Here is a 56065-nt window from a genome sequence, read left to right as displayed (position 1 = left end):
GGTTAAGTCCTCGATCTATTAGTATCTGTCAGCTCCACGTGTCACCACGCTTCCACCTCAGACCTATCAACCTGATCATCTTTCAGGGATCTTACTTCCTTGCGGAATGGGAAATCTCATCTTGAGGGGGGCTTCATGCTTAGATGCTTTCAGCACTTATCCCGTCCGCACATAGCTACCCAGCGATGCCCTTGGCAGAACAACTGGTACACCAGCGGTGCGTCCATCCCGGTCCTCTCGTACTAAGGACAGCTCCTCTCAAATTTCCTGCGCCCGCGACGGATAGGGACCGAACTGTCTCACGACGTTCTGAACCCAGCTCGCGTACCGCTTTAATGGGCGAACAGCCCAACCCTTGGGACCGACTACAGCCCCAGGATGCGATGAGCCGACATCGAGGTGCCAAACCTCCCCGTCGATGTGGACTCTTGGGGGAGATAAGCCTGTTATCCCCGGGGTAGCTTTTATCCGTTGAGCGATGGCCCTTCCATGCGGAACCACCGGATCACTAAGCCCGACTTTCGTCCCTGCTCGACTTGTAGGTCTCGCAGTCAAGCTCCCTTGTGCCTTTACACTCTGCGAATGATTTCCAACCATTCTGAGGGAACCTTTGGGCGCCTCCGTTACATTTTAGGAGGCGACCGCCCCAGTCAAACTGCCCACCTGACACTGTCTCCCTGCCCGATAAGGGCAGCGGGTTAGAAGGTCAATACAGCCAGGGTAGTATCCCACCGATGCCTCCACCGAAGCTAGCGCTCCGGTTTCCAAGGCTCCTACCTATCCTGTACAAGCTGTACCAACATTCAATATCAGGCTGCAGTAAAGCTCCACGGGGTCTTTCCGTCCTGTCGCGGGTAACCTGCATCTTCACAGGTACTATAATTTCACCGAGTCTCTCGTTGAGACAGTGCCCAGATCGTTGCGCCTTTCGTGCGGGTCGGAACTTACCCGACAAGGAATTTCGCTACCTTAGGACCGTTATAGTTACGGCCGCCGTTTACTGGGGCTTCAATTCGCACCTTCGCTTACGCTAAGCGCTCCTCTTAACCTTCCAGCACCGGGCAGGCGTCAGCCCCTATACTTCGCCTTACGGCTTCGCAGAGACCTGTGTTTTTGCTAAACAGTCGCCTGGGCCTATTCACTGCGGCTTCTCGGGGCTTTAACACCCTAAGAAGCACCCCTTCTCCCGAAGTTACGGGGTCATTTTGCCGAGTTCCTTAACGAGAGTTCTCTCGATCACCTTAGGATTCTCTCCTCGCCTACCTGTGTCGGTTTGCGGTACGGGCACCTCTCACCTCGCTAGAGGCTTTTCTTGGCAGTGTGGAATCAGGAACTTCGCTACTAAATTTCGCTCGCCATCACAGCTCAGCCTTCACGGGAAACGGATTTGCCTATTTCCCAGCCTAACTGCTTGGACGCGGATATCCAATACCGCGCTTACCCTATCCTCCTGCGTCCCCCCATTGCTCAAATGGTGAGGAGGTGGTACAGGAATATCAACCTGTTGTCCATCGCCTACGCCTTTCGGCCTCGGCTTAGGTCCCGACTAACCCTGAGCGGACGAGCCTTCCTCAGGAAACCTTAGGCATTCGGTGGACGGGATTCTCACCCGTCTTTCGCTACTCATACCGGCATTCTCACTTCTAAGCGCTCCACCAGTCCTTCCGGTCTGACTTCACAGCACTTAGAACGCTCTCCTACCACTGTTCGTTAGAACAGTCCGCAGCTTCGGTGATACGTTTAGCCCCGGTACATTTTCGGCGCAGAGTCACTCGACCAGTGAGCTATTACGCACTCTTTAAATGGTGGCTGCTTCTAAGCCAACATCCTGGTTGTCTAAGCAACTCCACATCCTTTTCCACTTAACGTATACTTTGGGACCTTAGCTGGCGGTCTGGGCTGTTTCCCTTTCGACTACGGATCTTATCACTCGCAGTCTGACTCCCAAGGATAAGTCATCGGCATTCGGAGTTTGACTGAATTCGGTAACCCGGTAGGGGCCCCTAGTCCAATCAGTGCTCTACCTCCGAGACTCTTACCTTGAGGCTAGCCCTAAAGCTATTTCGGAGAGAACCAGCTATCTCCAGGTTCGATTGGCATTTCACCCCTACCCACACCTCATCCCCGCACTTTTCAACGTGCGTGGGTTCGGGCCTCCATTCAGTGTTACCTGAACTTCACCCTGGACATGGGTAGATCACCTGGTTTCGGGTCTACGACCACGTACTCATGCGCCCTATTCAGACTCGCTTTCGCTGCGGCTCCGCATCTTCTGCTTAACCTTGCACGGGATCGTAACTCGCCGGTTCATTCTACAAAAGGCACGCCATCACCCTTTAACGGGCTCTGACTACTTGTAGGCACACGGTTTCAGGATCTATTTCACTCCCCTTCCGGGGTGCTTTTCACCTTTCCCTCACGGTACTGGTTCACTATCGGTCACTAGGGAGTATTTAGCCTTGGGAGATGGTCCTCCCGGATTCCGACGGAATTTCACGTGTTCCGCCGTACTCAGGATCCACTCTGGAGAGAACAACATTTCAGTTACAGGGCTGTTACCTTCTTTGGCGGGCCTTTCCAGACCTCTTCGCTTATATCGTTCCTTTGTAACTCCGTATAGAGTGTCCTACAACCCCAAGAGGCAAGCCTCTTGGTTTGGGCTGTTCCCGTTTCGCTCGCCGCTACTCAGGGAATCGCATTTGCTTTCTCTTCCTCCGGGTACTTAGATGTTTCAGTTCCCCGGGTATGCCTTCTCATACTCTATGTATTCAAGTATGGATACTACTCCATTACGAGCAGTGGGTTTCCCCATTCGGAAATCTCCGGATCAAAGCTTGCTTACAGCTCCCCGAAGCATATCGGTGTTCGTCCCGTCCTTCATCGGCTCCTAGTGCCAAGGCATCCACCGTGCGCCCTTTCTAACTTAACCATTTCTTACTTTAGAAAGAATCACTATGTGTGATGAACTTTGCATTGCATTCAATGTGAATGTATTACTTATTGTTATCTAGTTTTCAAAGAACAATCCTGTCTCGCTAGAGACATGTTTTGAAGGAATGATCCTTCAAAACTAAACAAGACGAAAACGCACGCTGCTCCATATATCCTTAGAAAGGAGGTGATCCAGCCGCACCTTCCGATACGGCTACCTTGTTACGACTTCACCCCAATCATCTGTCCCACCTTCGGCGGCTGGCTCCATAAAGGTTACCTCACCGACTTCGGGTGTTACAAACTCTCGTGGTGTGACGGGCGGTGTGTACAAGGCCCGGGAACGTATTCACCGCGGCATGCTGATCCGCGATTACTAGCGATTCCAGCTTCACGCAGTCGAGTTGCAGACTGCGATCCGAACTGAGAACAGATTTATGGGATTGGCTAAACCTTGCGGTCTCGCAGCCCTTTGTTCTGTCCATTGTAGCACGTGTGTAGCCCAGGTCATAAGGGGCATGATGATTTGACGTCATCCCCACCTTCCTCCGGTTTGTCACCGGCAGTCACCTTAGAGTGCCCAACTAAATGCTGGCAACTAAGATCAAGGGTTGCGCTCGTTGCGGGACTTAACCCAACATCTCACGACACGAGCTGACGACAACCATGCACCACCTGTCACTCTGTCCCCGAAGGGAAAGCCCTATCTCTAGGGTTGTCAGAGGATGTCAAGACCTGGTAAGGTTCTTCGCGTTGCTTCGAATTAAACCACATGCTCCACCGCTTGTGCGGGCCCCCGTCAATTCCTTTGAGTTTCAGTCTTGCGACCGTACTCCCCAGGCGGAGTGCTTAATGCGTTAGCTGCAGCACTAAGGGGCGGAAACCCCCTAACACTTAGCACTCATCGTTTACGGCGTGGACTACCAGGGTATCTAATCCTGTTCGCTCCCCACGCTTTCGCTCCTCAGCGTCAGTTACAGACCAGAGAGTCGCCTTCGCCACTGGTGTTCCTCCACATCTCTACGCATTTCACCGCTACACGTGGAATTCCACTCTCCTCTTCTGCACTCAAGTTTCCCAGTTTCCAATGACCCTCCCCGGTTGAGCCGGGGGCTTTCACATCAGACTTAAGAAACCGCCTGCGAGCCCTTTACGCCCAATAATTCCGGACAACGCTTGCCACCTACGTATTACCGCGGCTGCTGGCACGTAGTTAGCCGTGGCTTTCTGGTTAGGTACCGTCAAGGTGCGAGCAGTTACTCTCGCACTTGTTCTTCCCTAACAACAGAGCTTTACGATCCGAAAACCTTCATCACTCACGCGGCGTTGCTCCGTCAGACTTTCGTCCATTGCGGAAGATTCCCTACTGCTGCCTCCCGTAGGAGTCTGGGCCGTGTCTCAGTCCCAGTGTGGCCGATCACCCTCTCAGGTCGGCTACGCATCGTCGCCTTGGTGAGCCATTACCCCACCAACTAGCTAATGCGCCGCGGGTCCATCTGTAAGTGACAGCCGAAACCGTCTTTCATCCTTGAACCATGCGGTTCAAGGAACTATCCGGTATTAGCTCCGGTTTCCCGGAGTTATCCCAGTCTTACAGGCAGGTTACCCACGTGTTACTCACCCGTCCGCCGCTAACATCCGGGAGCAAGCTCCCTTCTGTCCGCTCGACTTGCATGTATTAGGCACGCCGCCAGCGTTCGTCCTGAGCCAGGATCAAACTCTCCGAGGTATGCAGGATGCATATCACACATGCGTTGCTACACGATGTAGCGAACTTAGCATGTGATCATTTCCTGCCTCGTCAGCGTTTGACTGACTACCTATGAAACATCATAGGATTTTTTATAAAAACTCGAATTAACAGGTACGTTTTGTCTTGTTTAGTTTTCAAAGATCATCAACGCCGTTCTTAGCGGCTTTAATAATATAACATTTCGCTTCATCTTATGTCAACAACTTTTTTCAAATTTATTTCCCGAAGCGTTTTTGTGTTTGCCACTGTGTGTCAGCGACGATTAATAATATATCACGAAAATATTCTAATGGTCAACGCCTTTTCAAAACTTTTTTTGAAATAGTTTTATTGTGCATCTCAAACCCTTGTCCTGCATACAATCAAGTAACAATCTCGGACAAGGCAGGAGTGTTTGAATTGAGTCGATTATATGTGTTGCCTATTAAACGGCTGAAGCAAGTTGTCATTATTCTTGTAGCAGCCCTTGCAGCCGCAACCTTTTTTTATGTACAAAAGGCGCCGCCGCTGTCGGTATTTAAAACAGAACACGGACCCCGAGCTATTTATAAAGGCGAGACTTCCTCAAAACATGTCTCCCTCACTTTTAATATCGGCTGGGGAGATGAGAAGGCTGTGCCTATTTTAAATGTCCTTCGAGAGTACGATATAAAGAACGCTACTTTTTTTCTGTCTGCTTCTTGGGCTGAGCGTCATCCGGATATCGTCAAACAAATTAGAGAGGACGGCCACCAAATTGGCAGCCTTGGCTATGCTTATAAAAATTATAGCCAGCTTGAAGATAGTGAAATCAAGCAAGATCTTGTCCGGGCACAAAATTCATTTCAAAAGCTTGGACTAGATGACATTCAACTATTAAGACCGCCAACTGGGCAATTTAACGAAAAAGCATTAAAAATTGCCACACAGTACGGTTATACCGTTGTCCATTACAGCGTCAATTCACAGGATTGGCTGAATCCAGGCGTCGATCAGATTGCTCAAAATGTAAATGATCGAATGAAAAGCGGAGACATTGTTCTCCTACATGCCTCAGATTCAGCAACCCAAACCGCTCAAGCCTTACCAGCTATTTTGAAACAAATCAAAGAGAAAAACCTTAAAAATGTGACGGTTGGCGAACTGATCTCCAATACCAAAACAAGGTCATCTGAAGTTAAGTAGCTTTCGCCTTTGAAAACCGCGGCATAGCTAATAACTGAAACGCATTACAGCCTAATAGCGGGAATAGCATTAAATACAGCCAGTCCTCTTCATTGACTCTGAGCGCCGGGAACCATTCTAGCGCGGTGATGACAACCATGAGAAACATTGCGGAAACAAATGTTTTCTTAGAGGACTGCTGCTGTTTAAAGTAAGACACGATCAATGCGAACACACCGATAAAGACAGGCAGCCATAGGTATGGAAGAAATGATTCGTTCTCCCCGAAAAACAAAAATCGCAAGTAAGCTAAATCAAACAGCACAAAGATCACCAGAAACAGCTGAATGGTATTCCACAATGAATGTGATCGGAATATCTCTAGGGCAAATCGGTGCACCGTTAAAAAGACAACAAACCCCATCTGGCTAATGACACTAAAAATCATCCCCACACCAATGAACCAAAACAACACAGATGCGATTTCTAGTATTTCAAATGATATAAAAAGCTTCTGATATTTCCCCCACTCCAGCGCAAAGCCTACAACGCTTGTAATGACCGCTCCAACAGCTAGCACAGAGAAGAAAAAACGAACTAAATCCCGACTTTTCATTGAATTGATCCAACCCCTATTTTTGTTATGTATAAATTTACGTGAAACATTCATATTAAAAGTAAGACATGTAACGAAAGGAGCCACAGTATGTCAAAAGGCATCTTGCGTATAATGAGCTGTTTTCTCCTTTTATCTCTAACAGCTTGTGCTCCCAAAACCCAATCCTCATCTAATATGGACTATGACGAAACAAAGAAAATGGTCGTCGATATATTGAAGACAGATGACGGTAAAAAGGCCATTCAACAGTTATTAAATGACGAGGCAATGAATGAAGCTTTGGTAATGGATGAACAAACTGTGAAAAAAACGATAGAGAAAACACTGACTTCTGATAAAGGCAAAGAGTTCTGGAAGAAGGTCTTTGAGGATTCTAAATTTGCCGAGACTTTCGCAAAATCCATGCAGCAACAGCATGAAAAGATGTTAAAACAGTTAATGAAGGACCCTGACTATCAGCAATTGATGATGGATATTCTCAAGGATCCTGAAATGGAAAAGAAATACGGTGAACTGGTAAAAAGCAAAGAGTTCAGAAAGCATTTAGAAAAAGTGATTACGGAAACATTAAGCAGTCCTCTCTATAAGAAGAAATTCGAAGATGAGCTTAAAAAAGCAGCATCTGAAAGTAGTGATTCTGGATCAAAAGAAAGCGGCAGTTAAACATCACCCGAGTAGACTTACATCCACTCGGGCTTTCATTATGCTTTTACTGCTAATTGTTCAATGACTTTATTCGCAATGTGTTGATACACTTCTCCGGTCGAATGACTCGCATCATAGACAGATGGAGCAAAATCATCTTCATTCCAGTCAGGCTGCCTTAAAGGAATTTGACCAAGGACCGATACTCGCAGTTCTTCCGCTAGCTTGTCCCCGCCCCCTTTTCCAAAGACATATTCTTTTTCACCTGTTTTTTTGCTTTCATAATAGCTCATATTCTCAACGACCCCTAGCACATCGTGATCTGTTTGAAGTGCCATTGCGCCTGCTCTAGCAGCAACGAAGGCAGCTGTAGGATGCGGTGTTGTGACAATGATTTCTTTACAGCTTGGAAGCATTGTATGAATATCAAGCGCCACATCTCCAGTTCCAGGCGGAAGGTCTAATAGTAAGTAATCTAATTCTCCCCACTCTACTTCGTGGAAGAAGTTATTTAGCATTTTACCAAGCATCGGTCCTCTCCAAATGACCGGTGCATTTTCTTCAACAAAAAAGCCCATTGAAATCACTTTGACACCAAAGCGTTCCACAGGAATAATTTTTTCCCCTTTAACCGTTGGTCTGACGGTGATTCCCATCATATCCGGTACACTAAAGCCATAAATATCTGCATCAATCAGTCCGACTTTTTTTCCTAGACGAGCCAGTGCTACAGCAAGGTTGACAGACACGGTGGATTTCCCAACGCCTCCCTTTCCACTCGCAATCGCAAGGAATTCAGGAGGATTTTTAGAATTGAGTAGGTTTTCTTCCTCATCTTGTGACGGCATAAACCTTTCAAGAGTTTCCTGAGGCAGTTCTTCAAAACGAAGTCCTACTGTGTTAGCACCCTCTGCTTTCAAGGCTTGTACGATGTCTTGCTGCAGTTTCATTTGCTCAGCAGTACCCGTTTTAGCAATAGCCACCTTTAAGCTCACATGTTCTTTTTCAGGCTTTAGGCTGATTTCCTTGATGGCATCCAGCTCACCAAGCGGTATATGAAGGAAAGGTTCGTCCATCTTCCCAACTAGTTTTCTCACATCATCTTGTCCGATCATAGCAGAACCTCACCCTTTATTGAATTCGTTTACAATCCAAGTATATCATACATATCCTTACAATGTCTGTCCTGTTTGCCTTCGTTCAAAAGGAAAAAGCCCCTTATTCAGGCGGCTCTTTTTGCTCTGTCAAATATCTTAAAATGCCTTTATAAATGGAGGCAGCAATTTGATCTTGATATTTAGGTGTTGCCAGCTGACTAGCCTCTTTCGGATTGGAGAGAAATCCAATCTCCACAAGAGCTCCTGGCTTCGTCACATTCTGCATTAAATAAATGCCATTGATCCGCTTCGCCTTTCGATCTGTGTTTTCAAGATTATTGCGCAATTCATCTTGAATGAACTTCGCTGCCTTTTCATTCTCTTCATACTTTCCGTAAAAAAACGTCTGTGCGCCGCTCCATTTGTTTGATGGGATCGCATTTAAATGAATACTTAGATAGAAATCCGCTTCAGACTCATTGATGGCTTTTACACGGTTTCTTAAATCCTCCGCTTTCTTCCGCGCATACCCCTTTGTATTCTTTGATGATAAATCAGAATCATCTTCGCGGGTCATAAGAACAAGTGCTCCCTGCTCCTGTAAATAGTCACGTATCTTCATGGATACATCTAGTGCAATCTCTTTTTCAAGCAACTCTCCTCCTACAGCCCCGCCATCTGGACCGCCATGACCCGGATCTAAATAGATGATCTTGCCGCTCAAAGGCAAGTTCCACGATTTCCACGAATCATCATTTAGAAACTGAAACCTGAATAAGAATAAGAGGACGATAAACCCGATTAAAAAACCTGTCCATTTCAGCTTTCTTTTCATCCCTGTCCCTCCCATACACCATTATTTTATAGATATGGGACAAGGGCTGGAAATATGCTTAGTGCAGCCGAAGCTTATGCCTTTTTTCTGATTCTCGAAAGCCTTCCTGCCACCACATGCTTAAAAAATCCTTCGCAAATGGATATAGACACGACATCTTCCGCTCCATTCGGAACATATTCCCCCACGATTGCAAACACCCCGCTAGCTCCTCAACCAGCTCATTTTCTTCATGAACTGACCGCTTCTTTATATCATCGAATGATTCACCGTACTTACTCGACTCACCGTATCTCCCACCTGCTAAAAAGGCCTCAATGGCGAAATCAATACAGCCATCACTCATAATCCCAGCTGGATCATCTGCAAAAGGGAACAGCTTCTTCGTGAATTTCTCGGAAGCATCCGTCACCTGTTGAAGAGACAATGTACGCAACAGCTTCTTTTCAAGCGTGACATCTCGTTTTGTTTTCAATTGATAAAATGAAAGAACCTCTGCCATGGACTGAACTCCTTTTTTTTTTGTATTGTTCGTTGGTTTGAACAAAACATGCAGTTCAGTAAATGGAAATCATGAAATAAGTGGTGGAATTGGGATCTTGTGATAAAATGGTATTTTATATAGAAAAGAATGATAAAGGGGCAAAGTAAATGAAAAAGTGGATGTACATCCTACTACTAATGACAGTCATTCTATCCGCTTGCAGTAGTCAAGCCAGTGAGAAAGAGAGCGACATCAAAGGAATAGAAGACATTTCCTTAAAACAACTTTCTAAGCACAAAAATTCTTATATTGGAGACAACGGAGCAATTGGCGCTATTTTATCAGATCTTCCAGGTAACGTGATTCGTGAGTATGAAATCGTAGATGAAAAAGAGCTAAAAGTGACGTATGGCGTGAAAGAAAATGCCAATGACACAGAAGAACAATTTGACGCATACTGGTTTGATCAAAAGAACACGATTGAGAAAACGTATTTATACAACGCATTCGCATTTTTTATCCTTGTCGATAATGTTGAGCAGGTAATCCTCAAGATGAGCTCAAACAATGAACCAGCTGTCACGTTTAATAGACAGCAACTAGAAAAAATGCTCCCTCACTCCTTTAAAGAGTACCAAGACAATGTAGAGCTTTGGCAGAAGGAACTGGTTGATGGAGTTGTGAAGTCAAAAGAGAAACGGCAAGATGTATATAGAGTGTTTCCCATGCAGAAATAATAAAACAGAGGGGTGTCTCCCTCTGTTTTTTGATGGTTATTTAGTAAAAGCCTGAATCAATCGTTGTCGAAAGCTTTGATCCCCTGCTGCAGTAAGCATAAATTCGTTGAATACTTCCTCAATCCAGTGAGAATTGTTCGCTTTTGGATCATTGATAAAAAGAGAAATGGATATAGAGGATGTATCTGTTTTTCGATATAAAGCAGCTGTGAAAACAAACAACGTCGCTCCGCTTTTATACCAAATATATTGATCTTTTTCCGTCTTCAATGTTTCTCCCAGCACAATTTGGCTAAAAAGACTCTTTTCTTCTGTTGTTAACAGCTCGTCATGAAGACGTTTCATAAATTGTGCATATTGATTGGTTGTAGACTTTGTCATCTTTTGTGTCAGTAATGATTGAATATGTAAGCTTAATAAGTCCTTTTCCATCGTTTTTTCTTCTAATATCTTTTTATGCTCTGGGTCATTTTTCATGATATTAAAAATCTCATTCATTAGAGATTTATATTGCTCATGAGATACACCGCTCATTTGCTTTAATGCATCCTGCTCATGATCAGATACATAAGCGGACCACAAAATCATTGGTGTCAGTGGCATGACTTCATCATGTTCTGTAAGACCTTCTTGTTTCATCTGATCATTGATCTTATCTAAGCCGAGCCGGTCAATCAAATAATCCGTACAAGCATTCGAACTGAATTGCATCATCCCTTTGGCAACATCTAATAAAGTTGCATGTTCAGAAAAATCATTGACCTCCAGCCAGTATGTGTGAGCACCACCGTCTGTTCTATCAATATAAAGCCGCTCTATATCAGACAATGCCACTTTTTCATCTAGCTTGGTGTCACCGCTAGAGACGGTTTTAACAAAATGAAACAAAACCATCAATTTCACCGTACTTGCAAGTGGTGTTTCTTGATCACCATTCCAATCTAATACCACATCTTCATTTTCAATCATTGTCGCTGATATGTCCCTTTTGTTTTTCATGACAAATGTCAAAAGATCTTCTTTTGTTTTATTCAAATGTATCTCCTTTCCCAACCACTATAGATTCTCATCTTCAATATAACAAATATTTGAAATAAAGACACAAAAAAGAAGGGGTTTATGAATCCCCTTCTTTTGATGATTTTATTCATGAGGCAGTTGCAGCTTCATCCCCTCATGCGTAGCTTCAAAGCCCAACTTTTCGTAAAAACGGCGTGCTTTTGGTCTCTGTTTGTCTGTTGTTAGCTGAATCATATGACAGCCGCGGTCGCTTGCATGTTGAATAGCCTTTTTTATCAACATCGTGCCAATTCCTTTTCCTCTATGAGTCGAGGCTGTACGAACTCCTTCTATTGAAGCTCTCCATCCTCCTAGATGTGTAAGAAATGGCGTCATGGTTAATTGGAGAACACCGACAGCTTCTTCCTGATCACACGCAACAATGAGTTCAATATTTGGATCACTATCTATTGAATGAAAGGCTTCGATATAGCTTTCTAATAATGGTTGAGTGTAACGCTCTCTTTTTTCACCTAACATGTCATCTGCGAGCATGAAGACGATTTTGTCGAGATCATCCAGCTTAGCTTCTCTGAACGTCAATTGACTGAATCCCATTGAACAAAAACCTCCTATGAAATTATTGACCAAAATACCATTGATGAGCGTTCTTATATAAGATGTGATCAGCTGCTTTTTCATCAAAGAGCTGTTGAATCAACTCAACATCACCGTATTCAAATGGGCGCTTTGCTCTTGTAGATGGAAGGTCTGTACCAAACATCAGTGCATCAGGATTCGTTTGATAAATGGACGTCAATGCATGTTCAACGTTTAAATCAACGCGTCCAAAACCTGTTGCTTTCACTCGAACCCCTTTATCAACCAGCTTGAGCAAATGCGGCAAGCCTTCTTCCGATAAGCCTAAATGATCAATTGAAATAGCAGGCAGTTTTTCAAGCATTGATGATATTTCAGGGAGGTGCTTAGCATCTATGTAAAGCTCACTATGCCACCCAGCCAGCTCATACACTCTTCTCGCAAAATAATCGAGCTTCGAAATATCCTCCGAACCGCCCCGCTTCACATTAAAACGTAAAGCCTTTACCCCATGTTGATCCAAATGAACAATTTCATCATCAGTTGCTGTAAAAGGTAATTGAGTCACGCCGCAATAAGCGGGACCCAGTTCATCTAGCGCTTTCAACAAATAGCCTTGATCAAAGCCTTGAAATGACCCAGAGACGATGGCTCCACCTACAATCCCTAGATCAGCCGTCTCTCTCTCATAATCATTCACATCATAACTAGGCGGTGTATACCCTTGGTTTTCTTGAATGGGAAAATTAAAATCAATGATATGAAAATGTGCATCAAAGATCTTCATGCGCGCGCCCCTCTTCTGCTTATTTGATCTGATTATATCAATAGAGAAAGTCGAGGGATATTTGGAATGACGAATTACTTCATATCATGAATACTTATCAAGCTTTCCATTCCTCTCGTAAGATGGCATAGTAAAACTCATCCCACCACTCATTTTCCTGTGGTATACACTTTTTAAAATAACCCTCTCTTCTCATCCCCATTTTCTCCATCACTCTCCACGATGGGACATTTTCAGGCTGACAAGTGGCAATGACCCGATGTAAATTCAGTGTGCGAAAACCATGATGTAGGAGAGCATAAGCCGCTTCAGATGCATAACCTTTGTTCTGATATGCAGGATTGAAAACCCAGCCAATTTCATACGTGTGATCACCAAAGTAAGGATGAAATACGATATGTCCGATGCATGTATGATCTTTTTTTAATAGGACTGCGACATACTTAGCATCTTCACGACGATTATCTTTGACAAATTTCTGCGCATCTTCTTTAGAAAATACATCTTCTGGAATATACTTCATCACGACCGGATCAGATGTATAGGCATAGACGTCCTGCCAATCATCCTCAGTAAATGGTCGAATGAGACATCTTTCTGTCGTTAGATTCATAGGACAACCTCCATCTTTTTTAACAGAAAACTTCTATACTCATATTTTATACGTATTCAAGAGGAAGAGACCAGTCATGATTTATCTACATAAAAAGGCACAAAAAAAAGCACCAGCACGAAGCTGATGCTTTTTTTATAAGGTTTGTTTGTAACAAACCTTTGTAAAACGTCCATACAATATAAAATTGATTAACGTTTTGAGAACTGAGGTGCGCGACGTGCGCCTTTAAGACCGTATTTCTTACGCTCTTTCATACGTGGGTCACGAGTAAGAAGTCCAGCACGTTTAAGTGATGTACGGTACTCAGGATCTACTTCTAGAAGAGCACGAGAGATACCGTGACGAATTGCTCCAGCTTGACCAGAGAATCCACCACCGTGAACAGTTACAAGAACATCGTAGCTGTTAGCTGTTTCTGTGATGTTCAAAGGTTGTTTCACGTCTTCGATTAAAGCAGCGAATGGAATGTATTCAGTAATTTCACGATTATTAACGACGATACGGCCTTCACCTGGAACTAAGCGAACGCGCGCTACAGAACTTTTACGACGACCTGTACCGTAATATTGAACCTGTGCCAAATTGTTAACCTCCCTTATAATTAACCGCGAAGTTCGTAAACTTCAGGTTGTTGTGCTTGATGTGGATGCTCAGAACCACGGTACACATTTAATTTTTTGAACATTTGACGGCCTAATGGACCCTTTGGAAGCATACCTTTGATAGCAAGCTCCAACATTTTTTCAGGGTAGTTTGTACGCATCTCAAGAGCAGTTCTTTGTTTCAAACCACCTGGGTGCATTGTGTGACGGTAGTAAATTTTGTCCGTCAATTTCTTACCTGTTAATTCGATTTTCTCAGCATTGATGATGATTACATGATCACCTGTATCAACGTGTGGTGTATAAGTTGGTTTGTGCTTACCGCGCAAAAGTGATGCTACTTCAGTAGAAAGACGACCTAGAGTCTTGCCTGCCGCATCAACAACTAGCCATTTGCGCTCAATTGTGCTTGCGTTCGCCATTGGTGTTGTACGCATGAGTTTCCCTCCTAAATAAATCAATAATTTTTCCTTGAATCAAATGCTACGTTCTATTTCAAAACACAAGATAAGTCTTCCGGGGCTTATTTGTGGGGTTGAAATACATACCATATGATATCTTATAACTTTCTGCTTCCTGTGTCAAGAACATGTTACACCTGGTTTAGTTGTCATAGAAAACTTCCCATAAATACAGTCCGTGACTAGGCGCAGTCTTGCCTGCCGCTTCGCGATTTCGGGCGGCAAGCATGGCTTTTATCTCATCAGGGTGGAATTTACCAGATCCGACTTCAAGTAACGTTCCAGCGATAATTCGCACCATGTTGTATAAAAAGCCATTTCCTCTCACGCGCATTTCAAGCCCGTCTGAGACGTTTTTCCACTCGAGGGTGTAAATCTCCCTCACCTTGTCCTGAACCTCTGTATTGGCTGCACAAAAGCTTGTGAAATCGTGTGTGCCAATAAGGTATCCAGCAGCTTCTCTCATTTTGTCTGCATCCAACCGGTAAGGAAAGTGGCAGGCATACTGTCTCGTGAACACATTTTGGTGCGTTTCCGTTGAGACCTTATAACGGTACTCCTTCGAAACGACACTAAAACGTGCATGAAATGACTCATCCACTTCCTCAGCCTTTAGAACCGTGATGTCATTCGGCAGGAGACTATTGAGGGCAAAAGGCCATCTTTCCATCGGAATCGAGAGCGGCGTGTCGAAATGAATGACCTGCCCCTTCGCATGGACGCCGCTGTCCGTCCGGCCAGAAGCCACAATCGGAATCAGTTCATCCTGTTTATGCATTCTTGCAAGAGCAGACTCGATCTCCGTCTGAATAGTTCGCTGCCCAGGCTGCACCTGATAGCCTTTAAAATGTGTCCCATCATAGGATACGGTACATTTGACCTTCATCTAGGAATCACCTAATTTCTCAGAAGCACAAGGAGTGCTGTTAACAGGATGAACAGGAGCAATGTGAACGTGTCTTTCATGCCCCAGACAAGCTGACGGTATTTCGTCCGTCCTTCTCCTCCGCGATAGCCTCTCGCTTCCATAGCAGTCGCTAGTTCCTCTGCACGCTTAAACGCACTGACGAAAAGCGGGACAAGTAAGGGAACGATGGCTTTCATGCGATCTTTAAGAGGTCCGCTTGTAAAATCAACACCTCTTGCCATTTGTGCCTTCATGATTTTGTCTGTCTCTTCTAGTAAGGTTGGAATAAACCGAAGAGAGATGGACATCATGAGAGCAAGCTCATGAACGGGCAGTTTGATTTTACGGAATGGGTGAAGCAGCTTTTCCATACCGTCTGTCACTTCTATAGGCGTTGTGGTTAACGTCAGAAGTGTCGTCATCATGATGAGATAGACAAAACGGAGTGAAATGAAAATTCCCTGCTTTAGACCTTCTTCATAAATATTTAAAAAACCAAAGTGAAATAGCAAGGCGCCATCCTTTGTCATAAAAATATGCAGAATGAAGGTAAACAGGACAATCCATAGGATCGGCTTCATTCCTTTGAGAATAAAGTATAGTGGCACCTGAGACACCATCACCACAAGTAGGGTAAAGATCCCTAAAAGCCCGTAAGTGATGTAATTATTAGCAAAAAAGACAATAAAGACAAAAAAGAAAATTGATAACAGCTTTGTCCTTGGATCAAGACGATGGACAAAGGATGTACCTGGCACATATTTGCCGATAATCATACTATCCATCATGATGTCGTGTCCTCCTGATAAAGAGCTGTCAAGGCTTCTGCCATTTCATCCATGGTCAGAAGCGGCCTCGGAAACGTAATGCCCAGTTTTTCTTCTACAGTCTGCTGGAATTTAATCGTTTCTGGGAGGTCGAGACCAAATGAAGACATGTCTGTACGATTGGCAAACAATTCTCTCGGCGTACCTGTCGCCTTCACCGTTCCTTTATGCATCACAATCATTTGATCTGCATAATGAGCAGCGTCCTCCATACTGTGTGTAACCAGAATCGTGGTGAGGTTTGCCTTTTGATGAAGCTCATAGAACATGTCCATGATTTCCTTCCGTCCGCGTGGATCTAACCCTGCAGTCGGCTCATCCAGTACAAGCACTTCTGGCTCCATCGCTAGAACACCTGCAATCGCCACACGTCTCATTTGACCGCCGCTAAGTTCAAAGGGAGATCGAGATAATAAGGATTCAGGAAGACCAACTAGCTTCAGCATTTCTTTCGCCTTCGCTTCTGCCTTCTCCTGAGGAACACCGAAATTCATCGGACCAAAGCAGATATCCTTAAGGATCGTTTCTTCAAAGAGCTGATGCTCAGGAAACTGAAAGACGATGCCTATTTTTTTCCGGAGGGACTTTAAATCCTTCTGCTTTTTATTGGCTTGTAAGACGGTACCCCCAAGCGCAATGCTCCCCTTCGTTGGTTTGAGCAAGCCATTTAAATGCTGCAGCAACGTGGACTTGCCAGAGCCTGTATGACCAATGACAGCGACATAGCTGCCCTCTTGGATGGAAGCATTGACATCATACAAAGCGAGACGCTCAAACGGCGTTTTCATTTGATAACGATGCTCTAATTCTTTGATCGTAATGTCCATAGCTCTTTCACCAATCCTTCTTGTGTCAAATGGGCATTTGCAAGCGGTACACCTTGCTGCTTCAATTGTTTGCTCAACCGATAGGAGAATGGCAGATCAAGTCCAATTTGAACTAGCTGCTCGTCTAATTCAAAAACTTCCTCTGGGGTTCCCTCGGCAAATTTTTTCCCGCCATTCATGACAATGACCCGGTCTGCCTTGGCGGCTTCGTCTAAATCATGTGTGATAGAAATGACTGTGACCGTTCCTTGTTCCTTCAGTAGTCTAACAGTCTCTAACACTTCTTCACGGCCAATCGGATCAAGCATTGATGTTGCTTCATCCAAGATCATGATGTCAGGGCTTGCGGCAAGTACACCTGCAATGGCGACTCTCTGCTTTTGCCCGCCTGATAGATGGTGCGGCTCTTGATCAAGAAACTCCTGCATATTGACCTGTTTGACAGCCCAATCTACACGTTCTATCATCAATTCCCGCTCAACCCCGTTATTTTCTAAACCAAAAGCCACATCATCACGAACCGTTGAGCCAACAAATTGGTTATCTGGGTTTTGAAAGACCATTCCGACCTTTTTGCGAATATCCCAGACACTCTCTTCTTTCAGCTCAATCTCTTCAACCTTGACCGTTCCAGCATCCGGTAAAATAAGCCCATTCAGTACACGGGCAAGTGTGGATTTACCTGAACCGTTATGACCAACAATGGCGAGCCATTCATTTTGATTCACATGCAATGACACTTGATCTAAAGCGGGCTTCTCCGCATCCTTGTGATAACGAAATACAATGTCCTTTACGTCAATTAATGTCTTCCCCATCTCTACCGGACCTCCTCTCAGCTCAACCTCTTCTTTGCTTCTTGCTATATTGCTAAAAAGCCGTAGTATCTAAAAAAGGGCATAGATCCAGTTATGAACTGTCCCGCCCTTTCTTAGATACACGCTATGTGATTAAACTAATTCAATGACAGCCATTGGTGCGCCATCGCCGCGACGAGGTCCAAGCTTCATGATACGAGTGTATCCACCTTGGCGATCTTCGTAGCGAGTTGCAACGTCAGCGAATAATTTTTGAAGTGCATCTTGGTTTGTTTCAGCGTTAGCTACTTCATTACGAATGTAAGCTGCAGCTTGACGGCGAGCATGAAGATCTCCGCGTTTGCCAAGAGTGATCATTTTTTCAACTACAGAGCGAAGTTCTTTCGCACGTGTTTCAGTTGTTTCGATGCGTTCGTTGATGATCAAATCAGTCGTTAGGTCACGAAGCATTGCTTTACGTTGTGCACTAGTGCGTCCTAGCTTTCTGTATGCCATGTGATGTCCCCTCCTTAGTTAGAGAATGCTGTATGAATAAAAAACACACGAAAATCCTAGTTCACAATGAAACTAGTCAATCGTCTTTACGAAGACCCAGTCCAAGTTCTTCTAGTTTCGCTTTCACTTCTTCAAGAGATTTACGTCCAAGGTTACGAACTTTCATCATATCCTCTTCTGTCTTGTTAGCAAGCTCTTGAACAGTATTAATACCCGCACGCTTCAAACAGTTGTAAGAACGAACAGAAAGATCAAGCTCTTCAATTGTCATTTCAAGCACTTTTTCTTTTTGGTCTTCTTCTTTCTCAACCATAATTTCAGCATGCTGAGCTTCGTCAGTTAACCCAACGAAAATATTCAGGTGTTCAGTTAAAATCTTAGAACCTAGAGCGATCGCTTCTTTCGGTCCTGTGCTTCCATCAGTCCATACATCTAGTGTTAATTTATCATAGTTTGTGATTTGCCCAACACGGGTGTTCTCCACTTGATAAGTCACACGAGATACAGGTGTATAGATTGAGTCGATCGGAATCACACCGATTGGCTGATCGTCTCTTTTGTTTGCATCAGCAGGATTATACCCGCGACCTCTTTGTGCAGTTAAGCGAACACGGAAGCTCGCATTCTTGCCAAGAGTTGCGATGTGGAGATCTGGATTTAAGATTTCAATATCGCTGTCGTGTGTAATATCAGCAGCTGTTACAGTACCTTCATCTTGTACATCAATTTCAAGCGTCTTCTCTTCTTCAGAGTAGATTTTGAGTGCAAGCTTTTTAATGTTTAAGATAATCGTTGTAACATCTTCAACCACGCCTTCGATCGTTGAGAATTCGTGTAAGACACCATCTATCTGGATCGATGTTACAGCTGCACCAGGAAGTGAGGATAAAAGGATACGACGAAGGGAGTTCCCTAAAGTGGTACCATATCCACGCTCAAGTGGCTCTACGACAAACTTGCCATACTTGGCATCGTCGCTGATTTCAACCGTTTCGATTTTTGGTTTTTCAATTTCGATCATCTAATAAAACCCTCCTTCAAAACGTCGAAACCTCGAATAGAATCATATGAGATTCCATCCGAAATTCCTCATTGTTTAGTCCCGTATGTGCTCAGGCAACGAGTCGTGTATTCGTCTCATAAATAACTGTATCATAACCCATTATTGACAGGGACACAAAATCTATACAAACAAATTACACGCGGCGACGTTTTGGTGGACGGCATCCGTTATGAGGAACTGGAGTTACGTCTCTGATTGCAGTAACTTCAAGACCTGCAGCTTGAAGTGCACGAATTGCAGCTTCACGACCAGAACCAGGACCTTTAACAGTTACTTCAAGTGTTTTAAGACCATGTTCGATAGAACCTTTAGCAGCAGTTTCAGCAGCCATTTGTGCAGCGAAAGGAGTAGATTTACGAGAACCTCTGAATCCTAATGCACCAGCACTTGACCAAGAAATTGCGTTTCCATGAACATCAGTAATCGTTACAATCGTGTTGTTGAAAGTGGAACGGATATGAGCGATTCCAGCTTCAATATTCTTTTTCACGCGACGTTTACGCGTATTTTGTTTACGAGCAGCAGCCATTCTTTAACTACCTCCTTTACTTATTTTTTCTTGTTAGCTACAGTACGACGCGGACCTTTACGAGTACGCGCGTTGTTTTTTGTGTTTTGTCCACGAACAGGAAGTCCTCTACGATGACGGATTCCGCGGTAGCTTCCGATTTCAATTAGACGCTTAATGTTAAGTGAAACTTCACGACGAAGGTCACCTTCTACTTTAAGTTTGTCAATGATATCACGGATTTTACCAAGTTCGTCTTCAGTTAGATCGCGAACGCGAGTGTCTTCAGAAACACCTGCTTCTTTAAGGACTTGTTGCGCAGTCGTACGACCAATTCCAAAAACATATGTTAAAGAAATGACAACACGTTTATCACGTGGAATATCTACACCAGCAATACGAGCCATGATTTGGGCACCTCCTTGTTATTAGCCTTGTTTTTGTTTATGTTTTGGGTTTTCACAGATCACCATTACTTTTCCTTTTCTGCGAATAACTTTACATTTTTCACAGATAGGTTTAACAGATGGTCTCACTTTCATGTGTTTCCAACCTCCTTCTTCCGGAGTTGCTTTATTTGTAACGGTACGTAATTCTACCACGAGTTAAGTCATATGGAGATAATTCTACCGTAACTTTGTCTCCAGGTAAAATGCGAATGAAGTGCATACGGATTTTTCCTGATACATGAGCTAAAACTGTATGACCATTCTCTAGTTCAACTTTGAACATTGCATTTGGCAAAGTTTCTGCTACAGTACCTTCCACTTCAATTACATCGTCTTTCGCCATTCAAGTGTTCTCCCTTCTTCAAATCAGTAACTTGCTCTCTGACAAATGTCCAAATGAGTTCATCTCAATTGTCCATCCATCACCCGACCTGTTTTGAATATACTGTTCTGAACTTCCGGAGATACGCAACCATAAAAGGTTATATGATTGATATTTTTTCTTAGGAGAATGAAATTTACGCTTTTCTCCGTCTGCGATTAGTACATGGCAGCCACCGAACATGCCGATGACACCTGTATACTGATCTTGTTCTTTCCTTTGGACTATACAGACAACCTGCCCGATTTGGGCCTGAAAGGCTTCAGTGAAGACCTAAATCTTAGTCAGTATATCAAAACCTGTATCTGTAATCGCAATCGTATGCTCAAAGTGAGCACACTTTTTCCCATCAACCGTTACAACCGTCCAGTTATCAGCCAATGTTTTCACATATCGGCTGCCTGCGTTCACCATCGGTTCGATGGCCAACACCATTCCAGGTTTTAGCCGCGGGCCTTTGTTGGGCGGACCATAATGAGGAATTTGAGGGTCCTCATGAAGATCCTGTCCGACCCCATGTCCAACATATTCTCTAACAACTGAGAAATTCTCGTTTTCTACATACGTTTGTATGGCATGGGAAATGTTCGACAGACGTTCGCCTGGCTTTGCTTCCTGTAAGCCTTTATATAGAGATTCCTCTGTGACTTCCAGTAGTTTGCGGTCTTCATCACTGATTACCCCAACTGGATAAGTCCAAGCAGAGTCACCATGATAGCCATTTAACTTTGCGCCAATATCGATACTAATGATGTCACCATCACGTAAAACCCGTTTACCAGGAATACCGTGAACGAGTTCTTCATTCACCGAAACGCAAATGCTCCCGCGAAAACCATTATACCCTTTAAAAGATGGGATTGCACCCTGCTTTGTAATAAAACGTTCGGCAATTTGATCCAATTCTTTTGTCGAAATACCTGGTTTTATATGTTTCTTCAGCTCTTCATGAGTCAGTGCGACAATGCGTCCAGCTTCTCTCATAATCTCAAGCTCGCGAGGAGTTTTACAGATAATCATTTATTTAATCCCCCAAGCAGGTCCTTGATATCTGCATATACATCGTTAATGTGTTTTGCACCATCAATGTTTGCAAGATATCCTTTTTCTGAATAGAAGTTCAGTAAAGGTTCAGTCTGCTTTAAGTTTACTTCAAGTCTAGTCGAAACGGTTTCTGCATTATCATCTGCACGTTGATAAAGCTCGCCTCCACACTTATCGCAAACATTTTCTTTCGCAGGTGGATTGAATACTAAATGATATGTTGCTCCGCAATTTTTGCAAATTCTTCGGCCAGTCAGACGCTCCATCAAAGCATCTTTATCGACTTTAATATTAATGACATAATCAATCGTTCTGCCAAGGTCCTTTAGAATGTCTTCTAAAGCTTCAGCCTGAGCGACTGTTCGCGGAAATCCGTCCAGAAGAAAACCTTGTTCACAATCATTTTTGCCAAGTCTTTCTCTAACAATACCGATTGTGACCTCATCAGGAACAAGCTCTCCTTTATCGATAAAGGATTTTGCTTCGAGCCCAAGTTGTGTCTCCTCTTTCATAGCAGCGCGGAACATATCTCCTGTTGAGATATGAGGGATCCCATAATCATCAACAATTCGTTCTGCCTGAGTGCCTTTACCAGCACCCGGAAGCCCCATTAAGACTAAGTTCATTTCGGATTTCCCCTTCCTTACTTAGAGAGGTTGGGCAGGAGCCCAGCCCTCTGTTTTATTTCATAAATCCACGGTAGTTTCGTTTCACTAATTGGCTTTCAAGCTGTTTCATTGTTTCAAGTGCAACACCTACAACAATGAGAAGACTTGTGCCGCCAATTTGTGCAGCGGAAGGTAATCCAGCGAATTGAATGAAAAAGATAGGAAGTATTGAAATCACGGCTAAGAAAATGGCGCCCACAAACGTGAGTCGGTACAAAATGCTCGTAATTCTATCTTGAGTCATTTTCCCTGGACGAACTCCCGGGATATAGCCACCCTGCTTTTGCAGATTTTCAGCCATTTGTTCAGGATTCACTTGGACAAAGGCATAAAAATATGTGAAAGCAACAATCAGTGCTACATAAATCGTCATACCGATTGGCTTAGTATAGTCAAAGTTGTTGGTTATCCAAGTTGTCACATTATTGGTTCCGAAGAACGATGCGACCGTCTGCGGAGTAATAATGAATGAAACGGCAAAGATGACTGGAATCACCCCTGCTGGATTCACTTTCAATGGAAGGTGCGTTGCTTGACTAGCAGACATTTGTGCACGGCCAGTTCCTTTTGAATATTGAATCGCAATCTTTCTCACTGCCATTTGAATGTAAATAACACCAATAACAATGACAAGAATAGCAATAACAATAAGGGCAATTTTCAGGATTTGCATGAACAACTGTCCATCTCCACCTACAAATTGTTGAGCGTACACTTGTTTTAATGTTTGAGGGATACCTGCGATGATACCAGCAAAGATAATAATCGAAATACCGTTACCAACACCGTGAGCAGTAATCTGCTCTCCCAGCCACATTAAAAATGCTGTTCCCGCAGTGAGTACGACCGCAATTAAGAGGTACGTTGAAACACCTGGGTTTTCAATCAGCATGCCTCCTGCCATATTGTTGAATCCATATGACATTCCTAACGCCTGGATAAAACCTAGAACAATTGTAAAATACCTTGTGAATTGTGCTAATTTTCGGCGGCCAACCTCTCCTTGCTTTGACCACTCAGTGAACTTCGGAACAACATCCATCTGCAAGAGCTGAATGATGATCGAAGCAGTGATATACGGCATAATCCCCATTGCAAGAATGGAGAATTGGAAAAGTGCCCCGCCCCCAAACGTGTTGAGGATCCCGAAAACACTCATTTGATCCTGTGCCTGGAGAACTTCGGCGTTCACATTAGGCACAGGGATGAAAGCACCTATACGAAAGACGATTAACATTAAAAGAGTGAATATAATCTTATTCCGTATATCTTTCACGCGCATAAAATTGGAGATTGTCTTAAACAAGTTAGATCACCTCGGCTGTACCGCCAGCAGCTTCAATCGCTTCTTTAGCAGAAGCAGAGAATTTATTGGCTTTTACAGTTAATTTTTTTTCTAATTTACCGTTGCCAAGAATTTTTACTCCTGCTTTTAACTTGCTTATTGCACCAGTCTCTAGAAGAAGTTCAGGAGTTACTTCCGTTCCTTCGTCAAAACTGTTTAATCTGTCTAAGTTGATAACCGCATAATCTTTACGGTTGATGTTTGTAAAACCACGTTTTGGAAGACGTTGGAATAAAGGCATCTGACCACCTTCGAAACCAGGGCGTACACCGCCGCCAGAACGAGCGTTTTGACCTTTATGACCTTTACCAGAAGTTTTACCGTTACCTGATCCAATACCACGACCAACACGGTTGCGTTCTTTACGTGAACCTTCTGAAGGCTTCAATTCATGAAGTTTCATTTGGGCACCTCCTTATCGATTAAAAATGTTTTATTGTTCTTTAACAGAAACTAAATGAGACACCTTGTTAATCATGCCGCGGATCGCTGCATTGTCTTCATGTACGACTGTTTGGTTTGTTTTCTTTAGACCAAGAGTACGAACAGTGACACGCTGATCTTCTGGGCGACCGATTACACTGCGTTTGAGGGTAATTTCTACTTTATTTGCCATTATTGTTCCCTCCTTATCCTAACAGGTCTTCTACAGATTTTCCACGAAGCTTCGCAACGTCTTCAGCACGTTTAAGTTCACTTAAACCTTGAAGTGTTGCGCGGATCATGTTGATCGGTGTATTAGAACCTAGAGATTTAGAAAGGATATCAGCTAGACCAGCAAGCTCAAGAACCGCACGCACTGGGCCTCCAGCGATAACTCCTGTACCTTCTGAAGCAGGCTTCAATAGAACGTTTCCTGCACCGAATCGACCGATGATTTCATGTGGAATTGTAGTTCCAACCATTGGTACTTCAATTAAATTCTTTTTCGCATCTTCAACAGCTTTGCGGATCGCTTCTGGTACTTCTTGTGCTTTACCAGTACCGAAACCTACATGACCGTTTTTGTCACCGACAACAACTAAAGCTGCAAAACGGAAACGACGTCCACCTTTAACAACTTTCGCTACGCGGTTAACCGTAACTAAGCGTTCTTCTAACTCTAATTTGCTTTGGTCAATACGACTCATTCGGATGTGTCCCTCCTTCTTTTATTAAAATTTAAGTCCAGCCTCACGAGCAGCTTCAGCTAGAGCTTTTACACGTCCATGATATAAGTATCCTCCGCGGTCAAATACCACGTTAGAGATTCCTTTTTCAACAGCACGTTTTGCAACAAGTTCGCCAACTTTAGTAGCAGCTGCAGCGTCAGAACTATTCTCGATCTTTAAATCTTTATCAAGAGTAGAAGCACTTACAAGTGTTACACCGTTAACATCATCAATTACTTGAGCATAGATGTTCTTGTTAGAACGGAAAACGTTAAGGCGAGGTCTTTCAGCAGTACCTGAAAGTTTCGCACGAACACGAGCGTGTCTTTTAAGACGAGTAGCGTTTTTGCTAGTTTTCGTAATCATCCGAGTCACTCCTTTCTTCACATTAAGCGATCTTACTTACCAGTTTTTCCTTCTTTACGGCGAACGAATTCACCTTCGTAACGAATTCCTTTACCTTTGTAAGGCTCTGGAGAACGGACAGCGCGGATGTTAGAAGCTAGAGCTCCCACACGCTCTTTATCGATACCTTTAATGACTACTTTCGTTTGAGATGGAACTTCAACTTCTACTCCAGCCTCAGGAACGATTTCAACTGGATGAGAGTATCCAACGTTAAGAACAAGTTTGTTTCCAGATTTAGCTGCACGGTAACCGACACCGATAAGTTCTAAACCTCTTTCGAAACCTTTAGATACACCTTCAACCATGTTTGCAATTAAGCTACGTGTTGTACCATGTAAAGCACGGTGTTCTTTATGATCAGACGGACGGCTTACAGTTAAGACGCTGTCCTCAATTTTAATTTCCATATCAGGGTGAAATGTACGAGTTAGTTCACCTTTTGGTCCCTTTACTGTCACTGTGTTATCGTTGTTTGTCACAGTAACTCCTGAAGGGATCTCGATTAGTTTTTTACCTATACGAGACATACCAAGCACCTCCATTCATCTTAAACTTTTTTTACCATACGTAAGCAAGTACTTCTCCACCAGCTTGTTTAGCACGGGCTTCTTTGTCCGATAAAACACCTTGTGATGTAGAAATAATTGCGATTCCAAGTCCGTTAAGTACACGTGGTACTTCATTTGATTTCGCATATACACGTAAACCAGGTTTACTGATTCTTTTTAGACCAGTGATAACACGTTCGTTGTTTTGGCCATATTTAAGGAACATACGGATAATTCCTTGTTTGCTGTCTTCAACATATTCAACGTCACGGATAAAACCTTCACGCTTTAAGATTTCAGCAATTTCTCTTTTGATTTTTGAAGCCGGTACTTCTAGCTTCTCATGACGTACCATGTTCGCATTGCGAATACGAGTCAGCAAATCTGCAATCGGATCTGTCATAACCATTATTTAATAACCTCCTTCCCATTTATGGGGATTACCAGCTGGCTTTTTTAACGCCAGGAATTTGTCCTTTATATGCAAGTTCGCGGAAACAAATACGGCAAAGTTTAAACTTGCGAATTACTGAATGTGGACGTCCACAACGTTCGCAGCGCGTATACTCTTGAACTTTAAACTTTTGTTTGCGTTGTTGTTTCGCAATCATAGACTTTTTAGCCACGATTTCGCCTCCCTTTCATTGATTATTTCTGGAACGGCATACCTACTTGAGTTAATAACTCACGTGCTTCTTCGTCCGTATTGGCAGTCGTAACGATAACGATATCCATACCTCGGACTTTTGTTACTTTATCGTAATCAATTTCTGGGAAGATTAACTGTTCTTTAATACCAAGCGTGTAGTTTCCACGACCGTCGAAAGATTTCTTAGAAATCCCGCGGAAGTCACGTACACGTGGTAAAGATACAGAAATAAGTTTATCAAGGAAATCGTACATGCGCTCTCCGCGAAGTGTTACTTTCGCACCGATTGGCATTCCTTCACGTAGACGGAATCCAGCAATAGACTTCTTCGCACGAGTAACGACAGGTTTTTGACCAGCGATAAACGTTAATTCTTCAACAGCAGTATCGATTGCTTTAGCGTTTTGAACGGCGTCACCAACACCCATGTTGATCACGATTTTTTCGATTTTAGGCACTTGCATTACTGATTTGTATTCAAACTTAGAAACTAATGCAGGTGTAATTTCTTTTACATACTTTTCTTTAAGGCGGTTCATGAGAAAGACCTCCCTTCCTTATTTACTATTTATCTAGAACTTGCCCAGATTTTTTCGCTACACGGACTTTCTTTCCGTCCTCAACTTTATACCCAACACGTGTCACTTCACCCGTTTTAGGATCAAGCGGCATTACGTTTGATACGTGGATCGGCGCTTCTTGTTCAGAAATTCCGCCCTGAGGGTTAGCTTGGGTTGGTTTAGAGTGTTTTTTCACAAGGTTAATACCTTCTACTAAAACACGGTCATTCTTAGGGAAAGCAGCAAGGATGACTCCTTGTTTACCTTTATCTTTACCAGAGATAACCACTACTTTATCGCCCTTTTTAACATGCATTTAATCGCACCTCCTTGAGTCGCGGATTGTATTCATTAAAGTACTTCTGGTGCTAGAGAAACAATTTTCATATAGTTATTGTCACGAAGTTCACGTGCTACTGGTCCGAAGATACGAGTTCCACGTGGGCTCTTGTCGTCACGGATAATGACACATGCATTTTCATCGAAACTGATGTAAGATCCATCGTTTCTGCGAGCTCCGCTCTTTGTACGAACGATAACTGCTTTCACAACTTCACCTTTTTTGACAACGCCTCCTGGTGTTGCTTGTTTAACCGTACAAACAATGACATCACCAATGTTAGCCGTCTTACGTCCAGAGCCACCAAGAACTTTAATCGTTAGTACTTCGCGTGCGCCAGAGTTGTCAGCTACTTTTAAACGAGTCTCCTGTTGAATCATTAATGTTACCTCCTTTCGGAAAAAGAAATCCGAACTTTATTAGATAATAACGGCTTCTTCGACAACTTCAACTAGACGAAAGCGTTTAGTCGCAGATAAAGGACGAGTTTCCATCACCTTTACGATGTCTCCGATTTTTGCTTGGTTGTTTTCATCATGTGCTTTTAACTTTTTAGAGTATCTTACACGTTTGCCATAAAGTGAATGCTTTTTGTATGTTTCAACTACAACAGTGATGGTTTTATCCATTTTGTCAGAAACAACACGACCTTGATACACTTTACGTTGGTTACGTTCGCTCATGTTTGCGGGGCCTCCCCTCTAATTATTATTTATTAGCAGCGATTTCTCTTTGACGAATCACAGTTTTCATGCGTGCGATTGATTTACGCACTTCACGAATGCGAGCAGTGTTTTCAAGCTGCCCAGTCGCTAATTGGAAACGAAGATTGAAAAGTTCTTCTTTAAGAGACTTTACTTTTTGTTCAATTTCTGCAGTGGTAAGGTCACGAATTTCATTAGCTTTCATTTGATTCACCACCAATTTCTTCACGTTTTACGAACTTCGTTTTAATTGGCAATTTGTGAGATGCAAGACGAAGAGCTTCACGAGCAACTTCTTCAGACACACCAGAAATTTCAAATAAAACTTTGCCCGGTTTTACTACAGCTACCCATCCTTCTGGAGCACCTTTACCGGAACCCATGCGGACCTCTAGAGGTTTTGCTGTATATGGCTTAGAAGGGAAAATTTTAATCCAAACTTTACCGCCACGTTTCATGTAACGAGTCATAGCAATACGAGCAGCTTCGATTTGACGGTTTGTAATCCATGAAGCTTCTAGAGCTTGGATACCGTACTCACCGAAATGTACTTCAGTACCACCTTTTGCACGACCACGCATTTTTCCACGATGTTCTCTGCGATACTTCACGCGTTTTGGCAATAACATATTATTTTCCTCCTTCCGCAGTATTCTTCTTAGTTGGAAGGACTTCTCCACGATAGATCCATACTTTTACGCCAAGCTTACCATAAGTAGTGTCAGCTTCAGCAGTAGCATAGTCGATGTCAGCACGAAGTGTGTGCAACGGAACAGTACCTTCACTGTAATATTCAGAACGAGCAATATCTGCACCGCCAAGACGACCAGAAACCATTGTTTTAATTCCTTGTGCTCCAGCACGCATTGTGCGTTGGATTGTTTGTTTTTGTGCACGACGGAATGAAATACGATTTTCAAGTTGACGAGCGATGTTTTCAGCAACTAGCTGAGCATCAAGATCTGCTCTTTTGATTTCAAGGATGTTGATGTGTACACGTTTGCCAGTTAGGCTGTTAAGAGCTTTACGAAGTGCTTCAACTTCAGATCCGCCTTTACCAATTACCATACCTGGTTTAGCCGTGTGGATTGTGATATTTACGCGGTTTGCAGCACGTTCGATTTCTACTTTAGAAACAGACGCGTCAGACAAACGCTTGCTGATGAATTCACGGATTTTCAAGTCTTCATGTAAGAAGTCAGCGTAATCTTTTCCTGCGAACCATTTAGATTCCCAATCACGAATGACGCCAATACGAAGACCTACTGGATTTACCTTTTGACCCACGGATTATCCCTCCTTCTTTTCTGATACAACGATTGTAATGTGGCTAGTACGTTTGTTAATTGCGCTCGCACGACCCATAGCACGTGGACGGAATCTCTTAAGTGTTGGACCTTCGTCAACGAATGCTTGAGTAATCACTAGGCTGTTAGCGTCCAACTCGTAGTTGTGCTCAGCGTTTGCGATAGCAGATTTTAATACTTTTTCAATAATTGGTGAAGCAGCCTTAGGTGTAAGGTTTAAGATAGAAACTGCTTCTCCTACTTGCTTACCTCGGATCAGGTCCATTACTAGACGTGCTTTACGAGGAGCAATACGGACTGTTCTTGCGACAGCTTTAGCTTGCATTTAAAAGCCTCCTCTCATTAGCGTCTTGTTTTTTTATCGTCACTAGCATGACCTTTGTAAGTACGGCTTGGTGCGAATTCGCCCAATTTGTGACCTACCATATCTTCAGAAATGAAAACAGGTACATGTTTGCGTCCGTCATAGACAGCGATTGTGTGACCGATGAATTGTGGGAAAATTGTAGAACGACGAGACCAAGTTTTTACGACTTGCTTTTTGTCAGTTTCATTCAATTTCTCGACTTTAGCCATCAAATGATCATCAACAAATGGTCCTTTTTTTAAGCTGCGAGCCATTGTGGAACCTCCCTTCGTGATTGAACTACGGTCCTAAATGAACCGTAGACAACCCCGTTACTTGTTTTTACGACGACGTACAATGAATTTATCAGACTTGTTGGTTTTCTTACGAGTCTTGAATCCAAGAGTCGGTTTGCCCCATGGAGACATTGGTGATTTACGTCCGATTGGAGCACGTCCTTCACCACCACCGTGTGGGTGATCGTTAGGGTTCATTACAGAACCACGAACTGTTGGGCGTACGCCTTTCCAGCGTGAACGTCCAGCTTTACCGATGTTAATTAATTCGTGTTGCTCGTTTCCAACTTGACCGATAGTCGCACGGCAAGCAGAAAGAATCATACGAACTTCTCCTGAGTTCAAACGTACAAGAACGTATTTACCTTCTTTACCAAGAACTTGAGCAGAAGTACCAGCAGAACGAACTAATTGTCCACCTTTACCTGGTTTTAATTCAATGTTATGCACAACTGTACCAACTGGGATGTTGATAAGTGGAAGAGCGTTACCTGGCTTGATGTCAGCTTCTGGTCCAGAAGTAACTTCAGTACCAACTTGGATTCCTTTCGGAGCAAGAATGTAACGTTTCTCACCATCTGCATAGTTTACAAGAGCGATGTTCGCTGAACGGTTTGGATCATACTCGATTGTAGCAACGCGTCCAGGTATACCGTCTTTATCACGCTTAAAGTCGATGATACGGTATTGACGTTTATGACCGCCACCTTGATGACGAACAGTCATTCTACCTTGGTTGTTACGTCCGCCTTTTCTATGAAGCGGCGCAAGCAACGATTTTTCTGGTTTGTCAGTCGTGATTTCAGCAAAATCTGAAGTAGTCATGCCACGACGACCATTACTGGTTGGTTTATACTTTTTAATCGCCATTTTGAATTTCCCTCCTTCTTTTTAAGATTTACGCTTCAAAAATTTCGATTTCTTTGCTGTCAGCAGTTAATTTCACGATCGCTTTTCTGCGACGGCTAGTCATACCAGTGTAGCGTCCAACGCGTTTAGATTTTCCTTTGTAGTTTTGAACGTTGACTTTCTCAACTTTCACTCCAAAGATTTCTTCAACAGCGTCTTTCACTTCTGTTTTGTTAGCTCTGACATCAACTTCGAACGTGTACTTCTTCTCTGTCATTAGATCAGCAGAACGTTCAGTAATGATAGGGCGCTTTAGAACATCACGAGGATCTTTCATTATGCAAGTCCCTCCTCTACTTTTTCAACCGCTGCTTTAGTGATCAGAAGTTTCTCGTGGTTGACAACGTCAAGAACGTTGATACCGTTAGCTTCAACAACTGTTACTCCAGGGATGTTACGAGCAGATAAAGCAACTGTTTCGTTTGCATCCGCAGTGACGATCAACGCTTTCTTCTCGACAGATAATCCTTTAAGGATGCCTGCGAATTCTTTCGTTTTCACTGCATCAAGAGTCAGATCTTCAAGAACGATGATGTTGTTGTCGATTACTTTAGAAGACAATACTGACTTGATAGCCAAGCGGCGAACTTTTTTAGGTAATTTATAAGAATAGCTGCGTGGTGTTGGACCGAATACGATACCGCCTCCGCGCCATTGTGGTGAACGGATAGAACCTTGACGAGCACGACCAGTACCCTTCTGTCTCCAAGGCTTACGACCTCCGCCACGTACTTCAGAACGAGTTTTTACTTTGTGAGTTCCTTGACGTAAGGAAGCTCTTTGCATAAGAATAGCATCGAATACTACGCTTTCGTTTGGCTCAATTCCAAACACAGAAGCGTTTAATTCGATTTCACCGTTAGTAGAACCGTTTTGGTTAAATAATGCTACTTTTGGCATGACTTGTTTCCTCCTTTCCTAAGAGAGTTATTTAGATTTAACTGCACTCTTTACAGTTACTAGAGATTTTTTAGCTCCTGGTACATTTCCTTTGATCAATAGAAGATTGCGTTCTGCATCAACTTTAACGATCTCAAGGTTTTGGACAGTGATTTGCTCTCCGCCCATACGACCTGGAAGAAGTTTGCCTTTGAATACTCGGTTTGGATCAACAGGTCCCATTGAACCAGGACGACGGTGATAACGTGAACCGTGAGTCATAGGTCCGCGTGATTGTCCGTGGCGCTTGATAGCCCCTTGGAATCCTTTACCTTTTGATGTTCCTGTTACATCTACGATATCTCCATTTGCGAAAATATCAACTTTGACTTCCTGACCAACTTCATACGCATCTAACTCCGCACCGCGTAATTCTTTTACGAAGCGCTTAGGAGCAGTTTCCGCTTTAGCAACGTGGCCCTTTTCTGGTTTGTTAGAAAGCTTTTCACGTTTGTCGTCAAAACCGATTTGGATTGCTTCATAGCCATCCGTGTCAGTAGTCTTCTTTTGAAGGACAACGTTAGCAGCAGCCTCAACAACAGTTACAGGGATAAGATCACCGTTTTCTGCGAATACTTGCGTCATACCAATTTTTCTACCTAAGATTCCTTTGGTCATTAGTCACACCTCCTATAATATGTGTTTTCTATTTGAATTAAAGTTTGATTTCGATATCTACACCAGATGGTAAATCTAAACGCATAAGTGCATCAACTGTTTGTGGAGTTGGATTCACGATGTCGATTAGACGTTTGTGAGTACGCATCTCAAATTGCTCACGAGAATCTTTGTACTTATGCACCGCACGAAGGATTGTGTAAACTGATTTTTCAGTTGGAAGCGGGATTGGACCAGATACACTAGCACCAGAACGCTTAGCCGTTTCAACAATCTTCTCAGCAGATTGATCAAGAATTCTATGATCATATGCTTTTAAACGAATACGAATTTTTTGTTTTGCCATTATTTTCCCTCCTTTTCGCCTACTTACGTTAGACAGTTCTCCGTGAGAAAAACCTGATCACCTTGCCATGGCAAAGCGGCCGGGTGTGTCAGCAACCTCTCACTTCATCGCAGTCAAAGACCAACATGCACTATTGTACCAAATTGGCCTGCGTGTTGCAATAATAAATCGGATAAATTTATGATTTGCACACTTTTCATATTATACAGGGGTTCAGCCTATAAATCAAGCTTTCCCTGAAGATGATGTACAGCAGTCTTTTTGATAGTGCGAATAAATTCTTCTGGTTCTTCTAGCTGCGGGGAATGTGCAGATTCTTTAAAGGTGAACCATTCTTTGATTGGTGCTTTTAATTGCTCAACATATGGTTTTGATACAGCAGCTGGTGTAATCATGTCATATTCACCAATGATAAAGTAACAAGGTATTAATATAGTAGAAACTCGGTATTCAATGCTCTCATTCATCAATTCATCCCATAGCATGTCCTGGCTAAATTTCTGTCCTTTCAGGAATTTCCACTTATCTTTGAGCTGATATTCTTTACTAAAAATAAAACTGTGTAGCATTTGAAGGAGCGGCTTCCACTTATGTGTGAGACCTACGCTCCCAAGCTCTTTATATAGAGAGAATAGAGCATGAGCCGATAATCGTTTCCACGGAGGAGGCGTCAGTAATCGCAGACACCAAGCAAACAACCGATTTCGATCGTATTTCTTCAAAAGAAGCTCGTACGACACAATATCTTCTTTTAATACATCTACTACCTGACTAATTCCATAATATGCATGATATAGATCTGGGCGCTTATGTACAGCTTGTATGGCGATTAATGACCCCCATGAATATCCGGCGATGTACAATTTTGATTGACCTAGATATGAAAGGATTTTCTCTGTCAGTTCAATCGTATCTTCAATAAATTGCTGAATGGTCATGGACGTATTGGGGAGATTCTTTTGATAGGAAAGTCCTGCTCCTCGTTGATCCCAATGAACCACTGTAAAATCTCGATTAAGCTCCTCATGAAACGAATTAATATAACTGATTTGAGCAGAACCTGGCCCACCGTGTACAAATAATAGAACAGGCTTCGCTTCACTAGTATGATCTTCTTTGATCATAATCCATTGGTCAACTCCACCGATTAACCATTTCTTCAAATATGTCTTCGCCATTCCAGTGATCCTCTCGGTTCCATTTAGATTCTATAGCTTATAGTAGCCGTTCTGATCTGGAAAAGCAAAAAAAGAGACCCTTTTGCAAGGAGTCTCTTTTATATGTTTTATTACTTAATGATAGATGAAACGACGCCAGAACCTACAGTACGTCCACCCTCACGGATAGAGAAACGAGTTCCTTCTTCGATAGCGATAGTAGAGATAAGTTCAACTTCCATCTCAGTGTTATCGCCAGGCATAACCATTTCAGTACCTTCTGGAAGATGTACGATACCAGTTACGTCAGTTGTACGGAAGTAGAACTGCGGACGGTAGTTAGCGAAGAATGGAGTATGACGTCCACCCTCTTCTTTAGAAAGTACATAAACTTCAGCTTTGAAACGGCTATGTGGAGTGATTGTACCTGGTTTAGCAAGTACTTGACCACGTTGGATATCTTCACGAGATACACCACGAAGTAGTGCACCGATGTTGTCACCAGCTTCAGCATAGTCAAGAAGCTTACGGAACATTTCAACACCTGTAACAGTTGTTTTACCGTTTTCTTCTTGAAGACCGATGATTTCAACTTCGTCACCGACTTTAACTTGTCCACGCTCAACACGACCAGTAGCAACTGTTCCACGACCAGTGATTGAGAATACGTCCTCAACTGGCATCATGAATGGCTTCTCAGTGTCACGTTCTGGAGTTGGGATGTACTCATCAACCGCGTCCATAAGTTCAAAGATTTTTGCTTCGTAATCAGCATCTCCTTCAAGAGCTTTAAGAGCAGAACCTTTGATAACTGGAACATCGTCACCAGGGAAGTCATAGTCAGAAAGAAGGTCACGAACTTCCATTTCAACAAGTTCAAGTAACTCTTCATCGTCAACCATGTCACATTTGTTAAGGAATACTACGATGTATGGTACACCTACGTTACGAGAAAGTAGGATGTGCTCACGTGTTTGTGGCATTGGACCATCAGCAGCAGATACTACTAAGATCGCGCCGTCCATTTGAGCAGCACCAGTGATCATGTTTTTAACATAGTCAGCGTGTCCTGGGCAGTCTACGTGTGCATAGTGACGAGTTTCAGTTTCATACTCAACGTGTGCAGTTGAGATTGTGATTCCACGCTCGCGCTCTTCTGGAGCACCATCGATTTGGTCATAAGCCATAGCCGTACCTTTACCAGATTTCTTATGAAGAACTGTTGAGATAGCAGCAGTTAGAGTTGTTTTACCATGGTCAACGTGTCCAATTGTACCAATGTTAGCATGCGATTTGGAACGGTCGAATTTTTCTTTAGCCATTCTAAAAATCCTCCTTAAAGGTTCATTGTATTTGGTATAGAGTGATAGAAAGTGAAGAGTTACCTGTCACTTTCTGATCTTCAATAGTAGTTATACTTTAGTTTAAAGGCAAAATCAATTATTCACCTTTATTTTTTTTGATGATTTCTTCACTGATGCTCTTAGGCACTTCTTCGTAGTGATCCATGTGCATAGTGAAAGTACCGCGTCCTTGTGTGTTAGAACGGAGTGAAGTTGCATATCCGAACATTTCAGAAAGTGGAACCATTGCGCGAACAACTTGAGCGTTACCGCGAGCTTCCATACCTTCTACACGTCCACGACGAGATGTGATATCACCCATGATGTCTCCCATGTATTCTTCAGGGATAACGACTTCCACTTTCATCATTGGCTCAAGTAGAACTGGGTTACATTTGCTGACAGCATTTTTCAATGCCATAGATGCAGCAATTTTAAACGCCATTTCGTTCGAGTCAACATCGTGGTAAGATCCATCAAATAATTTTGCTTTGATGTCGATTAATGGGAATCCAGCTAACACACCATTTTCAAGTGAATCTTCAAGACCTGCTTGAATTGCTGGAATGTATTCACGTGGAACAACCCCACCGACGATTGCATTTTGGAATTCGAAGCCTGCGCCTTCTTCGTTTGGTTCGAATTCGATCCAAACGTGTCCGAACTGACCACGTCCACCAGACTGACGTACGAATTTACCTTCAACTTTTGCACCAGAACGGAATGTTTCACGGTACGCAACTTGAGGAGCACCTACGTTAGCTTCAACCTTGAACTCACGCTTCATACGGTCAACAATGATGTCAAGGTGAAGCTCACCCATACCAGAGATGATCGTTTGACCAGTTTCAGGGTTTGTTTGTGTACGGAATGTTGGATCCTCTTCAGCTAGTTTAGCTAAAGCGATACCCATTTTATCTTGGTCAGCCTTTGATTTAGGCTCGATAGCTACATCGATAACTGGCTCTGGGAATTCCATAGACTCAAGGATAACAGTATCTTTCTCATCACAAAGAGTGTCACCAGTAGATGTATCTTTAAGACCAACAGCTGCTGCGATATCCCCTGCATATACAGTAGAGATTTCTTCACGGCTGTTTGCGTGCATTTGAAGGATACGTCCAACACGCTCACGCTTGTTCTTAGAAGAGTTCTTCACGTATGAACCTGAAGCAAGTGTTCCAGAGTATACGCGGAAGAAAGTTAGTTTCCCAACATAAGGGTCAGTCATAACTTTAAATGCAAGAGCTGAGAATGGTGCGTCATCAGTAGACTCACGAACAACCTCTTCATTTGAATCTGGCAGGATACCTTTGATTGCAGCAACATCAGTTGGTGCAGGAAGGTAATCAAGCACAGCATCAAGTACAAGCTGAACACCTTTGTTTTTGAAAGCAGATCCAACAAGAACTGGGTAGAATTCAACATTCAACGTTCCTTTACGGATTGCAGCTTTCAATTCAGGAATTGTAATTTCTTCACCCTCAAGGTATTTTTCCATAAGCTCTTCATCAAGCTCAGCGACAGCTTCAATAAGGCTGTTGCGAAGCTCTTCAGCTTTGTCTTTATACTCAGCAGGGATTTCTTGTGCATCAGAGCGAGTTCCAAGGTCATCTTCGTAGAAGTATGCTACGTTATCTACAAGGTCGATGATTCCTTCGAATTGATCTTCAGCGCCGATCGGCAATTGAATTGCATGAGCGTTCGCTTGAAGACGATCTCTTAATGTACTTACAGAGTAAAGGAAGTCCGCACCGGTTTTATCCATTTTGTTAACGAATACGATACGAGGTACTCCGTAAGTTGTTGCTTGGCGCCAAACTGTTTCAGTTTGAGGCTCTACACCTGATTGTGCATCAAGAACTGCTACCGCACCATCAAGTACACGTAAAGAACGTTCAACTTCAACAGTGAAGTCTACGTGTCCTGGTGTATCAATGATGTTTACACGGTAACCTTTCCATTGTGCTGTAGTAGCAGCAGAAGTGATTGTAATACCACGTTCTTGCTCCTGCTCCATCCAGTCCATTTGGGAAGCTCCTTCGTGAGTTTCACCAATTTTATGGATACGACCAGTGTAGTATAAGATACGCTCAGTCGTTGTCGTTTTACCGGCATCGATGTGAGCCATGATACCAATATTACGAGTTTTGTCTAAGGAGAACTCTCTTGCCATTGGGTAATTTCTCCTTCCTTATTAGGGAATAGTTTTTTTAGTTTGGTATAAATCCTACCAGCGGTAGTGAGCGAATGCTTTGTTCGCTTCTGCCATTTTGTGTGTATCTTCACGTTTCTTAACAGCAGCACCAGTGTTGTTAGCTGCATCAAGGATTTCGTTAGCAAGACGCTCTTCCATCGTTTTTTCTCCACGAAGACGAGCGTAGTTTACTAACCAGCGAAGACCTAAAGTCGTACGACGGTCTGGGCGAACTTCTACAGGAACTTGGTAGTTAGCTCCACCTACACGACGTGCTTTAACTTCAAGAACTGGCATGATGTTTTTCAAGGCTTGTTCGAAAACCTCCATCGCTTCATTACCAGTACGTTCTTTGATGATATCAAATGACTTGTAGAGAATAGTTTGTGACTTTCCTCTTTTACCGTCGATCATCATTTTGTTGATCAAACGAGATACAAGTTTAGAATTGTAAATTGGATCTGGCAATACGTCTCTTTTTGCTACAGGACCTTTACGTGGCATCTGATAGCCTCCCTTCTCATTTAAAAGGATTTCTATCTGTCTCTCATCTCAATATCATTGTCAGTTGCCTGACTCCACTGATCTGATATCAACTTCTAAAAACCCTTATGTTTGTTTGTATTATTTGCTTTGTTTAGGGCGTTTTGTTCCGTATTTAGAACGTCCTTGCATACGACCGTCAACTCCGGCAGTATCAAGCGCACCACGAACGATGTGGTAACGTACACCCGGTAAGTCTTTTACACGTCCGCCACGGATAAGTACTACACTGTGCTCTTGTAGATTATGTCCGATACCAGGAATGTAAGCTGTTACCTCAATCAGGTTAGACAAACGTACACGAGCATATTTACGTAGTGCTGAGTTTGGTTTTTTCGGTGTCATTGTGCCGACACGAGTACAAACCCCGCGCTTCTGTGGAGATGTTACGTTAGTGTGCTCTTTTTTGAAACTGTTGTATCCTTTGTTAAGTGCAGGAGACTTTGAGTTTTCAACTTTACTCACGCGTCCTTTGCGTATTAGCTGATTAATTGTAGGCATGTTGTTATTCCTCCCTTCGTTGCTTTTTTTATAACCCACATACCCAGGTGGTTCATCAAAAGGCAAAAAACAATGCTTTTGCATTTACACATGCAAAAACAAAACAAGTACGCTATAACATAATGGCAACAGCTGCTGCCCCAACTTCAATTCCGCAGGCTTTGCCGAGCTTTTTCATGGAATCTACCACTAAAATGTCTACACCCTTCTCTTGCGCTAGTTTTGTTACACTAGCTGTTAAAGCAGGGTCAGCATCCTTCGCTACGACGATTTCCTTTACTGAATCTCGTTTCAGAGCTTTTACTGTTTGCTTCGTACCAATAATAATGGATTGAGCCTGTGATACTTTATCATAAGACATCGAATATCCTCCAAAGTAACAGGTTTTATTTTGAGCACCTTGGTTATATTATCATCATGGCAGAAAGATGTCAATATCATATGACAGATTATCTTGACATCCTTCACCATTTTTTGATGATTTTATTGAAATCTCACGAGAAAGATTACTCTACAGGCACCATATCGTCAGACGGCTGCACTTGTGAAACCGGCTTAACTTTACGGTAGTTTGGCATTCCTGTTCCAGCTGGAACAAGTTTACCGATGATCACATTCTCTTTCAAGCCAAGCAGTTCATCACGTTTTCCTTTGATCGCCGCATCTGTTAGGACACGAGTCGTTTCTTGGAAGGATGCTGCAGACAAGAATGAGTCTGTTTCAAGCGATGCTTTTGTAATACCAAGAAGAACTGGGCGGCCTGTTGCAGGGCGCTTGCCTTCGAATAGTACTTTTTTGTTCGCTTCAGTGAATTGATGTACATCAAGAAGTGTGCCTGGTAATACATCTGTATCCCCTGCATCAGCGACACGCACTTTACGAAGCATTTGGCGAACCATTACCTCAACGTGCTTATCTCCGATTTCTACCCCTTGCATACGGTATACTTTTTGTACTTCATGAAGCAGATATTCTTGAACAGCTGTCATGTCAGTCACTTTAAGAAGTTCTTTCGGATCGATCGAACCTTCTGTCAGTACTTGACCACGAGTGACTTTGTCACCTTCAACAACTTTCAGACGTGCATTGTAAGGAGCTGTGTAAGAACGAGTTTCAACGTCGCCTTGAACCACAATTTCCTGCTGCTTGTCACGAACATCGTTAATTTCAGCAACGACACCATCAATTTCAGAAATGGTCGCTTGCCCTTTCGGATTACGCGCTTCAAATAGCTCTTGGATACGAGGTAAACCTTGTGTGATATCGTCTCCTGCTACCCCACCGGTGTGGAACGTACGCATTGTAAGCTGTGTTCCTGGCTCACCGATTGATTGAGCAGCGATGATTCCAACTGCTTCACCGACTTCAACGTCAGTACCAGTTGCAAGGTTACGGCCGTAGCATCGTTTACATACACCATGAGGCGTGTTACATGTAAATGCAGAACGGATCCATACTTCCTCAATTCCTGCTTCAACTACTTCAAGTGCTTTATCTTCATCAATTAGTTCGTTTTCGCCAACAATGACTTCGCCCGTTTCAGGATGGACAATTGGTTTTCTTGCAAAACGTCCAATGAGACGTTCTTCAAGTTTCTCAATAATTTCATTTCCTTCTCTAATGGACTTCGCCAAGATACCACGGTCTGTACCGCAATCAGTTTCACGGATGATAACATCCTGTGCAACGTCGACGAGACGACGCGTGAGGTAACCTGAATCAGCTGTTTTAAGGGCTGTATCGGCAAGACCTTTACGCGCTCCGTGAGTGGAAATAAAGTATTCCAATACAGTTAATCCTTCACGGAAACTAGATTTGATCGGAAGTTCAATGATACGTCCAGCCGGGTTGGCCATCAGACCACGCATACCAGCTAGCTGAGTGAAGTTAGATGCGTTACCACGCGCTCCAGAGTCACTCATCATGTAGATTGGGTTGACTTCATCAAGGGACTTCATCAGTTTACCTTGGATGACATCTTTAGAAGAACTCCAGATCGAAATAACTCTCTCGTAACGCTCTTCTTCAGTAATCAAACCACGTCTGAATTGCTTCATGACGTTATCTACTTTTGCTTGCGCTTCTTCGAGGATCTTCTGCTTATCATCTAATACGACGATATCAGACACCCCAACCGTAATACCCGCTTTAGTAGAGTATTTGAAACCAAGATTTTTCATGCGGTCAAGCATTTTAGATGTCTCAGTGATATGGAATCTCTTAAAGATTTCCGCAATGATTTTACCTAAAATACCTTTTTTGAACGGCGCATTGATTTCTTGTTTCTCGATCGTAGCTTTGACATCTTCACCTTTTTCAAGGAAGAAGCGGTCAGGCGTTTTTTCTTCAATATTGCTCTTTGTCGGCTCATTCATGTAAGGGAATGATTCCGGTAAGATTTCGTTAAAGATCAGTTTTCCAACTGTTGTAATCAACAATTTAGAACGCTGTTCATCAGTAAATGTCACATTCTTCAACGAGTTAGCTGCAACAGCTACACGTGTATGAAGATGTACATACCCATTTTGATAAGCTAGAAGGGCTTCGTTAGTATCTTTGAAGACCATACCTTCTCCGATAGCACCTTTACGCTCAAGTGTAAGGTAGTAGTTACCAAGCACCATATCCTGAGATGGCGTAACAACAGGTTTTCCATCTTTCGGGTTCAAAATGTTTTGAGCAGCAAGCATTAAGATACGAGCTTCAGCTTGAGCCTCAGCAGATAATGGTACGTGAACCGCCATTTGGTCACCGTCAAAGTCAGCGTTGTAGGCTGTACATACAAGTGGATGCAGACGAATTGCGCGTCCTTCCACAAGTGTAGGTTCAAACGCTTGAATACCAAGTCTGTGAAGAGTCGGTGCACGGTTTAGTAAAACTGGATGCTCACGAATTACTGATTCTAAAACATCCCATACTTCCGGCTGCACGCGCTCAATTTTACGCTTCGCACTCTTGATGTTGTGAGCTAAACCTTTTTCAACAAGCTCCTTCATCACGAATGGTTTGAATAGTTCAAGAGCCATTTCTTTCGGAAGTCCACACTGATACATTTTCAAATGTGGTCCTACGACGATAACGGAACGTCCAGAATAGTCAACACGTTTACCAAGCAAGTTTTGACGGAAACGTCCTTGTTTCCCTTTCAGCATATGAGAAAGAGATTTCAATGGTCTGTTTCCTGGTCCTGTTACTGGTCGGCCTCTACGTCCATTATCAATCAAGGCATCGACAGCTTCTTGAAGCATACGCTTCTCGTTCTGAACGATGATGCTTGGCGCGCCAAGATCTAATAAACGTTTCAGACGATTGTTACGGTTGATGACACGACGATAAAGGTCGTTTAAGTCAGAAGTAGCAAAACGTCCACCATCAAGCTGAACCATTGGACGTAATTCTGGCGGAATAACCGGAAGTACATCAAGAATCATCCATGATGGTTTGTTTCCTGAGTTACGGAAGGCTTCGAGCACTTCAAGGCGTTTAATCGCACGTGTACGACGCTGCCCTTGAGCCGTTTTCAGCTCTTCTTTCAGTGTATCTACTTCTTTTACAAGATCGATATCTTGAAGAAGTTTATTGATTGCTTCTGCACCCATAGCTGCTGAGAATGTATTACCGTATTTATCTAAATAAGCACGGAATTCCTTCTCAGAAAGAAGTTGTTTCTTCTCAAGCGGTGTGTTGCCCGGATCTGTCACAACGTAAGAAGCGAAATAAATCACTTCTTCTAACGCACGTGGTGACATATCAAGAACAAGACCCATACGGCTTGGGATACCTTTGAAATACCAAATGTGGGAAACTGGGGCAGCCAGTTCGATATGCCCCATTCTCTCACGACGGACTTTTGCCCGTGTTACTTCTACACCACAACGGTCACATACAACACCCTTATAACGAACGCGTTTATACTTTCCACAATGACATTCCCAGTCTTTTTGCGGTCCGAAGATACGTTCACAAAAGAGACCATCTTTTTCAGGTTTCAGTGTACGATAGTTAATCGTTTCAGGCTTTTTCACTTCACCAAAAGACCAAGAACGGATTTTATCAGGTGATGCGAGACCGATGTTCATATACTCAAAATTGTTCACATCTAGCAAGGGGCCTACCTCCCTTTTAATCTTCGGGTTATACCCTAGTCACTTGCTCTAATCGTTTCTGCTATTCTTTTGTGACTGCGTCACGTTCAAGATCGACAGGAGTGAGGTCTGCAGCATCTTCGTCATTAGATAACGCTAATCCGTCTGCTTTCTTCGTTTCCTCATCGTCTTCTAAATCTCTCATTTCTATCTCTTCTTCATCGCCAGATAGGATTTTGACATCCATACCTAAACTTTGAAGTTCTTTAATTAACACTTTGAATGATTCAGGGACACCTGGTTCAGGGACGTTATCCCCTTTAACGATGGCTTCGTATGTTTTCACACGACCCACCACGTCATCCGATTTAACTGTTAAGATCTCTTGAAGTGTGTATGCTGCACCGTAAGCTTCAAGTGCCCATACTTCCATCTCTCCGAAACGCTGACCACCAAACTGTGCTTTACCGCCAAGTGGCTGCTGCGTAACAAGTGAGTATGGTCCAGTTGAACGAGCGTGAAGTTTATCGTCAACCATGTGAGCCAGTTTGATCATGTACATGATTCCGACTGATACACGGTTATCGAATGGTTCACCAGTTCGACCGTCATAAAGGACTGTTTTCGCATCACGAGACATACCTGCCTCTTCAAGCGTTTCCCAAACATCTTCCTCGCGCGCACCATCAAATACTGGTGACGCAATGTGGATGCCAAGGTAACGTGCAGCCATACCCATATGAAGCTCAAGTACCTGACCGATGTTCATACGAGATGGTACCCCTAGAGGGTTTAACATGATATCGATCGGTGTTCCATCTGGAAGATACGGCATATCTTCTTCTGGAAGGATTTTAGAGATAACCCCTTTGTTACCGTGTCGTCCGGCCATTTTATCACCTTCAGAAATTTTACGCTTCTGAACGATGTATACGCGGACTAACTGGTTAACGCCCGGAGGTAATTCATCTCCATCTTCACGGTTAAAGACTTTGACGTCGTGGATAATTCCGCCGCCGCCGTGTGGAACACGTAGAGACGTATCACGTACTTCACGAGCCTTTTCACCAAAGATTGCATGTAATAGACGTTCTTCAGCGGTTAGTTCTGTTACACCTTTAGGCGTTACTTTTCCTACAAGAAGGTCTCCGTCTTTTACTTCTGCACCGATACGGATGATTCCACGCTCGTCAAGGTTGCGTAAAGCATCTTCCCCAACGTTTGGAATATCACGAGTGATTTCTTCCGGTCCAAGCTTTGTATCACGAGCTTCTGATTCATATTCTTCAATATGAATAGACGTGTAGACGTCATCTTTTACAAGGCGCTCACTCATGATGATCGCATCCTCGTAGTTATAACCGTCCCAAGTCATGAAGCCAACCATGACGTTACGTCCTAGAGCCAATTCACCTTTTTCCATTGAAGGACCGTCTGCAAGAATTTCTCCTTTTACGACTTCATCTCCAACACTTACGATTGGACGTTGGTTGTAGCAAGTCCCTTGGTTAGAGCGGACAAATTTCAGCAAGCTGTATTTGTCTAGGTTTCCTTTGACTTGTTGTCCGTCAACATCTTCATAGCGGCGAACCCAAATATTTTTTGCTTCAACACGTTCTACAACACCTGGGTAGCGGCAGATGACAGCAGCACCAGAGTCTTTACCTGATACATACTCCATACCTGTACCAACAATCGGTGATTCCGGCTGCATCAAAGGCACAGCCTGACGTTGCATGTTCGCTCCCATTAGAGCACGGTTAGAGTCATCGTTCTCTAAGAATGGGATACATGCTGTCGCTGCAGAAACAACCTGCTTTGGCGAAACGTCCATGTAGTCAACGCGGTTTCGAGGAACAACGGTGTTTTCCCCTCTGAAACGAGCAATGATATTATCATCGATAAACGAACCATCATCAGCTAGAAGAGCGTTCGCTTGTGCTACTACGTAGTTATCCTCTTCATCAGCAGTTAAGTAGTCGATTCTCGGCGTCACTTTACCTGTTTCAGGATCAACCCGACGGTAAGGTGTTTCAATAAAGCCGAAACGATTTACTTTTGCAAATGAAGATAGAGAATTGATCAAACCAATGTTTGGACCCTCTGGTGTTTCAATCGGACACATACGACCATAGTGAGAGTAGTGAACGTCACGAACTTCCATTCCTGCACGCTCACGTGTCAAACCACCAGGCCCAAGCGCTGATAGACGACGTTTGTGCGTCAATTCAGCAAGCGGGTTTGTTTGATCCATGAACTGAGAAAGCTGAGAGCTACCAAAGAACTCTTTAATAGAAGCGATCACAGGACGGATGTTGATCAGTTGCTGAGGTGTGATCGTGTTTGTGTCTTGGATCGACATTCTTTCACGAACAACACGCTCCATTCTGCTTAATCCAATACGGAATTGGTTTTGCAGAAGCTCACCTACAGAACGCAGGCGACGGTTACCAAGGTGATCGATATCATCTGTATCACCTACACCATGAAGAAGATTGAAGAAGTAACTGATCGATGCAATGATGTCAGAAGGCGTGATGTTTTTCACAGCTTCCTCTACGTATGCATTCCCGATCACGTTGATCACTTGCTCGCCTTCTTGATCAGACGGTGCATAAATCTTAATAGATTGAAGTTCTACTTCATCTTCTACTACGCCACCATTTGGATAAAGCTTTCTAAATCCGATGCCGTTTTCTAAGTATGGAAGAACTTTATCAAGAACTCTTCTGTCTAAAATTTGACCTTTTTCTGCTAGAATTTCACCTGTTTCAGGATCAACTAACGTTTCAGCCAATTTTTGATTGAACAGTCTATTTTTAATATGAAGCTTTTTATTAATCTTGTAGCGTCCAACATTTGCTAGGTCATATCTCTTCGGATCGAAGAAGCGAGAGTCTAGCAGGCTTTTCGCATTTTCAACAGTTGGTGGCTCTCCAGGACGGAGGCGCTCGTAGATTTCGAGAAGTGCTTTATCCGCATTCTCTGTATTGTCTTTTTCCAGCGTGTTGCGTAAGTATTCATTCTCGCCAATGAGGTCAAGAATCTCTTGATCAGAGCTGAAGCCGAGAGCACGCAAAAGAACCGTAACCGGCAACTTACGTGTGCGATCGATGCGTACATAGACTACATCCTTCGCATCAGTTTCGTATTCTAACCATGCGCCACGGTTTGGAATGACAGTCGCAGTAAAACCTTTTTTACCGTTTTTGTCTACTTTACCACTGAAATATACACTTGGAGAACGTACTAACTGAGAAACGATTACACGTTCCGCACCGTTAATGATAAAAGTACCTGTGTCGGTCATGATTGGGAAATCTCCCATGAACACATCTTGGTCTTTTACTTCTCCAGTTTCTTTGTTAATTAAACGAACTTTCACTCTTAGTGGAGCAGAGTAAGTTACATCACGTTCTTTTGATTCTGCTACAGGATACTTAGGATCCCCTAGGCTGTAATCAATGAATTCAAGAGAAAGGTTACCAGTAAAATCCTCAATTGGGGATATATCTTGAAACATCTCTCTAAGACCCTCATCAAGAAACCACTGATAAGAAGAGGTTTGAATTTCAATGAGATTTGGTAATTCTAACACTTCGCTTATGCGTGCGTAGCTTCTGCGCTGGCGGTGTCGTCCATACTGAACTAGTTGACCTGTCAACTGATTCACCCCTCAAATCATGCGTATTATATGTGTAAAAAGTATTTCAGCCTTTCAAATGTCAGTAAAGAAATACTTTTACAAGACAAAAGAAAAAAGGGTTTCTAAAATAAGAAAACCACATCCAAAAACAAATACCGATTTTATTAGTTTTCCCAAGTATGCATAATTTATACAAAATAGTTGTTTTTTAAGCCTATCAAGCAAAATATACACATTGGCATTTTATAATGTTAACACAGCTAGGAAACTGCGTCAAACTTTTTTAGCTTTGATAATATAGTAGCCCTTTTTTTTCAGTACAACTTCGACTTCTCCAAAAAGCTGTTCTAATTTCTCAATCGCAGATGGTCCACCCTGCTTTTTCTGAATTACCACCCACAACTCACCTTCCGGCAATAAATGATCAGCGCTTTTTTCAAAGATCGCATGTACAACTTTCTTCCCTGCCCGTATTGGGGGATTGGTCAGTATAGAGGCAAAAGCAGCTGATGAATGAACATTCGAGAACAAATCACTTTGATAGATGCGGACATTATCAATGCGATTATGTTTAGCGTTTTCCTTTGAAAGTTCGACTGCTCTTTCGTTCACATCAATCATATGAATGGTGCGGCTCGTCATTTCGTTTGCTAACGATAAGCCAATCGGTCCATAACCGCAACCGACATCTAAGACATCGCCATCCACGTCAGGTTCTTCAAAAGCTTCAATTAAAAGCCTCGAACCAAAGTCGACTTCTTTCTTAGAAAACACTCCACTGTCACTTGTAAAAGTAAAGGTACGGTTTCTCAAGGTGAAGTCCCATGTCTGTTTATTGCTTTTCACTGATGGCTTTTCCGTATAATAGTGGTCACTCATGGTGAATTGGACCTCCTCTGGATTCAATCGTTTCAGGAGAATAGAAAAGAAAAAGCCCGCCAGTAAAAGCGAGCTTTCCCAAAAGATTAGGCGAAGATTACTTAACTTCTACAGAAGCGCCAACTTCTTCAAGCTTAGCTTTAAGTTCTTCAGCTTCTTCTTTAGCAATACCTTCTTTAAGTGGTTTTGGAGTGTTGTCAACAAGTTCTTTAGCTTCTTTCAAGCCAAGACCAGTGATTTCACGAACCACTTTGATAACTTTGATTTTTTGGTCTCCAGCACCAGCAAGTACTAGATCAAAATCAGTTTTTTCTTCAGCAGCAGCACCGCCAGCAGCAGCTACAGCTACAGGAGCAGCAGCAGTTACGCCAAATTCTTCTTCGATTGCTTTTACTAAGTCGTTTAACTCAAGTACAGTTGCTTCTTTAACTGAAGCAATGATTTCTTCGATATTTAAAGCCATTTGTAATTCCTCCATTTTAAGTTTTTTTACGTCAAGTACGCATTAAGCGCCTTGTTCTTCTTTTTGATCTGCAACTGCTTTAGTAGCAAGAGCAAGGTTACGAACTGGAGCTTGAAGAACGCTAAGCAACATAGATAGTAAGCCTTCGCGAGACGGAAGTTCCGCAAGAGCCTTCACTTCTTCTACAGTCGCTACGTTTCCTTCGATGACACCAGCTTTGATTTCTAAAGCTTCGTGGCTTTTCGCAAATTCGTTGATGATTTTCGCAGGTGCGATAACATCTTCGTTACTGAATGCAATAGCGTTTGGACCTGTTAAGAAATCGTTTAAACCTGTTAGTTCAACTTGTTCAACTGCACGGCGAGTCAAAGTGTTTTTGTAAACTTTGAATTCTACGCCAGCGTCACGAAGTTGTTTACGAAGTTCAGTCACTTCAGAAACTGAAAGACCGCGGTAATCTACAATGACAGTAGACATGCTATCTTTGAATTTAGAAGTAATTTCATCAACGACAACTTTTTTTGTATCGATTGCATTGCTCATGGTTACACCTCCTGTACATTGTTTGTGTAACACTTATACCGATCAGGCCATCACGTTCCTAACGAACGGTTCTCCATATAAAAAGCCTCCAATAAGACATGGAGGCTGTATATACAAGCATACGTTAACGTAAGACTGTGACATATACACCTCGGCGGGTTAATTAAGCCATAAGGCCCCTGCTGTCTACGGTATAAATGGACATATTCTATTTTACAACATTTTGATATTATCAAAATGATTGTGATAAGTCAAGATTTATTTTGCAGAGAAAGAAGATGGATCCACTTTCACGCCAGGGCCCATAGTAGATGTAACAGAAACATTTTTCACGTATACACCTTTAGCCGCTGCAGGTTTTGCTTTAAGGATTGTGTCATAGATTGTTGCAAAGTTCTCAACAAGCTTTTCGTCCTCGAAAGAAACCTTTCCGATTGGCGCGTGGATGTTACCAGCTTTATCAACGCGGTATTCTACTTTACCAGCTTTGATTTCATTGATTGCTTTTTCTACTTCGAATGTAACAGTTCCTGTTTTAGGGTTTGGCATAAGACCTTTTGGTCCAAGTACACGACCGATCTTACCAACTTCACCCATCATGTCAGGTGTTGCAACGATTACATCGAATTCGAACCAGCCTTGTTGGATTTTAGTGATGTAATCAGAATCTCCAACGTAGTCTGCTCCAGCAGCTTCTGCTTCTTTCGCTTTTTCGCCTTTAGCGAACACAAGAACGCGTTGAGTTTTACCAGTTCCGTTAGGAAGTACAACTGCACCGCGGATTTGTTGATCGTTTTTACGAGGGTCTACGCCCAAACGAAAAGCAACTTCTACAGTCGCATCAAATTTCGCTGTATTTGCTTTTTTTGTAAGAGAAACAGCTTCAGCTACATCATACGCTTTAGTACGTTCGATTAGCTTAGCAGCTTCTACATACTTTTTACCTTTTTTAGCCATTATAAAAATCCTCCTTATGTGGTTTTAGCGGAATAACCTCCCACGAATAAGGGTTGCGAACTTGTCAAAACCAAACTCGCAACCCAACAAGACAATAAATTAATCTTCGATGACAATACCCATACTGCGTGCAGTACCTTCAACCATGCGCATAGCTGATTCAACGCTAGCAGCGTTTAAGTCAGGCATTTTTGTTTCCGCGATTTCGCGTACTTTATCACGCTTAACAGTTGCCACTTTATTACGGTTAGGTTCACCAGAACCAGACTCAATACCAGCTGCTTTTTTAAGTAAAACTGCAGCAGGTGGAGTTTTAGTAATAAATGTAAATGAACGGTCTTCAAAAACCGAAATTTCAACAGGAATGATAAGACCAGCTTGGTCAGCTGTACGAGCATTAAACTCCTTACAGAATCCCATGATATTAACACCGGCTTGACCTAGTGCAGGTCCAACTGGTGGAGCTGGGTTAGCTTTTCCAGCAGGAATTTGCAATTTAACAACTTTAACTACTTTTTTAGCCACGAGACACACCTCCTTAAAGTCCGTGATGTGGTAATAGGGGAATCCCCCTCCCACTCAACAACTTCATTCTTTATATGAATGACGAAATAACTAGCTAGCGATCTTGAGCGAACTCAAGACGTACCTTTGCTATATTACCACTTCTATACACTCATTTCAAGCTCTTTTGAATTACAATTTATCGATCTGCGTGAACTCAAGTTCCACGGGTGTTTCTCTACCAAACATATTAACAAATACTTTGACTTTGCTTTTATCGTAATCAATCTCTTCGATAGAGCCTGTGAAGTTAGCAAATGGTCCGTCGATGACCTTGACTGTTTCTTTCAATTCAAAGTCGATTTCTGTTTTACGTTCTTCAAGACCCATTCTCTTCAGAATGGTTTCAGCTTCGCCTGGTAGTAGCGCTGTCGGCTTTGAGCCTGATCCAGCTGATCCAACGAACCCTGTGACACCTGGTGTATTACGAACTACATACCAAGAGTCGTCAGTCATCACGATTTCCACTAGGACATAGCCAGGGAATACTTTCTTTTTGACAACTTTTTTCTTACCATTTTTAATGTCTGTTTCTTCTTCTTCTGGTACGACAACGCGGAAGATCTTATCTTGCATGCCCATTGATTCAACACGCTTTTCCAAGTTCGCTTTTACTTTGTTTTCATAGCCAGAGTACGTATGCACAACATACCAATTCTTTTCCATTTCGTTCAGGACTATTCAGTCCTTCCCTCCCCACATTTCGTAATGTCTATTTGACGAATCTCGAGTACCGGTAAATATTTTCAAGCAATTGAAAAAACCCGTAAAACGGGTTTTTTGGCAAGTCATATTATGATCTATTATAGCACGTTCAGCAGACCATTATTCAAGTATTAATGAATTAATTCGATTAATTGTGAGATTCCTATATCAAGAAAAGAGAAAAAGATTGCAAAGAATACGACTGTTAAAATAACAGTGATTGTGTAACGAATCATTTCGTTTTTCTTTGGCCAGCTGACCTTCTTCATTTCTTTTCCGACACTTTTTAAGAAACTGATAATACGCATTGTAAAAGACCTCCACAGATTAAAGAACGCAAATCTTACTTCGTTTCTAAATGTGTTTTATGTGAATTACAAGTCTTGCAATATTTCTTAACTTCTAATCTTTCAGCTGCTGAAGCATCACTTTTCATTGTCGTATAATTGCGGCTTCCGCAGTCTTTACAGGCTAGAGTAATCTTTTTCCTCATATTTACACCTATTTTCTCGACATCATTTCCTTAGTACCTTATCACAGTGTCGAAAAAGCTGTCAATATAGGTTTGATTAGAGACTAATCTCGCGAAGCTCTAAATATTTCTCTAATTTTCTCTTTACTCTTTGGAGTGCGTTATCAATTGATTTCACATGACGGTTTAAATCTTCAGAAATCTCTTGATAGGATCTGCCATCAAGGTAAAGCACAAGAACCTTTCTTTCCAGCTCGCTTAGTAGTTCACCCATCTTCATTTCGATATCATCAAATTCTTCTTTGCTAATGATTAAATCTTCTGGGTTAAGCGCTTTAGCACCGGAAATGACGTCCAACAATGTTCTGTCTGATTCTTCATCATATATTGGCTTATCTAATGATACATAGGAATTTAACGGGATATGTTTTTGGCGAGTAGCTGTTTTAATTGCGGTGATAATTTGGCGGGTAATACATAATTCTGCAAAAGCCTTAAATGAAGTAAGCTTGTCCTCTCTGAAATCGCGGATAGACTTATAAAGTCCGATCATCCCCTCTTGGACAATGTCCTCTCGATCCGCTCCAATCAAGAAATAAGATCTTGCTTTTGCACGTACAAAATTTCGGTATTTCGTTATTAAGTAATCTAGCGCATCACTATCTCCGACATGAACCCTTTCAATGACTTGTTCATCTTCCAACTGGCAAAATTGCTCTCTGATGGATTTATCCTTGCTGTTGTTTAGATTCACTTCGATCCCCCCGACCGCACCTAGATAGAAATATTATACATTAATGGTTGAAATATCGTCAAGCTATTCTAGATTCCCGCGCCGCCATTTTTCAAACGTTTTCAATACATCTTCTGACAATTCTATCTTGGATGCTGGTTTATCAGAAGTAATCTTTTTGACTCTCGTTTCAATCTTTCGTTCGATCACTTCAATCTCTCTTAAAAGCTCTCGAGCCGACTTCCGAAGAGCTCCTTGTCCAAAGATTGCCCATTGTTCTGTAAAGTCTGAGGTCGCCACATGAATCTGCGTCCGAATATTATTCAGATCCTGGGCAAGCTTTTCAATCCGCTCATCAGCCGTTTCATTCTCTCTCGTAAAGATGACCTCTACTCGGTGATTGATTCGCTTTTTTTCAATTCCTTTGACCATATGGGCATCGAATACGACAATGACTCGATACCCTGTATAGGCTTGATATTCAGCTAAATTTTGAATCAGTATGTCTCTGGCTTCTTCAAAGCTGTTTTCCTTTAAGTGCTGCAGCCTTGGCCATGCACCTATCATGTTGTATCCATCGACTAAGAGGATGTCCATCTCTATTCTCCTAACGGATAACGTTTTCGATACACTTCATACATCAATAGACTAGCCGCAACTGACGCGTTTAACGAAGTGACCTTTCCGGCCATTGGCAGCTTAATTAGAAAATCACACTTTTCTTTGATCAATCGGCCAATCCCTTTTCCTTCACTGCCAATCACGAGAGCAAGCGGCATCGTGCCATCAAATTGTCTGTAATCCTGTTTGGCAGACGCATCTGTTCCCGCGACCCAGATTCCTCTTTCTTTCATCTCTTCAAGAGCTCTTGAAAGATTGGTGACTTTGGCAACAGGAATATGTTCAATTGCTCCAGTAGATGCCTTGGCAACAGTTGTCGTTAAGCCGACCGCTCTCCTTTTCGGGATCACAATCCCGTGTGCACCTACAGCATCTGCTGTACGCATAATAGAACCTAAATTATGCGGGTCTTCAATTTCATCTAAGATAAGAAAAAATGGCTGTTCATTCCGCTCTTCAGCGATTTGATATAGATCGTCCAATTCTGCATATTCATATGCCGCTACTTGTGCAACGATTCCCTGGTGCTGACCTGTGACCATTTGATCAAGCTTTTTCCTCGGAACATACTGAATGGTGATATTTTGTTGTTTTGCGAGTTCAATGACCTGCTGGGCTTGTCCTTTTACAGTGTTTTCTGCCATCCAGAGCTTGTATAACTCCCGATCTGACTTCAGTGTTTCAATCACTGCGTTTTTCCCAATCACATAATCATGTTGCTGACTCATTTGTCTTCCTCCCTGATGTTCCGATTTCAATCGCCTGACTAATCAGCTCTTCTAAGCGTTCGTCCTGCTTTTCAATAAATAAATAGCCCATGAGCGCTTCAAACGCCGTACTATAACGATACGTTTGAACGTCTGTGTTTTTAGGCACTGTGCCTGATTTTGCATTTCTTCCTCTTTTCAGCACCGCTTCTTCTGCTTCAGTGAAAAAGCCTTGCTGCTGAAGCGTAAATAAAATAGCTGCCTGAGATTTAGCTGAAACAATTTTGCTTGCTCGTTTGTGCAGCTCATTTGGTTTTGTCGCCCCCGTTTGGAGGAGGTGATGCCTCACGTAGACTTCAAAAATGGCATCACCCATATAAGCAAGCGCTAGTCCGTTCAATTGTTTACCGTCTTTCAGCTTTTCAAAATTCAACATGACCTATTCTCCTCTTTTCCAGCGAGTACCTTGAGGAGTGTCCTCCAATACAATATTCATGCTCTTTAACTGGTCACGAATTTGATCAGATAGCGCAAAATCACGATTTCTTCTAGCCTCATTGCGTTGTTCAATTAACGCTTCTACTTCTTTTTCAAGCGTATGCTTTTCTTCTAATGAGAAGCCAAGGACAGACGTGATTTCTTGGAACAAGCCGATAAATGCCTTGATCACTTCCTCCGAAGTATGATCATTTTCCATATAATAATTCGCCTGTTTCGCAAGTTCGAATAAAACAGAAATCGCATTTGCCGTATTGAAGTCATCATTCATTTCAGAAATAAATGTCGCTCTCTGCTCTTCAACCTTCGCCAACCATTCAGCATTGTCTTCTGTGATATTCGTGCTGCTTTCAAGGCGATGATGTAAATTAGCATAAGACGTTTTGAGTCGGTTAAACGCACTCTTTGTACTCTCTAGTAAATCCATTGAGTAGTTAATTGGATGACGGTAGTGAACCGACAACATAAAGAATCGAAGCACATCAGGATCTTGTTCCTTTACAATGTCATGCACAAGCACAAAGTTGCCAAGTGATTTTGACATTTTCTCATTATCAATATTAATATAACCGTTATGCATCCAATATTTCGCAAATGGTTTGCCTGTCAAAGCCTCAGATTGAGCGATTTCATTTTCATGGTGAGGGAAGGTTAAATCCTGTCCTCCTGCATGAATATCGATTGTATCACCTAAATATTTTTTAACCATGGCCGAGCATTCAATGTGCCAGCCTGGACGTCCTTCGCCCCACGGGCTATCCCATGAGATTTCTTGGTTCTTTGCAGCCTTCCATAAAGCAAAGTCCAGCGCATCTCGTTTCTTCTCACCTACACGAATACGGGCACCTGTCTTCAGTTCATCAATCGACTGGTGAGAAAGCTTTCCGTAGCCTTCAAATGAGCGTGTGCTGTAATACACGTCACCATCTGCTTCATAGGCGTAGCCCTTTTCTATTAATGTCTCAATAAATGCAATGATATCATCCATATTTTCCGTCACGCGCGGGTGAAGATCAGCTTTTTTGCAACCTAGTGCACTGACGTCTTCAAAGTAGGCTTGGATAAAGCGGTCAGCAATCGTCGGAACATCTTCTCCGAGTTCATTGGCTGCTTTGATGAGTTTATCATCCACATCTGTAAAGTTTGAGACAAAGTTTACATCATAGCCGCTGTATTCTAAATACTTACGTACAGTGTCATAAACAATAGCAGGTCTTGCATTCCCGATATGAATGTAGTTATAAACGGTTGGTCCGCACACATACATCTTGACCTTTCCTGGCTCAAGCGGGACGAATTCCTCTTTCTTACGTGTCAATGTATTATAAATATTGATTGTCATGATTGTTCTTCCTTTCTGCTCAATGAAGCCAGCTCACCTTTTAGCTTTTCCATTTCTCGTTCCAATTCTTTGAAACGATCGGAAATTGGATCTGGCAAATCTTGATGATTGAGATCACGATTAATTTTCTTACCATTTTGAACGACGACTCGCCCAGGTATACCGACAACCGTTGAATGGTCAGGTACGTCCTTTAAGACGACCGATCCCGCTCCGATCTTGGCTCCTTTTCCGACTGTAATGGAACCAAGCACCTTTGCACCTGTCGCAATGAGCGCATCGTCTAAAATGGTCGGGTGCCGCTTTCCCTTTTCTTTCCCTGTTCCCCCTAATGTCACGCCTTGGAAAACAGTGACGTTGTCTCCGATTTCACATGTTTCCCCAATCACCACTCCCATACCGTGGTCAATGAAGAAGCGCCTGCCAATGGTGGCCGCAGGGTGAATTTCCACCCCTGTGAAAAATCGGCTGACCTGAGAAATGATCCGCGCAAGAAAGTACAGCTTCCGCTTATAAAATGCATGCGCGATACGATGAGCCCAAATCGCATGAAGCCCTGAATAGGTTAGCACTACTTCAATATAGCTTCTAGCAGCAGGATCTTGATCAAACACAGTATCAATATCTTCTTTCAGCATTTTGAAAAACACATGCTCCCCCCGTTCTCCCCATCAATCTCTCTTCGGACTTGCTCTCTTTTTTGGACAAATAAAAAACGCCTCTGCCATATGACAGAGACGTTTTGAAAACGCGGTTCCACTCTGTTTAGAAAGCCCTCATTTCGCAGCCTTCTCAACTTCATCCCATAACGGAGGGTACCGCCCTTGCATACTTACATACTCGTGTTCCTCAAGGGTCTTGAGGGTGCATTTCCAACGTCTGCCCATAAGTCTCTTTCAGCCGGTGAAGACTCTTTCTGTGATGGACGAAAACATTGTACTTCTCCCTCGCAACGATTTCCTTATATTTGTTTAATGCGGTTTAATACCGTTTCTTTACCTAGTAGTTCAATACTTTGCGGAAGTTCTGGACCATGCGTTTGTCCTGTGACAGCCACACGAATTGGCATGAATAGTTTCTTGCCTTTATGCCCTGTTTCTTTTTGGACCGCTTTAATAGCCGCCTTGATTTCATCAGGTGTGAAAGACTCAAGTCGTTCAAGCTGACCAGCAAATGATGCCATGACTTCTGGTACTTGCTCCCCTGCTAGAACTTCCTTTGCCTCTTGATTATACTCAATTTGCTCCTTAAAGAACAACTCTGTTAACTCAACAATTTCTGCTCCATAGCTTAATTGTTCATGATACAGAGCAATCAGCTTGCGCACCCACGTGTTTTCTTCATCT

The 56065-nt window shown here is 42.8% G+C and carries 70 protein-coding genes, 2 rRNA genes, 1 pseudogene and 2 other annotated features (2 of these 75 cut by a window edge); of the genes and pseudogenes, 3 read left to right on the top strand and 70 right to left on the bottom strand.

Going from position 1 to position 56065, the window contains the following annotated elements:
* Together MKX52_RS00975 and MKX52_RS00970 are read right to left on the bottom strand one after the other, a co-directional pair.
* A 23S ribosomal RNA gene (locus tag MKX52_RS00975) occupies window positions 1-2929 on the bottom strand (it extends 2 nt beyond the left edge of the window).
* A 182-nt stretch (window positions 2930-3111) separates the two neighbouring features.
* Window positions 3112-4660 (bottom strand): 16S ribosomal RNA (locus tag MKX52_RS00970).
* The 16S and 23S rRNA genes sit together here, the layout of an rRNA operon.
* A gap of 423 nt (window positions 4661-5083) precedes the next feature.
* On the opposite strand from MKX52_RS00970, the gene pdaB reads away from it, so the two are divergent.
* A complete protein-coding gene (pdaB, locus tag MKX52_RS00965) occupies window positions 5084-5848 on the top strand; it encodes a polysaccharide deacetylase family sporulation protein PdaB (protein WP_216889285.1) in 765 nt (254 codons plus the stop codon).
* On the opposite strand, the gene kbaA is transcribed toward pdaB, so the two are convergent.
* The gene (gene kbaA, locus MKX52_RS00960; protein ID WP_012008726.1) at window positions 5841-6443 is read right to left on the bottom strand and encodes a KinB-signaling pathway activation protein; all 603 of its coding nucleotides are present in this window, start codon (window positions 6441-6443) and stop codon (window positions 5841-5843) included. The genes pdaB and kbaA overlap by 8 nt on opposite strands.
* Window positions 6444-6533: 90 nt before the next feature.
* Between kbaA and gerD the strand changes: the two genes are divergently transcribed.
* On the top strand, window positions 6534-7109 hold the full coding sequence (gene gerD / locus MKX52_RS00955; RefSeq protein WP_144459860.1) for a spore germination lipoprotein GerD: 576 nt from the start codon (window positions 6534-6536) through the stop codon (window positions 7107-7109).
* Between the two features lie 38 nt (window positions 7110-7147).
* On the opposite strand, the gene MKX52_RS00950 is transcribed toward gerD, so the two are convergent.
* The 3 genes from MKX52_RS00950 to MKX52_RS00940 form a co-directional block, all read right to left on the bottom strand.
* Entirely contained in the window at window positions 7148-8206 is a 1059-nt protein-coding gene (locus tag MKX52_RS00950; protein WP_342491271.1) for a P-loop NTPase, read from the bottom strand.
* 103 nt (window positions 8207-8309) lie between these two features.
* The gene (cwlD, locus tag MKX52_RS00945) at window positions 8310-9023 is read right to left on the bottom strand and encodes an N-acetylmuramoyl-L-alanine amidase CwlD (RefSeq protein ID WP_012008723.1); all 714 of its coding nucleotides are present in this window, start codon (window positions 9021-9023) and stop codon (window positions 8310-8312) included.
* A 58-nt stretch (window positions 9024-9081) separates the two neighbouring features.
* On the bottom strand, window positions 9082-9525 hold the full coding sequence (locus MKX52_RS00940) for a YbaK family protein (RefSeq protein ID WP_012008722.1): 444 nt from the start codon (window positions 9523-9525) through the stop codon (window positions 9082-9084).
* Between the two features lie 149 nt (window positions 9526-9674).
* Between MKX52_RS00940 and MKX52_RS00935 the strand changes: the two genes are divergently transcribed.
* A complete protein-coding gene (locus MKX52_RS00935; RefSeq protein ID WP_342491270.1) occupies window positions 9675-10244 on the top strand; it encodes a DUF4825 domain-containing protein in 570 nt (189 codons plus the stop codon).
* Window positions 10245-10280: 36 nt separating this feature from the next.
* Here the strand turns inward: MKX52_RS00935 and MKX52_RS00930 are convergent, their stop codons facing one another.
* The 64 genes and pseudogenes from MKX52_RS00930 to gltX form a co-directional block, all read right to left on the bottom strand.
* Entirely contained in the window at window positions 10281-11279 is a 999-nt protein-coding gene (locus MKX52_RS00930) for a serine hydrolase (RefSeq protein WP_342491269.1), read from the bottom strand.
* 108 nt (window positions 11280-11387) lie between these two features.
* A complete protein-coding gene (locus MKX52_RS00925) occupies window positions 11388-11861 on the bottom strand; it encodes a GNAT family N-acetyltransferase (protein WP_144458019.1) in 474 nt (157 codons plus the stop codon).
* A gap of 22 nt (window positions 11862-11883) precedes the next feature.
* On the bottom strand, window positions 11884-12630 hold the full coding sequence (locus MKX52_RS00920; protein WP_342491268.1) for an amidohydrolase family protein: 747 nt from the start codon (window positions 12628-12630) through the stop codon (window positions 11884-11886).
* Window positions 12631-12727: 97 nt separating this feature from the next.
* Entirely contained in the window at window positions 12728-13243 is a 516-nt protein-coding gene (locus tag MKX52_RS00915) for a GNAT family protein (RefSeq protein WP_342491267.1), read from the bottom strand.
* Between the two features lie 191 nt (window positions 13244-13434).
* On the bottom strand, window positions 13435-13827 hold the full coding sequence (gene rpsI, locus MKX52_RS00910) for a 30S ribosomal protein S9 (protein ID WP_003217273.1): 393 nt from the start codon (window positions 13825-13827) through the stop codon (window positions 13435-13437).
* Between the two features lie 20 nt (window positions 13828-13847).
* On the bottom strand, window positions 13848-14285 hold the full coding sequence (gene rplM, locus MKX52_RS00905; RefSeq protein WP_003217042.1) for a 50S ribosomal protein L13: 438 nt from the start codon (window positions 14283-14285) through the stop codon (window positions 13848-13850).
* A 166-nt stretch (window positions 14286-14451) separates the two neighbouring features.
* On the bottom strand, window positions 14452-15195 hold the full coding sequence (gene truA, locus MKX52_RS00900; RefSeq protein WP_342491266.1) for a tRNA pseudouridine(38-40) synthase TruA: 744 nt from the start codon (window positions 15193-15195) through the stop codon (window positions 14452-14454).
* Window positions 15196-15206: 11 nt separating this feature from the next.
* Complete coding sequence (locus MKX52_RS00895; protein WP_012008715.1) at window positions 15207-16004, bottom strand: energy-coupling factor transporter transmembrane protein EcfT; 798 nt, start codon at window positions 16002-16004, stop codon at window positions 15207-15209.
* Window positions 16001-16870 (bottom strand): energy-coupling factor ABC transporter ATP-binding protein, encoded by an 870-nt coding sequence (locus MKX52_RS00890; protein ID WP_342491265.1) that lies wholly within the window; start codon window positions 16868-16870, stop codon window positions 16001-16003. Before MKX52_RS00890 ends, MKX52_RS00895 begins: the two co-directional genes overlap by 4 nt.
* On the bottom strand, window positions 16846-17688 hold the full coding sequence (locus tag MKX52_RS00885) for an energy-coupling factor ABC transporter ATP-binding protein (protein WP_342491264.1): 843 nt from the start codon (window positions 17686-17688) through the stop codon (window positions 16846-16848). Before MKX52_RS00885 ends, MKX52_RS00890 begins: the two co-directional genes overlap by 25 nt.
* Before the next feature lie 132 nt (window positions 17689-17820).
* Window positions 17821-18183: a 50S ribosomal protein L17 gene (gene rplQ / locus MKX52_RS00880; protein WP_003216944.1), complete on the bottom strand. Its 363-nt coding sequence runs from the start codon at window positions 18181-18183 to the stop codon at window positions 17821-17823.
* Window positions 18184-18259: 76 nt separating this feature from the next.
* On the bottom strand, window positions 18260-19204 hold the full coding sequence (locus tag MKX52_RS00875) for a DNA-directed RNA polymerase subunit alpha (protein WP_003217009.1): 945 nt from the start codon (window positions 19202-19204) through the stop codon (window positions 18260-18262).
* A gap of 175 nt (window positions 19205-19379) precedes the next feature.
* Window positions 19380-19775 (bottom strand): 30S ribosomal protein S11, encoded by a 396-nt coding sequence (gene rpsK / locus MKX52_RS00870; RefSeq protein WP_003217231.1) that lies wholly within the window; start codon window positions 19773-19775, stop codon window positions 19380-19382.
* 20 nt (window positions 19776-19795) lie between these two features.
* Window positions 19796-20161 (bottom strand): 30S ribosomal protein S13, encoded by a 366-nt coding sequence (gene rpsM, locus MKX52_RS00865; RefSeq protein ID WP_003217023.1) that lies wholly within the window; start codon window positions 20159-20161, stop codon window positions 19796-19798.
* 21 nt (window positions 20162-20182) lie between these two features.
* Window positions 20183-20296: a 50S ribosomal protein L36 gene (gene rpmJ / locus MKX52_RS00860; protein WP_003156543.1), complete on the bottom strand. Its 114-nt coding sequence runs from the start codon at window positions 20294-20296 to the stop codon at window positions 20183-20185.
* Between the two features lie 31 nt (window positions 20297-20327).
* Entirely contained in the window at window positions 20328-20546 is a 219-nt protein-coding gene (infA, locus tag MKX52_RS00855) for a translation initiation factor IF-1 (RefSeq protein WP_003217190.1), read from the bottom strand.
* Window positions 20524-20831, bottom strand: a pseudogene (locus MKX52_RS00850) (RNA-binding protein). Before MKX52_RS00850 ends, infA begins: the two are co-directional and overlap by 23 nt.
* Window positions 20832-20858: 27 nt before the next feature.
* Window positions 20859-21605: a type I methionyl aminopeptidase gene (map, locus tag MKX52_RS00845; protein WP_003217210.1), complete on the bottom strand. Its 747-nt coding sequence runs from the start codon at window positions 21603-21605 to the stop codon at window positions 20859-20861.
* A complete protein-coding gene (locus tag MKX52_RS00840) occupies window positions 21602-22255 on the bottom strand; it encodes an adenylate kinase (protein WP_012008711.1) in 654 nt (217 codons plus the stop codon). Before MKX52_RS00840 ends, map begins: the two co-directional genes overlap by 4 nt.
* Window positions 22256-22310: 55 nt before the next feature.
* Window positions 22311-23603 carry a preprotein translocase subunit SecY gene (gene secY / locus MKX52_RS00835; protein WP_012008710.1) on the bottom strand — a complete coding sequence of 431 codons (1293 nt, stop codon included), beginning with the start codon at window positions 23601-23603 and terminating at the stop codon, window positions 22311-22313.
* A gap of 1 nt (window position 23604) precedes the next feature.
* Entirely contained in the window at window positions 23605-24045 is a 441-nt protein-coding gene (rplO, locus tag MKX52_RS00830) for a 50S ribosomal protein L15 (protein ID WP_012008709.1), read from the bottom strand.
* 30 nt (window positions 24046-24075) lie between these two features.
* Entirely contained in the window at window positions 24076-24258 is a 183-nt protein-coding gene (gene rpmD, locus MKX52_RS00825) for a 50S ribosomal protein L30 (RefSeq protein ID WP_144523139.1), read from the bottom strand.
* Window positions 24259-24271: 13 nt separating this feature from the next.
* Window positions 24272-24772: a 30S ribosomal protein S5 gene (gene rpsE, locus MKX52_RS00820; protein ID WP_003217179.1), complete on the bottom strand. Its 501-nt coding sequence runs from the start codon at window positions 24770-24772 to the stop codon at window positions 24272-24274.
* 24 nt (window positions 24773-24796) lie between these two features.
* Complete coding sequence (rplR, locus tag MKX52_RS00815) at window positions 24797-25159, bottom strand: 50S ribosomal protein L18 (RefSeq protein WP_012008708.1); 363 nt, start codon at window positions 25157-25159, stop codon at window positions 24797-24799.
* Between the two features lie 32 nt (window positions 25160-25191).
* Window positions 25192-25728, bottom strand: coding sequence for a 50S ribosomal protein L6 (gene rplF / locus MKX52_RS00810; RefSeq protein ID WP_003217186.1), 537 nt, complete (start codon window positions 25726-25728; stop codon window positions 25192-25194).
* A 31-nt stretch (window positions 25729-25759) separates the two neighbouring features.
* Window positions 25760-26158: a 30S ribosomal protein S8 gene (rpsH, locus tag MKX52_RS00805; RefSeq protein WP_003217040.1), complete on the bottom strand. Its 399-nt coding sequence runs from the start codon at window positions 26156-26158 to the stop codon at window positions 25760-25762.
* A 31-nt stretch (window positions 26159-26189) separates the two neighbouring features.
* Window positions 26190-26375, bottom strand: a complete 186-nt coding sequence (gene rpsN / locus MKX52_RS00800) for a 30S ribosomal protein S14 (RefSeq protein ID WP_008356542.1) — start codon at window positions 26373-26375, stop codon at window positions 26190-26192.
* 22 nt (window positions 26376-26397) lie between these two features.
* Complete coding sequence (gene rplE, locus MKX52_RS00795) at window positions 26398-26937, bottom strand: 50S ribosomal protein L5 (protein ID WP_003217159.1); 540 nt, start codon at window positions 26935-26937, stop codon at window positions 26398-26400.
* Between the two features lie 25 nt (window positions 26938-26962).
* A complete protein-coding gene (gene rplX, locus MKX52_RS00790) occupies window positions 26963-27274 on the bottom strand; it encodes a 50S ribosomal protein L24 (RefSeq protein ID WP_003217151.1) in 312 nt (103 codons plus the stop codon).
* 35 nt (window positions 27275-27309) lie between these two features.
* Window positions 27310-27678 carry a 50S ribosomal protein L14 gene (gene rplN, locus MKX52_RS00785; RefSeq protein WP_012008706.1) on the bottom strand — a complete coding sequence of 123 codons (369 nt, stop codon included), beginning with the start codon at window positions 27676-27678 and terminating at the stop codon, window positions 27310-27312.
* Between the two features lie 39 nt (window positions 27679-27717).
* Complete coding sequence (gene rpsQ / locus MKX52_RS00780; protein WP_012008705.1) at window positions 27718-27981, bottom strand: 30S ribosomal protein S17; 264 nt, start codon at window positions 27979-27981, stop codon at window positions 27718-27720.
* 25 nt (window positions 27982-28006) lie between these two features.
* Window positions 28007-28207, bottom strand: coding sequence for a 50S ribosomal protein L29 (gene rpmC / locus MKX52_RS00775; RefSeq protein ID WP_003217155.1), 201 nt, complete (start codon window positions 28205-28207; stop codon window positions 28007-28009).
* Window positions 28197-28631 (bottom strand): 50S ribosomal protein L16, encoded by a 435-nt coding sequence (gene rplP / locus MKX52_RS00770; RefSeq protein WP_003156478.1) that lies wholly within the window; start codon window positions 28629-28631, stop codon window positions 28197-28199. The genes rpmC and rplP overlap by 11 nt, the downstream gene beginning before the upstream one ends.
* A 1-nt stretch (window position 28632) precedes the next feature.
* Window positions 28633-29289, bottom strand: a complete 657-nt coding sequence (rpsC, locus tag MKX52_RS00765) for a 30S ribosomal protein S3 (protein WP_003217241.1) — start codon at window positions 29287-29289, stop codon at window positions 28633-28635.
* 3 nt (window positions 29290-29292) lie between these two features.
* Window positions 29293-29634 (bottom strand): 50S ribosomal protein L22, encoded by a 342-nt coding sequence (gene rplV, locus MKX52_RS00760; RefSeq protein WP_007496316.1) that lies wholly within the window; start codon window positions 29632-29634, stop codon window positions 29293-29295.
* A 17-nt stretch (window positions 29635-29651) separates the two neighbouring features.
* A complete protein-coding gene (gene rpsS, locus MKX52_RS00755; RefSeq protein ID WP_003216920.1) occupies window positions 29652-29930 on the bottom strand; it encodes a 30S ribosomal protein S19 in 279 nt (92 codons plus the stop codon).
* 57 nt (window positions 29931-29987) lie between these two features.
* Window positions 29988-30821, bottom strand: coding sequence for a 50S ribosomal protein L2 (rplB, locus tag MKX52_RS00750; protein WP_151020923.1), 834 nt, complete (start codon window positions 30819-30821; stop codon window positions 29988-29990).
* 28 nt (window positions 30822-30849) lie between these two features.
* On the bottom strand, window positions 30850-31137 hold the full coding sequence (rplW, locus tag MKX52_RS00745; RefSeq protein ID WP_003217016.1) for a 50S ribosomal protein L23: 288 nt from the start codon (window positions 31135-31137) through the stop codon (window positions 30850-30852).
* Entirely contained in the window at window positions 31137-31760 is a 624-nt protein-coding gene (gene rplD, locus MKX52_RS00740) for a 50S ribosomal protein L4 (protein WP_003217216.1), read from the bottom strand. Before rplD ends, rplW begins: the two co-directional genes overlap by 1 nt.
* A gap of 27 nt (window positions 31761-31787) precedes the next feature.
* Window positions 31788-32417: a 50S ribosomal protein L3 gene (gene rplC, locus MKX52_RS00735; protein ID WP_012008703.1), complete on the bottom strand. Its 630-nt coding sequence runs from the start codon at window positions 32415-32417 to the stop codon at window positions 31788-31790.
* Between the two features lie 37 nt (window positions 32418-32454).
* On the bottom strand, window positions 32455-32763 hold the full coding sequence (rpsJ, locus tag MKX52_RS00730) for a 30S ribosomal protein S10 (RefSeq protein WP_003156464.1): 309 nt from the start codon (window positions 32761-32763) through the stop codon (window positions 32455-32457).
* A 218-nt stretch (window positions 32764-32981) separates the two neighbouring features.
* Window positions 32982-33941, bottom strand: a complete 960-nt coding sequence (locus tag MKX52_RS00725; protein WP_144504752.1) for an alpha/beta hydrolase — start codon at window positions 33939-33941, stop codon at window positions 32982-32984.
* A 110-nt stretch (window positions 33942-34051) separates the two neighbouring features.
* On the bottom strand, window positions 34052-35242 hold the full coding sequence (gene tuf, locus MKX52_RS00720) for an elongation factor Tu (protein WP_012008701.1): 1191 nt from the start codon (window positions 35240-35242) through the stop codon (window positions 34052-34054).
* A gap of 118 nt (window positions 35243-35360) precedes the next feature.
* The gene (gene fusA / locus MKX52_RS00715) at window positions 35361-37439 is read right to left on the bottom strand and encodes an elongation factor G (RefSeq protein ID WP_044139654.1); all 2079 of its coding nucleotides are present in this window, start codon (window positions 37437-37439) and stop codon (window positions 35361-35363) included.
* Between the two features lie 54 nt (window positions 37440-37493).
* A complete protein-coding gene (gene rpsG / locus MKX52_RS00710) occupies window positions 37494-37964 on the bottom strand; it encodes a 30S ribosomal protein S7 (protein ID WP_003216884.1) in 471 nt (156 codons plus the stop codon).
* 120 nt (window positions 37965-38084) lie between these two features.
* Entirely contained in the window at window positions 38085-38504 is a 420-nt protein-coding gene (gene rpsL / locus MKX52_RS00705) for a 30S ribosomal protein S12 (protein WP_003216962.1), read from the bottom strand.
* A gap of 112 nt (window positions 38505-38616) precedes the next feature.
* Complete coding sequence (locus MKX52_RS00700) at window positions 38617-38865, bottom strand: 50S ribosomal protein L7ae-like protein (protein WP_003216985.1); 249 nt, start codon at window positions 38863-38865, stop codon at window positions 38617-38619.
* 145 nt (window positions 38866-39010) lie between these two features.
* Window positions 39011-42610, bottom strand: coding sequence for a DNA-directed RNA polymerase subunit beta' (gene rpoC, locus MKX52_RS00695; RefSeq protein WP_012008699.1), 3600 nt, complete (start codon window positions 42608-42610; stop codon window positions 39011-39013).
* 61 nt (window positions 42611-42671) lie between these two features.
* Complete coding sequence (gene rpoB / locus MKX52_RS00690; RefSeq protein WP_151020917.1) at window positions 42672-46253, bottom strand: DNA-directed RNA polymerase subunit beta; 3582 nt, start codon at window positions 46251-46253, stop codon at window positions 42672-42674.
* A gap of 255 nt (window positions 46254-46508) precedes the next feature.
* On the bottom strand, window positions 46509-47114 hold the full coding sequence (locus MKX52_RS00685) for a class I SAM-dependent methyltransferase (RefSeq protein ID WP_044139657.1): 606 nt from the start codon (window positions 47112-47114) through the stop codon (window positions 46509-46511).
* A gap of 97 nt (window positions 47115-47211) precedes the next feature.
* Window positions 47212-47577, bottom strand: coding sequence for a 50S ribosomal protein L7/L12 (gene rplL / locus MKX52_RS00680; protein ID WP_003216952.1), 366 nt, complete (start codon window positions 47575-47577; stop codon window positions 47212-47214).
* 42 nt (window positions 47578-47619) lie between these two features.
* Complete coding sequence (rplJ, locus tag MKX52_RS00675; protein WP_003217048.1) at window positions 47620-48120, bottom strand: 50S ribosomal protein L10; 501 nt, start codon at window positions 48118-48120, stop codon at window positions 47620-47622.
* A gap of 69 nt (window positions 48121-48189) precedes the next feature.
* Window positions 48190-48330 (bottom strand) — a sequence feature (ribosomal protein L10 leader region).
* Between the two features lie 48 nt (window positions 48331-48378).
* Window positions 48379-49077 (bottom strand): 50S ribosomal protein L1, encoded by a 699-nt coding sequence (gene rplA, locus MKX52_RS00670; RefSeq protein WP_007496292.1) that lies wholly within the window; start codon window positions 49075-49077, stop codon window positions 48379-48381.
* Between the two features lie 99 nt (window positions 49078-49176).
* The gene (gene rplK, locus MKX52_RS00665; RefSeq protein WP_003216956.1) at window positions 49177-49602 is read right to left on the bottom strand and encodes a 50S ribosomal protein L11; all 426 of its coding nucleotides are present in this window, start codon (window positions 49600-49602) and stop codon (window positions 49177-49179) included.
* Window positions 49603-49773: 171 nt separating this feature from the next.
* Window positions 49774-50307 (bottom strand): transcription termination/antitermination protein NusG, encoded by a 534-nt coding sequence (gene nusG, locus MKX52_RS00660; protein ID WP_003217197.1) that lies wholly within the window; start codon window positions 50305-50307, stop codon window positions 49774-49776.
* 170 nt (window positions 50308-50477) lie between these two features.
* Window positions 50478-50654, bottom strand: coding sequence for a preprotein translocase subunit SecE (secE, locus tag MKX52_RS00655; protein ID WP_003216942.1), 177 nt, complete (start codon window positions 50652-50654; stop codon window positions 50478-50480).
* Between the two features lie 35 nt (window positions 50655-50689).
* The gene (gene rpmG, locus MKX52_RS00650) at window positions 50690-50839 is read right to left on the bottom strand and encodes a 50S ribosomal protein L33 (protein WP_012008694.1); all 150 of its coding nucleotides are present in this window, start codon (window positions 50837-50839) and stop codon (window positions 50690-50692) included.
* A gap of 76 nt (window positions 50840-50915) precedes the next feature.
* The gene (gene sigH, locus MKX52_RS00645; RefSeq protein WP_003217132.1) at window positions 50916-51572 is read right to left on the bottom strand and encodes an RNA polymerase sporulation sigma factor SigH; all 657 of its coding nucleotides are present in this window, start codon (window positions 51570-51572) and stop codon (window positions 50916-50918) included.
* A gap of 63 nt (window positions 51573-51635) precedes the next feature.
* Window positions 51636-52148 (bottom strand): ribosome-dependent mRNA decay endonuclease Rae1/YacP, encoded by a 513-nt coding sequence (gene rae1 / locus MKX52_RS00640; RefSeq protein ID WP_003216949.1) that lies wholly within the window; start codon window positions 52146-52148, stop codon window positions 51636-51638.
* A gap of 2 nt (window positions 52149-52150) precedes the next feature.
* Window positions 52151-52900, bottom strand: a complete 750-nt coding sequence (rlmB, locus tag MKX52_RS00635) for a 23S rRNA (guanosine(2251)-2'-O)-methyltransferase RlmB (RefSeq protein WP_342491263.1) — start codon at window positions 52898-52900, stop codon at window positions 52151-52153.
* Window positions 52884-53315: a Mini-ribonuclease 3 gene (locus tag MKX52_RS00630; RefSeq protein ID WP_003217007.1), complete on the bottom strand. Its 432-nt coding sequence runs from the start codon at window positions 53313-53315 to the stop codon at window positions 52884-52886. The genes rlmB and MKX52_RS00630 overlap by 17 nt, the downstream gene beginning before the upstream one ends.
* A gap of 3 nt (window positions 53316-53318) precedes the next feature.
* A complete protein-coding gene (cysS, locus tag MKX52_RS00625) occupies window positions 53319-54719 on the bottom strand; it encodes a cysteine--tRNA ligase (RefSeq protein ID WP_342491262.1) in 1401 nt (466 codons plus the stop codon).
* Window positions 54716-55369 carry a serine O-acetyltransferase gene (gene cysE / locus MKX52_RS00620; RefSeq protein WP_012008691.1) on the bottom strand — a complete coding sequence of 218 codons (654 nt, stop codon included), beginning with the start codon at window positions 55367-55369 and terminating at the stop codon, window positions 54716-54718. The genes cysS and cysE overlap by 4 nt, the downstream gene beginning before the upstream one ends.
* Window positions 55370-55449: 80 nt before the next feature.
* Window positions 55450-55681: a binding site (T-box leader), on the bottom strand.
* Window positions 55681-56065, bottom strand: the 3' portion of a protein-coding gene (gene gltX / locus MKX52_RS00615) for a glutamate--tRNA ligase (RefSeq protein WP_342491261.1). It continues 1067 nt past the right edge of the window; the window shows 385 of its 1452 coding nt (coding positions 1068-1452); its start codon lies off the right edge, out of view; its stop codon occupies window positions 55681-55683. (Overlaps the previous feature by 1 nt.)

Origin of the sequence: Bacillus sp. FSL R5-0422 (assembly GCF_038610765.1) — a bacterium.
Lineage (GTDB): Bacteria > Bacillota > Bacilli > Bacillales > Bacillaceae > Bacillus > Bacillus pumilus_O.
Note: the sequence above shows the minus strand (reverse complement) of the source record. Positions and strands in the feature narration are given on the sequence as shown.

What these genes read in the sequence shown, in the direction of transcription:
- MKX52_RS00685 (WP_044139657.1), bottom strand. Translation starts at nt 47,114, where the DNA reads ATGAGTGACCACTATTATACGGAAAAGCCATCAGTGAAAAGCAATAAA.
- rplL (WP_003216952.1), bottom strand. Translation starts at nt 47,577, where the DNA reads ATGGCTTTAAATATCGAAGAAATCATTGCTTCAGTTAAAGAAGCAACT.
- rpsM (WP_003217023.1), bottom strand. Translation starts at nt 20,161, where the DNA reads ATGGCTCGTATTGCTGGTGTAGATATTCCACGTGATAAACGTGTTGTC.
- rplA (WP_007496292.1), bottom strand. Translation starts at nt 49,077, where the DNA reads ATGGCTAAAAAAGGTAAAAAGTATGTAGAAGCTGCTAAGCTAATCGAA.
- map (WP_003217210.1), bottom strand. Translation starts at nt 21,605, where the DNA reads ATGATTATCTGTAAAACTCCTCGCGAGCTTGAGATTATGAGAGAAGCT.
- MKX52_RS00885 (WP_342491264.1), bottom strand. Translation starts at nt 17,688, where the DNA reads ATGGGGAAGACATTAATTGACGTAAAGGACATTGTATTTCGTTATCAC.
- MKX52_RS00875 (WP_003217009.1), bottom strand. Translation starts at nt 19,204, where the DNA reads ATGATCGAAATTGAAAAACCAAAAATCGAAACGGTTGAAATCAGCGAC.
- nusG (WP_003217197.1), bottom strand. Translation starts at nt 50,307, where the DNA reads ATGGAAAAGAATTGGTATGTTGTGCATACGTACTCTGGCTATGAAAAC.
- rplR (WP_012008708.1), bottom strand. Translation starts at nt 25,159, where the DNA reads ATGATTACGAAAACTAGCAAAAACGCTACTCGTCTTAAAAGACACGCT.
- cwlD (WP_012008723.1), bottom strand. Translation starts at nt 9,023, where the DNA reads ATGAAAAGAAAGCTGAAATGGACAGGTTTTTTAATCGGGTTTATCGTC.
- rplO (WP_012008709.1), bottom strand. Translation starts at nt 24,045, where the DNA reads ATGAAACTTCATGAATTGAAGCCTTCAGAAGGTTCACGTAAAGAACGC.
- rplP (WP_003156478.1), bottom strand. Translation starts at nt 28,631, where the DNA reads ATGTTATTGCCAAAACGCGTGAAGTATCGCAGAGAACATCGTGGAAAA.
- rplF (WP_003217186.1), bottom strand. Translation starts at nt 25,728, where the DNA reads ATGTCTCGTATAGGTAAAAAACTAATCGAGATCCCTTCAGGAGTTACT.
- MKX52_RS00915 (WP_342491267.1), bottom strand. Translation starts at nt 13,243, where the DNA reads ATGAATCTAACGACAGAAAGATGTCTCATTCGACCATTTACTGAGGAT.
- infA (WP_003217190.1), bottom strand. Translation starts at nt 20,546, where the DNA reads ATGGCGAAAGACGATGTAATTGAAGTGGAAGGTACTGTAGCAGAAACT.
- rplN (WP_012008706.1), bottom strand. Translation starts at nt 27,678, where the DNA reads ATGATTCAACAGGAGACTCGTTTAAAAGTAGCTGACAACTCTGGCGCA.
- MKX52_RS00630 (WP_003217007.1), bottom strand. Translation starts at nt 53,315, where the DNA reads ATGTTGAATTTTGAAAAGCTGAAAGACGGTAAACAATTGAACGGACTA.
- MKX52_RS00725 (WP_144504752.1), bottom strand. Translation starts at nt 33,941, where the DNA reads ATGGCGAAGACATATTTGAAGAAATGGTTAATCGGTGGAGTTGACCAA.
- MKX52_RS00935 (WP_342491270.1), top strand. Translation starts at nt 9,675, where the DNA reads ATGAAAAAGTGGATGTACATCCTACTACTAATGACAGTCATTCTATCC.
- rpsQ (WP_012008705.1), bottom strand. Translation starts at nt 27,981, where the DNA reads ATGAGCGAACGTAACCAACGTAAAGTGTATCAAGGTCGTGTTGTTTCT.
- rplQ (WP_003216944.1), bottom strand. Translation starts at nt 18,183, where the DNA reads ATGGCATACAGAAAGCTAGGACGCACTAGTGCACAACGTAAAGCAATG.
- rpsE (WP_003217179.1), bottom strand. Translation starts at nt 24,772, where the DNA reads ATGAGTCGTATTGACCAAAGCAAATTAGAGTTAGAAGAACGCTTAGTT.
- rplB (WP_151020923.1), bottom strand. Translation starts at nt 30,821, where the DNA reads ATGGCGATTAAAAAGTATAAACCAACCAGTAATGGTCGTCGTGGCATG.
- kbaA (WP_012008726.1), bottom strand. Translation starts at nt 6,443, where the DNA reads ATGAAAAGTCGGGATTTAGTTCGTTTTTTCTTCTCTGTGCTAGCTGTT.
- cysS (WP_342491262.1), bottom strand. Translation starts at nt 54,719, where the DNA reads ATGACAATCAATATTTATAATACATTGACACGTAAGAAAGAGGAATTC.
- rae1 (WP_003216949.1), bottom strand. Translation starts at nt 52,148, where the DNA reads ATGGACATCCTCTTAGTCGATGGATACAACATGATAGGTGCATGGCCA.
- rplE (WP_003217159.1), bottom strand. Translation starts at nt 26,937, where the DNA reads ATGAACCGCCTTAAAGAAAAGTATGTAAAAGAAATTACACCTGCATTA.
- MKX52_RS00920 (WP_342491268.1), bottom strand. Translation starts at nt 12,630, where the DNA reads ATGAAGATCTTTGATGCACATTTTCATATCATTGATTTTAATTTTCCC.
- truA (WP_342491266.1), bottom strand. Translation starts at nt 15,195, where the DNA reads ATGAAGGTCAAATGTACCGTATCCTATGATGGGACACATTTTAAAGGC.
- rpmD (WP_144523139.1), bottom strand. Translation starts at nt 24,258, where the DNA reads ATGGCAAATAAAGTAGAAATTACCCTCAAACGCAGTGTAATCGGTCGC.
- rpmJ (WP_003156543.1), bottom strand. Translation starts at nt 20,296, where the DNA reads ATGAAAGTGAGACCATCTGTTAAACCTATCTGTGAAAAATGTAAAGTT.
- gerD (WP_144459860.1), top strand. Translation starts at nt 6,534, where the DNA reads ATGTCAAAAGGCATCTTGCGTATAATGAGCTGTTTTCTCCTTTTATCT.
- rpsG (WP_003216884.1), bottom strand. Translation starts at nt 37,964, where the DNA reads ATGCCACGTAAAGGTCCTGTAGCAAAAAGAGACGTATTGCCAGATCCA.
- rplD (WP_003217216.1), bottom strand. Translation starts at nt 31,760, where the DNA reads ATGCCAAAAGTAGCATTATTTAACCAAAACGGTTCTACTAACGGTGAA.
- MKX52_RS00840 (WP_012008711.1), bottom strand. Translation starts at nt 22,255, where the DNA reads ATGAACTTAGTCTTAATGGGGCTTCCGGGTGCTGGTAAAGGCACTCAG.
- rlmB (WP_342491263.1), bottom strand. Translation starts at nt 52,900, where the DNA reads ATGAGTCAGCAACATGATTATGTGATTGGGAAAAACGCAGTGATTGAA.
- rpsJ (WP_003156464.1), bottom strand. Translation starts at nt 32,763, where the DNA reads ATGGCAAAACAAAAAATTCGTATTCGTTTAAAAGCATATGATCATAGA.
- rplX (WP_003217151.1), bottom strand. Translation starts at nt 27,274, where the DNA reads ATGCATGTTAAAAAGGGCGATAAAGTAGTGGTTATCTCTGGTAAAGAT.
- MKX52_RS00895 (WP_012008715.1), bottom strand. Translation starts at nt 16,004, where the DNA reads ATGATGGATAGTATGATTATCGGCAAATATGTGCCAGGTACATCCTTT.
- rpsL (WP_003216962.1), bottom strand. Translation starts at nt 38,504, where the DNA reads ATGCCTACAATTAATCAGCTAATACGCAAAGGACGCGTGAGTAAAGTT.
- rplC (WP_012008703.1), bottom strand. Translation starts at nt 32,417, where the DNA reads ATGACCAAAGGAATCTTAGGTAGAAAAATTGGTATGACGCAAGTATTC.
- tuf (WP_012008701.1), bottom strand. Translation starts at nt 35,242, where the DNA reads ATGGCTAAAGAAAAATTCGACCGTTCCAAATCGCATGCTAACATTGGT.
- rpsK (WP_003217231.1), bottom strand. Translation starts at nt 19,775, where the DNA reads ATGGCTGCTGCTCGTAAACAAAATACGCGTAAACGTCGCGTGAAAAAG.
- secE (WP_003216942.1), bottom strand. Translation starts at nt 50,654, where the DNA reads ATGCGTATTATCAGTTTCTTAAAAAGTGTCGGAAAAGAAATGAAGAAG.
- MKX52_RS00890 (WP_342491265.1), bottom strand. Translation starts at nt 16,870, where the DNA reads ATGGACATTACGATCAAAGAATTAGAGCATCGTTATCAAATGAAAACG.
- rpmG (WP_012008694.1), bottom strand. Translation starts at nt 50,839, where the DNA reads ATGAGGAAAAAGATTACTCTAGCCTGTAAAGACTGCGGAAGCCGCAAT.
- MKX52_RS00700 (WP_003216985.1), bottom strand. Translation starts at nt 38,865, where the DNA reads ATGTCTTATGATAAAGTATCACAGGCTCAATCCATTATTATTGGTACG.
- rplJ (WP_003217048.1), bottom strand. Translation starts at nt 48,120, where the DNA reads ATGAGCAATGCAATCGATACAAAAAAAGTTGTCGTTGATGAAATTACT.
- rplV (WP_007496316.1), bottom strand. Translation starts at nt 29,634, where the DNA reads ATGCAAGCTAAAGCTGTCGCAAGAACAGTCCGTATTGCTCCTCGTAAA.
- rpsS (WP_003216920.1), bottom strand. Translation starts at nt 29,930, where the DNA reads ATGGCTCGCAGCTTAAAAAAAGGACCATTTGTTGATGATCATTTGATG.
- rpsH (WP_003217040.1), bottom strand. Translation starts at nt 26,158, where the DNA reads ATGGTTATGACAGATCCGATTGCAGATTTGCTGACTCGTATTCGCAAT.
- rpmC (WP_003217155.1), bottom strand. Translation starts at nt 28,207, where the DNA reads ATGAAAGCTAATGAAATTCGTGACCTTACCACTGCAGAAATTGAACAA.
- fusA (WP_044139654.1), bottom strand. Translation starts at nt 37,439, where the DNA reads ATGGCAAGAGAGTTCTCCTTAGACAAAACTCGTAATATTGGTATCATG.
- MKX52_RS00940 (WP_012008722.1), bottom strand. Translation starts at nt 9,525, where the DNA reads ATGGCAGAGGTTCTTTCATTTTATCAATTGAAAACAAAACGAGATGTC.
- rplM (WP_003217042.1), bottom strand. Translation starts at nt 14,285, where the DNA reads ATGCGTACAACACCAATGGCGAACGCAAGCACAATTGAGCGCAAATGG.
- MKX52_RS00925 (WP_144458019.1), bottom strand. Translation starts at nt 11,861, where the DNA reads ATGGGATTCAGTCAATTGACGTTCAGAGAAGCTAAGCTGGATGATCTC.
- MKX52_RS00950 (WP_342491271.1), bottom strand. Translation starts at nt 8,206, where the DNA reads ATGATCGGACAAGATGATGTGAGAAAACTAGTTGGGAAGATGGACGAA.
- rplW (WP_003217016.1), bottom strand. Translation starts at nt 31,137, where the DNA reads ATGAAAGATCCTCGTGATGTTCTAAAGCGCCCTATCATTACTGAACGT.